The sequence below is a fragment of the Shewanella sp. 38A_GOM-205m genome, from assembly GCF_000518445.1.
GTDB classification, from domain to species: Bacteria; Pseudomonadota; Gammaproteobacteria; order Enterobacterales; family Shewanellaceae; genus Shewanella; species Shewanella algae.
Genome location: NZ_JADP01000032.1, coordinates 1 through 56,282, shown reverse-complemented (window position 1 = coordinate 56,282; position 56,282 = coordinate 1). Strand labels below are relative to the sequence as shown.

The following is a 56,282-nucleotide window of genomic DNA, read 5'->3' as shown; positions in this document are numbered from 1 at the left end:
GATGACCAAGGGCAGTAATTTCCCTGTTCCAATAGTGAGCGCCACCACAGGCTTCAATCGCGACCAGGCAAGGTTCCAACTTAGCGAAAAAACCGAGTACTTCTTTTCGTTTAAGCATTTTCTTGCGCACCAGCTTACCTGCTTTGTTGACCGCAACAGCGTGGAACACCAACTTTGCGATATCCAAACCGATGGTTGTAATCTTCATAGTGGACCCATCCTCTTTCCAGATGACTTTCAACAACTTCATCGTGGCCCATTGCGAGGCCGGTTAAAAGGGGATGGGTCCATTCCATTATCCTTGTGGGCTCGACGAAAACGTCCCTGTTTTCGACGGTCACAGTTCCGCCTGTGCCTGGAAATGAGGTGTATGTCTGTAGAAATATAGGCAATTTTAAGCAACGTTATTTTTGCAGAATTGCACCAGCTCCCCCTTCGGAGCCGCCGCTGGCGTTGTTGCAAATCGGCGTAGCCGAGACAGGGATGTCGAGGCTCGAAGGTCGAGCACGGATGCGAGTCCTGAGTGTAGCCAATTTGCTTCATAAGCCAGTGGGGATTTCGGCTACGTCGGGGTGTCCTTGGGGATGCAAGGGGCTTTGGACAAGCAAAACCCCTTGGCCGGTGTGGTGTGGAACACCACGACTTTGGGCCGCTGGCACAGCGGCTATTTATGGCTTTAAGCCAAAACTCACCAATGAACTTGATCCTAGCGGCTAGCTAAGTTGTAGCCAATCACCTGCGGTGCGCTCTCGCACAGGCGATCCTGTGACTCGCTGCGAGTACGTCCCTGTAAGCTCTGCCTCGTCATCCCTAGCTCGGAAGGTCACAGTTCCGCCTGTGCCTGAAAATGAGGTGTATGTCTGTAGAAATATAGGCAATTTTAAGCAACGTTATTTTTGCAGAATTGCACCAATCCCCCTCGATGTCGCCTACCGTCGTTGGCGCAAATAACGTGGCTGAGGGCGAATACTCGCCATTAGCGAATACACTTATGAGCGCGATCCCCAGATGGGTTTGAGTGCCAAATCCGCGCGATCGAAATGAAAACCAAGAGAGTCCTCTTGGTCTAGGGGCAAATCGAGGGGCAAAGCGCCGCGACTTATAGTCTCGATCGCGGGCTAGTCAATCGCCGGCTAGTCTCAGTCGCGGGTCGCGATACAATATCTGTTACGGCCGGCGGCCTTGGCGCGATAAAGTGCACGGTCGGCCTGTTCAAACAGTTGATCCTGATTTACTCCGGCGCTCCAGGCGGCTATGCCTATGCTGCAGGCGATGCCGTGGCGATGAAACAGGGTTTCGTTGGCGAGCATTTCGAGCAGGCGCTCGCTCATGCGTACTGCCGACTCCAGATTGCCTTCCACCAATACCACAAACTCGTCGCCACCTATGCGAAAAGCCTGGTCGGCATTGCGGATGCCACACTTAAGCAGCTTGCCGAACTGAGTCAGCACTCTGTCACCAAATTTATGGCCGAGACTGTCGTTGAGCTGCTTGAAATTATCCAGATCAAGCACCACCAGAGATATCGGGCTGTGAGCCCGTCCGGCTCTGGCGAGCGAGGTACGGATACACTGACCGAAATAGTGGCGGTTGCCAAGCTCGGTCAGGGAATCAAACATCGCCTGTTCCGACATCTGCGAATAGGCGATGGCGTTGAACAGCGGCTGTGACAGCAGGGCTTCTATCTGTTCAAGCTCTGCCTGCTCCACCGGGCTCAACACCCTTTGCAACCGGTAGCGCAGCTTGGCGGTGCCCAGTTTACTGACCAGTTCTCTGCTCACCGTACTTTGAGAAGTACGCCCCCAGTGAAATTGATGTCCTTTCAGTCGCAGCTGTACTCCCTGTACCGGCAAATATTGTTGCAGCAGTTTGCCATAGCAGGCAAATACTGTCCGGGGATCGAGACTCGCATGCAACCGCTGAACCGCCTGCAGCAGATCCATCTTGGGACGGATAGCCTGAGGTTGATCAGACAGATACTGATAGTCTTCAGGGTAAAACTCTGTTGCCAGACCAAAGTCCATCATAAATACTCCAATAAGGCAGAACCTTTCACGACTGTTACAATGCAAAATGCGTGCCCGATAGGCTTTTGTCTGATTTGTATATAGATCTCATTGAGTTAAGCTTAGGAGTGTTACAGACAATGTTCATGTGACAAGTATTTGACGCCGACAAAATAATGAATTGAACCTTAGAGAGCAGGGGAGTGCGCATGGAACATGGATTCTTTATCCAGATCCTCTTGATGCTGGTTATTGCCATAGCGGCGATAGCCTTGCTCAGGCGTATAGGCTTGCCCGCTATTCTGGCCTACCTGCTGACAGGGGTTATCAGCGGTCCTTCCGGGTTCAATTGGTTTTCGCAGCACCAGATGCAGTCGGTGGCCGAACTTGGGGTGGTGCTACTCATGTTTACCCTGGGACTGGAGTTTTCTGTACCCAGGCTCTGGGCCATGCGCCGCACTGTATTTGGCCTCGGCAGTGCTCAGGTGGTATTGACCACCTTGCTGGCCATGGGGGCCGGATTACTCTTTATCAGCGACGTGACTCAGGCGCTGGTGATAGGTTCAGTGACAGCCTTGTCTTCCACCGCCATAGTGCTGAAACTGCTCAACGACAAGGGCTGGCTCAAGCGCCGCCATGGCGAACTGTCGGTCAGTGTGTTGCTGTTCCAGGACCTGGCCGTGGTGCCCTTGCTTATTCTGCTGCCTTTGCTTGCCGATGGCAGCGAGCCTTTGACTGCCCTGCAGCTTGGGGCAGCTCTGGGGAAAGGGATCCTGGCCTTTATTGTGCTGATGGCTTTTGGTAAGTGGGCTCTGCCCAAATTGTTTGATGAAGTTGCCCGCTCCCGCTCCAACGAGCTGTTTGTGTTGTCGACTCTGGTGGTAGCGCTCTTGACCGGCGCCTTTACCCAGTGGCTGGGGTTGTCCATGGCATTGGGGGCTTTTATGGCCGGGATGCTTCTGGGGGAGAGTCAGTACCGGCGCCAGTTGGAAGCGGATATTCGCCCGTTTCGGGATCTCTTGATGGGACTGTTCTTTATCTCCATAGGTATGTTGCTCGACTTCAGTCTGGTGCTGGCCTATTGGTGGCAAATTTTACTGTTGCTGTTGGCGGTGATAGTCGGCAAGACGGCGATAGTCTTTGCCCTGCTGAGGCTGGCCAAAGAGCCTTTCAGGGTGGCCATGTCCACCGGCCTCAGTTTGGCACAGGTGGGGGAGTTTTCATTCGTGGTGCTGGCCCTGGCAGTGAGTTATCAATTGCTGGCCCCCAGTGTCAGTAACACTTTGGTGATGGTTGCCGTACTGTCGATGGCACTGGCGCCGGCATTGGTGCGTCATAGCATAGACATAGCCAGGCTGCTGCAGGGCCTTAAACCCAGGCCGGAACCGGCGGAAAACCTGCCGCCTTTGGATCCCCAGCAAGATCTGGTTCTGCTGCTGGGTTATGGCCGGGTTGGGCAGACCATAGGGCGGTTTCTCAAGGCCGAAGCTATCCCTTTTATTGCCCTCGACCGGGATCCCTCCCGGGTTGCAGAGGCGCGCCGGGCCGGAGAGCCTGTGTATTTCGGCGATGCTTGTAAACGCAGTTTGCTCAAACAAGCCAATGTGCGCCACGCCAAGAGTATAGTGCTGACCTTTTGCGAGCAGCCGCAGTTGGAAGAGGCCTTGGTACTGTGTCGGCAACTGGCGCCCGAGGCGCGGATCATGGTGCGAACCCGGGATGACAGCGAGCTTGAGCAACTGGAGCAGGCCGGTGCCAGTCAGGTTATTCCGGAAACTCTGGAAGGCAGCTTGATGCTGGTATCTCAGGTGTTGTATCAGTCAGGGGTACCCTTGTCGCGGATCCTCAAACGGCTGGAGTCGGAGCGGCGCAATCATTATCAGTATCTGCACGGTTTCTTTTCCGGTGAGGAAGCCGACTTCTCTCTCGAATTACTGCATGCAGTGGCTTTGCCAAGAGGCGCCAGCGCCGTGGGAAAATTCAGTGCCGAGATCCCCTGGCAACAGCTCAGGGTGGAACTGAGAGCAGTGCGCCGCGGCGGCAGGGAGTACGAGCCGCCGGATGAAGATTGGCAGTTCCGCGCCGGTGATACCTTGCTTATTCGCGGCAAGCCCAGAAGGGTGGAGAAGGCCGAAGTTATTTTGCTTCAAGGCTGATTGCCCGGCCGCTGGCGTTGGTTTTATTTGCACGTTAAATGGGGTACTCTGCGACCTTTGTGGAGCTGAATGCCGGGAAGGACTGCTTGGCTGCATATGTTGCAGCGACTTTTCCTGAATAAGCGCAAACCCGAGTGACCTACAAGGAGTTGGCAACCGTGACCCATGACAGTAATGATGGCCTCGATATCTCGTTCGAGGAACTGTTTGAGAATTTGACTTCTACCCAGCAGCTGCTGTTTTGCCGTGATGGCGATGTGCCGTTGATCCTGCCGGTGAATATCGATGGCAATGAAGAGGCCAGTCATTGTTATGCCTACCTTCCCATGATGGAGGAGCAGGAGGCGAGCCGGGTGCTTGCAGAGAATCTTAAACAACCGGCGGATTACTATCTCAAACCCATGCATTGGCAGCGGCTTATTCTGACCGCTCATTTCAATGAGGTGCTGTTGCTGGAGCTGGCAGGCAAACTCGTGCTGCCGGTGGAAGATCAGCAAGCCTACCTGAGCTATATGGCGGCACGCCTCAATGGTGAAGACTGCGTGCTGCGGGTCAACAATGTGGAGATCAGCCCTTGGCTCACCGGAGAGGCCGACGCCTGGGAGCTGGTGGAAGCACTGTTTGCCCGTTACGCCTCACTCAAGGGGATCTGGCTGGCCGACTGTCTGTGGCAACAGCCCGATGGCAAACCCGGTAAGCTGGTAGTTCTCGACGCCGAGCTGGCCAGCTACGAGATGTCGGCCGCCTTGCAGGATCAGGCCAAGGCGCTGGGCTATACGCTTGTCCAACTGAAAGATTTGACCCTGGATTATCAGTTGGATGCGCTGACCATACTGCCGCCGCTGGTGAGCCGAAGTGAAGCGGGGGAAGTGCGTCTCTATGTCGGTGACCCAAACCAGCCCTTCATTCAGTTTCAGCGCCACCACATAGTGCAAACCACAGTCGACAACCCGGAGAGCGATTCCTATGGTTTACAGGCTGAGAACATAGCCGTTACCGCCAATGAGCGGGAGCAAGGCTCCACACCAACCTTTGCCGTGACTCTGGTCTCAGTGTTGCTGGTGGTGGCCCTACTCATCTTTTTTGCCTGATTCGTGCTCAATTGATATCGAAAAAGGCTTTCAATTCATCAATCTGGCACATGGCATCCTGATAGCCCAAATCTATTAGGGCGCCTGTGTAGGCGTTCTCAAACAGCAGATAAGACACAATACTGGTGTCCGACTGGCTGTCTATGCCAATCAAAGCCAGCAGTCGACGAATGGCGAAGGGCATCTCCTGATAGTAACGCTTGGCCAGCTCACTGAGATCTTCACTGGGTTTAATCACCAAGGTATCAATCGGCCTCAAATCCAACTGTTGGCGGCTCTGTTCCGGCACCAGCGCCAGAGTGCTGTTGATGCGCCTGAGCCGCTCCAGATCTGAATTCAGGGTATCGGAAAAGATGGTATCCAGCAGATGACCGGCAATGGTGGCCGTCTTGGGATGATAATCCAGTTCAAGGGGCGTGTTCTTGTGTGGGCTGTCCAGGTTGATCACCATGATCCGCTTGGCGCCCAGATGTATCGGGCTGGACAGTGGCGCCAATTGATGCACTGAGCCATCGCCATAGTAAGACTGGGACAGCTTAATTGAGGGGAACACCAAAGGAATGGCGGAGCTGGCCATCAGGTGCTCTGTGTGCAGCCGGGTGCGCTCGCCGCTGCGTCTGGCCCTTTGCCAGTTCTCCAGCTCCTTGTGGGCCTGAAAGAAGGTCACGGAGCGGGAGCTGTTGTAGCAGGAGGTGTCAATGCTCAGTGCCATCAGGGAGCCGCCGCGGATGTTGCGATCGATTCGCTCGAAGTTAATCAGCTCATTGAGCAGTTGCCGCAAGGGTTCATTGTCCAGCAAACTGCCGGCGTCGGTATTGACCAGATCTCCCTGCATGCCACGAAGGGCCATCTTGGCCAGATGTGCCAGCACGCCGGTATTGGAGGCGCGGTAGACTCGCTCAGTGTGGATATTACGCCAGATCCATTCCAGCTTTCTCAGCCCCAGATGGAAACAGGATGCATGGGTGGCGATGGCGGTACCATTGATGGCTCCGGCCGAAGTGCCGCAAACAATCTTGAATGGAATGGCGTGATTGCGGGGATAAAACTGCACCAATGCCTTGAGCACCCCAACCTGATAGGCCGCTCTGGCACCACCGCCCCCCAACACCAAAGCCCTGCTTTCCGGCACAGCGCCTCCTTTGCTAAAACCCAGAATAAGAGAATGCCAAGATATAGTATTGTCGCCACTAGCTTGGCTAGCTCAGTTTAACTCTAGCTGGCTTTGCTGTGGTCGGAGAAGCAAAAAACCGCCTTGAGGCGGTTTTTTTAATGATAGCGGATGCTTATCTTATGCGAGCCGGTTTTGGATCTGCTCGAGAATACCACTGGCATCCAGCTTGAGCTCAGTCAGTATCTCTTCCGGTGAGCCGTGCTTGATAAATTCATCCGGCAGGCCAATTTGCAACACAGGCTTGCAGATCCCCTGGCTGGCCAAGTATTCGAGTACACCGCTGCCTGCGCCGCCCATGATGGCATTTTCTTCCACAGTTACCAGCAAGTCGTGATTGGCGGCCAGCTCCCTGAGCAAATCTTCATCCAAGGGCTTAACAAAGCGCATATCGGCGACTGTGGCATCCAGGCTTTCGGCGGCTTCCAGGCTGGCAGCCAGGGTAGTGCCGAAGTTGAGAATGGCAATCTGTTTGCCCTGACGTCTGACAAGGCCTTTACCTATCGCCATGGCCGTCATCTCTTCAACCTGCTCGGCGCCGGTTGCACTGCCGCGAGGGTAGCGCACTGCGCTTGGGCCCTTATTGTAGCAGTAGCCGGTGTAAAGCATCTGCCGACATTCGTTTTCATCGGATGGCGCCATTATCACCATGTTGGGTACGCAGCGCAGGTAGCTGAGATCGAAAGCGCCCTGATGGGTTGGGCCATCGGCGCCCACAATGCCGCCACGGTCAATGGCAAACAGTACTGGCAGGCGCTGCAGTGCCACATCGTGGATCAACTGATCATAGCCGCGCTGCAGGAAGGTGGAGTAAATGGCCACTACCGGCTTATAGCCTTCACACGCAAAGCCCGCGCCCAGAGTCACAGCATGTTGCTCGGCGATGGCGGCATCGAAGTATTGCTCGGGGAATTTCTGGGAGAACTCCACCATGCCGGAGCCTTCACGCATGGCCGGGGTGATCCCCAGTACCTTGTCATCCTTGGCGGCAATGTCGCACAGCCATTTGCCGAACACCTGGGAAAAACTGGGTTTTCCCGGCTTGGTGGCCGGCTTGCAAAACAGTGAAGGGTCAAACTTGGGCACCGCATGCCAGCCTATGGGATCTTTCTCTGCCGGCTCATAACCTTTGCCTTTCTTGGTCATGATATGCAGTACCTGCGGCCCCTTGAGGCTGCGCATGTTGCGCAGGGTTTCCACCAGGGCATCCACATCGTGGCCATCGATAGGGCCTATGTAGTTGAATCCCAGCTCTTCAAACAGGGTTCCCGGAACCACCATGCCTTTCAGGTGTTCCTCGGTGCGGCGCGCCATCTCTTTGATGACGGGCATGCCCTTGAGTACCTTCTTGCCGCCTTCACGTATTGTGGTGTAGAAGCGGCCGGACATCAGCTGCGCCAGGTGGTTGTTGAGGGCGCCGACGTTTTCCGAGATAGACATCTCGTTGTCGTTGAGCACCATCAGCATGTCTTTGTGCAGATCGCCGGCGTGGTTCATGGCTTCAAACACCATGCCGCCTGTCATGGCGCCATCGCCTATGACGGCCACCACTTTACGGCCGGCTTGCTCTTTATCGGCGGCGACAGCCATTGCCAGTGCGGCCGAAATCGAGGTGCCTGAGTGACCAACACTGAAGGTGTCGTACTCACTCTCTTCCCGCCAGGGGAAAGGGTGCAGGCCGCCTTTTTGGCGTATGGTAGGCATGCGATCGCGACGACCGGTAAGAATCTTGTGCGGGTAGGCCTGATGACCCACATCCCAGACCAGGCGGTCAAACGGGGTGTTGTAGACATAATGCAGCGCCACGGTCAGCTCTACAGTGCCTAACCCTGAAGCAAAGTGACCGCTCGACATGCCCACAGATTTTAATAAAAACTCCCTGAGCTCGTCGGCCAGCTGAGGAAGCAGGCTTTGTGGAAGCTGACGCAGCTCTTCCGGGGTATTGGCCTGTGCCAGCACAGGAAACTGAGTGATATCCAGACTCATAACGAGATACTTTGTCTCTTTTTATACTCTTCGCTCAACGATATAGCGGGCGAATTCGGCAATTAACTGGCTATTGTATGGCAATTTGGCCAGCGCTGATAGTGCATCTTCCAGCAGTTTTTGGGCAGTGGCCTTGGCGCCCTCCAGTCCCAACAGTTTAGGATAGGTACTCTTATTGGCGTCGAGATCCGACCCCTGGGGCTTACCCAGCTCTTCTGTACTGCCGGTAATATCGAGAATGTCATCCTGTACCTGGAATGCCAGACCTATGGCATCGGCGTATTCCAGCAGTGCCTGCCTTTCATTATCATCGACATCGGCGGCAATGACCGCAAACTCGACGGCGCAGCGGATAAGGGCACCCGTCTTCAATCTGTGCAGGGCGGTGAGCTGCGCAAGGGAGATCTCTTTGTCTGTGGCATTGAGATCCTGGGCCTGGCCGCCACACATACCGCGGTAGCCGGAGGCTTTGGCCAGCGCCTGCACCAGGCGCAGGTGTTGGCGGTCGCTGAGGCCCTCGATATCGCTGCTGATAAGTTCAAAGGCCAAGGTCTGCAAGGCATCACCGGCCAGAATGGCGGTGGCTTCGTCAAAGGCGATATGCACGGTTGGCTGACCGCGGCGCAGGGCATCGTCGTCCATGGCCGGCAGATCGTCATGGATCAGCGAGTAAGCGTGAATACATTCTATGGCGGCGGCGCAATCATCGAGGCGCTCAAGGGGAACGCCGAGCATCTCGCCCACAGAGTAAACCAGAAACGGCCGAATACGTTTACCGCCCAGCAGGGCACCATGTCGCATGGCAGCCTTGAGTTTGAGCTCGGTATCATCCAGGGTGTCCAGAATGGTGGCAATTCTTTGATTGACTCTCTGCTGGTATTGGTTAATAGCTTGGGTTAACACTCACTCACCCTCGACATCAAATGGGCTCAATGGCGCCTGGGGATCCTGGGCCAGCAGTATGGCAACTTTCTGTTGCGCCTGTTCCAGTTTGGCCTGGCTGCTGCGCACCAGACCTATGCCACGCTCGAACTGTTTGAGAGCATCGTCCAGCGATACTTCACCGCGTTCCAACTCGGCGACTATGCGTTCCAGTTCGTTGAGAGATTCTTCAAAGCTCAGATTTTCGGGTTTTTTGGCCACATCGGTTTCCTTGGTGCACCTTGGTTGCCGGCCCATTCCTGCGACCTGATTGTCACGGTGCAAAGGTATAAGGGGAGGGGATTGGCAGCAGGTGTCTTGGCGTTATGTTCAGCGTGACACAAGGTATATCAGGGCGCGATAAGGGTCAAATTGAAGCGCCCGTTATTTGCTCAACAGCACGCTTTGTCGCTGATTTTTTTTGGAGAAAATTAAAATCTTCCTAAACTTGCCTAAGCCCTGTCCGATAACTCAAAATAGAAACTGTTGAAAATTATCATATTCATCTCCTGCGAATAGCCAAGATCCTATATCACCCTTTGAGGCGGATCGGCTTGTATGGGATAGAGATCCCGGCCACACTGTGTCGGGTCTGCTTTAGAGGTGAGGAGCCACTGTGGATTTAGCAACCCTGATAGGACTGGTAGGTGCTTTTGCTTTTATTATCATGGCAATGGTCAGCAGTGGCGGCATTGCAATCTTTATTGATGTGCCTTCGGTATTGATTGTGATGGTAGGTTCGCTGTTTGTGGTGATGATGAAATTCAACCTCAAGCAGTTTTTGGGGGCGGTCAAGATTGCCGCCAAGGCGTTTATGTTCAAACTGGACAAACCCGAAGAGTTGATTGAACAGTCGGTCACCATGGCCGACGCCGCCCGTAAAGGGGGCTTCCTGGCGCTGGAAGAGGCGCAAATTTCCAACAGTTTTATGCAAAAAGCGGTCGACATGCTGGTGGACGGCCACGACGGCGATGTGGTGCGTGAAGCACTGGAGAAAGACATTCAGCTGACCGAAGAGCGCCACAAGGCGGGGATCAGTATCTTCAAGGCGCTGGGTGATGTGGCGCCGGCTATGGGTATGATAGGTACCCTGATTGGTCTGGTGGCCATGTTGTCCAACATGGATGACCCTAAATCTATCGGCCCGGCAATGGCGGTGGCCTTGCTGACCACCTTGTACGGTGCGGTTATTGCCAACATGGTGGCGATCCCGATTGCCGATAAGCTGGCGCTGCGGATGAACGAAGAGATGCTCAACCGCAACCTGATTATGGACGCTGTGCTGGCGATTCAGGATGGCCAGAACCCCAGGGTGATTGAGGGCTTCCTCAAAAATTACCTGTCTGAGAAGCAGCGCAAAATAGATACAACGGACGGAGAGTAACACTATGGCCAAGCCCAAGTGTGATTGTCCGCCACCCGGCGCACCCATGTGGCTGGCAACCTTTGCCGACCTGATGTCGCTGCTGATGTGTTTCTTCGTGCTGCTGCTGGCCTTCTCCGAAATGGATGTCATGAAGTTCAAACAGATAGCCGGCTCTATGAAATACGCCTTCGGGGTGCAGAACAAGGTTGAAGTGAAAGATATTCCCAAAGGCACCTCAGTGATTGCGCTGGAGTTCCGCCCCGGACGCCCGGATCCCACCCCGATTGAAATAATCAACCAGCAAACCAACGAGATGACCCAGCAGATCCTCGAGTATCAGGAAGGGGATGACGACAGTGCCGGTGGCGTGCAGCAGCAAAGGGGCGAGCAGCGTGGCGGCGAGGCTTCGGCCACGGCGCAGGAGCAGGCCGAAGACAAGAAGACCCAGGAACAGCAGGCGGCTCAGGATCAGATTAACGAGCAGGTCAAGAAGATGGCCGAGGCGCTCAACAAAGAGATAGTGGACGGTGCTATTGAAATCGAGTCTCTGGGGCAGCAGATTATCATCCGTATTCGGGAGAAGGGCGCCTTTGCCTCAGGTTCGGGGTTCCTGCAACCCAGGTTCAAACCTGTGGTGCAGGCGGTTGGTGAGCTACTCAAAGATGTACCCGGGATCATCACAGTCTCCGGCCACACGGATGACATGCAGATAAGCAATGAGCTGTACAGCTCCAACTGGGACCTATCCAGCCAGCGGGCGGTGGCCGTGGCTCACGAATTGGTCAAGGTGCCCGGCTTTGATGCCAGCAGAATGAAAGTGGTGGGCATGGCTTCCACTGCGCCTTTGGTGCCCAACGACTCGCCGGAGAATCGCGCCCGTAACCGCAGGGTGGAAATCTCCATTGAGCAGGGCAAGGCCAAAGAGTCTGATGAGATTGAAGTCGATCCCAATCTTTGATGGCGCAGCATCATCAGAATCAGAGCAGCCTGAAAACGGCTGCTTTTTTTATGCTTCTGCAATCCGGGCACGGCTTTGGAGTGGCAAATCTCTGTGCCAGTTAGCGGGTCTTTGTTATAATCCCACGATTGCTGTTTGAAATTTTTTTCCTCGGGATCCCCATGAAGTTTATCGTAAAGCTGTATCCAGAAATCATGATGAAGAGCAAACCGGTAAGAATGCGTTTTACCAAGATGCTCGAGTCCAATATCCGCAATGTACTCAAAAAAGTGGATGAAGACGCTGCCGTTACCCGCCAGTGGGATCGGATTATGGTGCAGGTTCCCAAAGACAAACCCCAGCTAAAACAAGTTTTTGCCGAGCGTCTGGCTTGTATCCCCGGGATTTCTACCATCAGCCAGGTCAATGAATACAGCTTTGAAACCGTTGATGATATCTACCAGCATGCTCTCAAGGTGTATGCCGACGAGCTGGCGGGTAAGACCTTCTGTGTCCGCGCCAAGCGCAGCGGCAAGCACGACTTCAGTTCGCAGGATGTGGAGCGTTACGTAGGTGGTGGCCTGAACCAGTTTACCGAAGCGGCCGGTGTGCGCCTCAAAGACCCGGATATGACCATTCATCTGGAGATCAACAACGACAAACTCTACCTGGTGGAGAAGAAGATCCCCGGGCTTGGCGGATTCCCGATCGCGACCCAGGAAGATGTGCTGTCCCTGATCTCCGGCGGTTTTGATTCAGGGGTGTCCAGTTTCCAATTTATCAAGAAGGGTTCTCGTACCCACTACTGCTTCTTCAATCTGGGCGGTGCCCAGCACGAAATCGGGGTTAAGCAGGTGGCACACCATTTGTGGAAGACCTATGGCGAGTCGCATAAAGTCAAGTTTGTGACCGTTCCCTTTGAGCCCGTAGTGGCCGAAATCCTCGAGCGTATAGACAATGGCCTGATGGGCGTCATACTCAAGCGGATGATGATGCGCGCCGCCGCCAGGGTGGCGGAGCGTATGGGGGTTCAGGCGCTGGTCACTGGTGAGAGCCTGGGACAGGTATCCAGCCAAACCTTGACCAACCTCAATGTGATTGACCGTTGTGTCGATACCCTGATCCTCAGACCTTTGATCACCATGGACAAGCAGGACATCATCAACGAGAGCCGCAAGATAGGTACGGAAGACTTTGCCAAGTCCATGCCTGAATACTGCGGCGTGATTTCACAAAAACCCACGGTCAAGGCGGTGTTGTCCAAGGTTGAAGCCGAGGAAACCAAGTTTTCCGAAGATCTGCTGGACCGGATTATCGCCGATGCCGTGGTCATGGATATTCGGGAGATAGCAACCGACATGGATACCAAAGTAACGGAAACCGAAACCGTCGCCAGTGTCGGTCAGGGTGAAGTGGTGCTGGATATCAGGGCGCCGGAAGAGGAAGAGAGCAAGCCGCTGCAACTGGAAGGTGTCGAGATAGTTCATATTCCTTTCTTCAAGCTGGCCAGCGCCTTTGCCGAGCTCGATCGCAGCAAGACCTATCTGCTCTATTGCGACCGCGGCGTTATGAGTAAACTGCAGGCGCTCTACCTTCAGGAGCAAGGGCACGGTAACGTCAAGGTTTACCGCCCCTGATAAACAAAAAGCCGCCTCTCTCGAAGCGGCTTTTTTGCTGCTGACGCTCAGCGAAATCCAATGGGGCTCAGTTAAGCTGAACCTTTGATGGACTGGCTGCCGCGTCTTCGGCCAACAGCAGTGTCGGCTCGTCCAGCGCATGGGTTCTGAGCTCTTCGCTGTTGGCGGCAATGTTACGGCTCAGCTCCTGCTCAAGCAGTTTAAAGTCTATCTGCACCGCAGGGGCTTCGACAGCGACTCTTGGCAGAGGACGAGCTTGCGCCGGTGCAGAAAGACTTTCCGCAGCCATGGCGCTGGTGCTCATGCCAAACAGCAGGAGCACAAAAGCGGATTTAAAGTTCAACATGGGATGCCTCCGGGTGAGAACGGGCACTGAGTGCCAGTGTCAGACCTTCCCTTCGACTGCTCAGAGATTGTCTGAATATTCAACTTTTCGGCGCAAAATTTAACCAAAAGCGCTGGCTTTAACAAACGATAAAATGTAACAATCTGGATTAGAAAAACTAATTAAAAAATGAGAAGTGGATCACTATGTCAAAACGACTCCCTCCGCTGAATGCGGTCAAGGCGTTCGAGGCAGCAGCAAGGCATTTGAGCTTTACCCGCGCCGCCGAAGAACTGTTCGTTACCCAGGCCGCAGTGAGTCATCAGATCAAGGCGCTGGAAGACTTTCTGGGATTAAAATTATTTCGCCGAAAGAACCGCTCGCTGCTACTGACCGAAGAGGGGCAAAGCTACTTCCTCGATATCAAGGATATTTTTACCCAACTGTCGGATGCCACCGACAGGCTGTTGGCCCGCAGCGCCGTGGGTTCCTTGACTGTCAGCATGTCGCCCAGCTTTGCCATTCAGTGGCTGGTGCCGCGTCTGGCAAAATTCAGTGAGAAGAATCCCGATATCGATGTGCGGATCAAGGCGGTGGATGCCGAGTTCAGCGCCCTGTCCGACGATGTGGATGTGGCAATTTACTATGGTCAGGGTAACTGGCCCGGGCTCAGGGCCGACAAACTGCGCAACGAAGTGTTGATCCCCGTGTGCTCGCCAATGCTGCTCAACGGCCCCAAGCCATTGGAAAAGCCTGCCGATCTTAAATATCATACCCTGCTGCACGATATGAGCCGTCATGATTGGCAGGCCTGGTTCCGCCAATGTGGCGTAACGGATGTCAATGTGAACCAGGGGCCGATATTCAGCCACTCATCTCTGGTACTGCAGGCGGCGGCCCATGGCCAGGGGGTTGCTCTGGGCTACAGCGTGCTCGCCCGCCCCGACATCAAGGCCGGGCGTTTGGTCTGTCCGTTCCAGGAGGTTTTGGTCAGCAAAGATGCCTATTATCTGGTGTGCCAGCAAAAACATGCCGAGTTAGGTAAAATCGTCGCGTTCCGCGAATGGATGCTGGATATGTTTGCCGAGGAGTCACGTAGTGAATTGTTGCCGGGATAAGTCGGTAACACGCTTCTCTGCATATACAGGAAGGCACTACAAATAAGTGAAAGCTTGCAGTTTATAGGGAACTTTGATGGAACTGGCTTACATAAACGAAAACACGGAAGAGAGTGATGCCATGTTTAGTTGCTCTGATAACAGAGAGCATTTGTACGAAGACATGGACTACATTCCAGTGAGCGCATTGAGTGCGGTTATTTGGGAGGACGAAGACAGTTATTCAGAAGCTGTTTTCGATATCACAAACTCAGGGGATTTAAGCGTTACCAAACCTATAGCAGACGTTTTTATGAGCTTTGACCCATATGGCGTCGCTTTTCTGCCCAATAGATTACAGTGCATGGATGGCCTGTCGACTCAGCAGCGATATATTATCGCGATAAATAACGAGTTGGATGTATTGGATGAAGACAAGTCAGTTATAAAAAACGTTATCAGGCATTATGATCCCAAAAAGCACGGCTACGATGTGCCATTGGAAGAGCAGAAGCCTTTTCATTCAATCATAGTTAGTAAATTGTATCTTGACCGAGAAAAGCTCGAGTCTTATCCCATGAACCGCAGACACATTTTCAGGGTTAAAGGTACCAATAACTTTTTCTTTTCTTCAGAAGTATATGATGAGCTCTATAATATCGCTCTACAGGGGTTAGCTTGTGGACTGACCGCTTTTAAGTTTGATGTCGATGATGAAGCACCAAGGAGATAATAGTAAGTGAAAGATGAATACTCGATACTCACTAAACAAAATATGGATACTTTCCCATTCCAACAAACACCTGCACCAGTAGGTGCTGCAGCACCGGATCTGTTATTGGAAATGACCTTTTCTCCAAAGCTGTTCATTATTGGTGATATAGCATCCAAACTGGAGCCATTGGTGCAGCATGGTGTTGAATGGCTGGATGCTCGTGTTGACAATTCGCCAAGTCAACCTTCGGATGAACAACTCGAGGTATATGACAACTATCGAATGCCTTATATCCAGCAGACGTACAGATTGACTGATAAAGAAAAGCAATTTGGTAAGTTGAATTGGTTAGATACTGATTCGACAGAGTTCGATTTTTCTAAGCTGGAAAATATTCCTGTGGAACAAAGGTTAATATTTAAACTGGAAGAGGACTTTGGCTTGGTGTTTATTCATAAAAGTGTGATTGATTTGTTGAGAGAGCATGTAAAAACGGTATGGGTAAGAGATATATAATTACCGCTTGGTCGTTTTTTAACGCTATTTTTTAATAAATTGATTTGTCAGGGAAGTACGGTATTTAATATTGTGGTTTATTCGAATCCAAGCATGAAAATTATTGTATCTTCGGACAGGGCTGATGATGAATTTGAATACTAACTGGCTGCTGGATAAAGGTAAGGACAGTGACACTCTGGTGTTGTTCGCCCATGGCGCCGGTGCCGATATGCACAGCGACTTTATGGCAGATTATGCCACGCTGCTGTCTGCCAGCGGCCCGAGCGTGCTGAGGTTTAACTTTCCTTATATGGTCAAGCGCGGCGAGGATGGCAAGCGGCGCCCGCCGGACCGGGCACCTGTGCTGTTGCAGGCCTTCGAGCAGACCTTGGCGGCAGCGGTTGCCGAGTTTGCGCCCAAGCGACTATTTTTGATGGGCAAATCCATGGGCGGGCGGATGGCGGCCATGCTGGCGGCCAATGATAAACTGGCGATGACCCCCAGCGGCGTTATCTGTCTTGGTTATCCGTTTTTGCCGCCGAAGAAAACCGAGCCCAGACTTGAGCCCTTGTGGGAGTGCGCCTTGCCTCTGCTTATTTTGCAGGGCGAGCGCGACAGCTTCGGCAAGCGCGAGCAGTTGGCCTCCTGGGCGCTGCCCGAGCAGGCCAAAGTACGCTTTATTACCGACGGAGATCATAGTTTTGTGCCGCGCAAGTCGTCCGGAACGGATCTTAAGGCTAACCTGCAGGATGCCGTGAAAGAATCACTTTTATTTATCGGGAGTTAGTTATGCGTAAGGGGTTATTGTTACTGGCGGCCATCAGTGGTTTCTTTGCCGTTGCTCTGGGAGCTTTTGGCGCCCATGGACTCAAGACCATTGCACCTGCCGAGTTGATCGCCATATTCAACCTGGGGGTGGAGTATCAGTTCTATCACACCTTTGGTTTGATAACCCTGGCCTTTGCCGGTCACTGGTTCAAGTCGCGTCTGATTGACTGGGCGGCGGGGCTGTTTATCGCCGGGATCTTTATGTTCTCCGGCTCGCTGTATCTGTATGCTCTGACCGGCACCAAGTGGCTGGGCATGGTAACCCCTCTCGGCGGAAGCTGCTTCCTGGTGGGCTGGTTATTGTTGGCGGCAGCGGTATGGCGCCACCGCATGGATGAAACCGGGCTCTAAGTTTGGTTGGCTAAAGCCATTATTTACTAAAGCCATTGTTTGCTTAAAACTGTCACCTGAAGAGATAGCCCTCTAGAGAGATAGCTATTTAAAGAGATGGCTATTTAAGTAGATAGTCCGCAGGCCTGCCTAGGTAAACACCCGCCCAAGTGGCGGGTGTTTTGTTCCCAATTGCCGAAGGGCAGGGGGAATAGGCCGATATGTGCTGCAGGCCAAGCTCAATTTAGCCCGAGCTTTCTTACAAGCCTGGCATGCTCGGCTTTTCATTCTCACCGAGTCAGGCAACTCCTATTCAAAATGCTATGGTATACTCGCGCCTTCGCCAGTTGCCGGAGGCTTTCCGGTAAGATTCACTGTTTGGAAATACCAATGAACAACCTGTTTCTGTTTTGTCGTGCCGGCTATGAAAAAGAGTGCGCGGCCGAGATCCAAAATCGGGCGGCACTGCTCAATGTCGGTGGTTTCGTCAAGGCCAATAACAACGATGCCTATGTGATCTTTCAATGTTTTGCCGAAGGGGAAGCCGACACCCTGGCACAGGAACTGGCGCTGGACTCATTGATCTTCGCCCGGCAGATGTTTGTCTGCGGCGATCTGCTCAGTGACCTGCCCCCCGAAGACAGGGTAGGGCCAATTACCGCCGCACTTGAAGATGTCAGCAGGGGCGGTGAGCTCAGGGTCGAAACCCCGGATACCAACGAAGCCAAAGAGCTGCTGACCTTCTGCCGCAAGTTTACTGTGCCGCTGCGTCAGTCTTTGAAACAGAGCGGTACTCTGCTGGCCAAGGAAAACCCCAAGCGACCGATAATCCATGTGTGCTTTGTGGCACCGGGCAAGGCGTTTGCCGGTTATTCCTACAGCCATAACTCGTCACCGTTTTTTATGGGGATCCCCAGGCTCAAGTTTCCCGCCGATGCGCCCAGCCGCTCGACTTTGAAACTGGATGAGGCCTTCAATCACTTTATTCCCGAGCCGCAGCGGGAAGAGCGTTTGCGCAGCGGCCTCAACGCCGTGGATCTCGGCGCCTGTCCCGGCGGCTGGACCTATCAGTTGGTGCGCCGCGGCATGTTTGTATCGGCCGTCGACAATGGCCCCATGGGTGCAGGATTGATGGAAACCGGCCAGGTAACTCACTTCCAGGCCGACGGTTTCCGTTTCGAGCCCAAGCGCAAGAACATCTATTGGCTGGTGTGTGACATGGTGGAAAAACCGGCCAGGGTGGCCGAGCTGATGGAAGCCTGGGCCATCAATGGCTGGTTCAAAGAGGCTATCTTTAACCTGAAACTGCCGATGAAGAGCCGTTACAAAGAGGTGAGCACCATATTGGAAAATATGCAGGCCATTCTCAAAGAAAACGGCATCACAGAGTTTAAGCTGGCCTGTAAACACCTCTATCACGACAGGGATGAAGTGACTGTGCACCTGTGGCTGCGGCCCAACTCTCCTTGGTGAGTTGGTACTCGAGGCCCCAAGCGGGCCTTGATGCTTTTCAGCTCAAGGCCAACTGCTGTAGCACGGCATCCGGGATGTCATACTGGCCGCAAACCCACTCAAGATTGCCGTCAACAAAGCCGAGTAGTTCCCGGGTCAACATCAGGTTATAGACGGCATCGGCCACTAGGCTAACGTACTCGGCTTTCTTTCTCGGTGACAAGTGATGGTGGCGCCGGTAATCCTGCAGTGCTTGTTCCAGCTTCTTGCCGGCAACGCCCAGGGAACCGGCTTGTTCCCGCATCAATTCCTGTTCCAGCAGACTCTGCTGTTGCTGCTTTAGTTCACTCAGTTTTGAGGCTGACACCCGCTACTCCTCTGGCTGCTTGTCCTGTTTTTAAGTGTGTGCCCCTGATAATGGATCAACAAGTCGATGTCGGCGAAATGTTCGCTGGCGCACAAAAATCTGCTCTCAAATGACCATGCAACTCTTACTTGGGCGCTTGCAGCCATTTAAGCTTGGTAAATATTGAGTTGTATCACGCAACTAAAAAACTTTTAAGGTGTAATCTGCCGCGGTTCCTGCTACTAAATAAGTTCTGTTTCTTGATATGAGTCTGCGGATAGAAGTAATGCAGTTTTCCAAGTTTGGTGACAAGTTTAACCGTTATACAGGTATCACCCAGTTGATGGATGATCTCAACGAAGGGCTACGCACTCCGGGGGCGATTATGCTGGGTGGCGGTAACCCGGCGGCCATCCCCTCCATGCTGGACTATTTTACCGAGCTTAGTGCCGATATGTTGGCCAAGGGCGAGTTGCTCGCGGCCATGACCAACTATGATGGCCCGCAGGGAAAAGATGTCTTTCTCAATGCCTTGGCCAAGCTGCTGAACGATACCTACGGTTGGTCGCTAACCAAAAACAATATCAGCCTCACCAACGGCAGCCAGAGCTCCTTTTTCGCGCTGTTTAACCTGTTTGCCGGTACCACAGCCGAGGGGCAAAAACGCAAGATTTTACTGCCGCTGGCTCCGGAGTATATCGGCTACAGTGATGCTGGTCTGGAAGATGAACTATTTCGTACCTTCAAGCCGGAAATCACCAAGCTGGATGGCGGCTTGTTCAAATATCACATCGACTTTGAAAGGCTTAAAGTCGATGCCGATATCGGCGCCATTTGTGTTTCGCGGCCGACTAACCCCACAGGCAATGTGCTGACAGATGAAGAGGTTGATAAGCTGGATAAGCTGGCAAGAGCGCACGGGATCCCGCTGATCCTCGACTGCGCCTATGGCTCACCTTTCCCCAATATTCTGTTTGAAGATGTGACTCCTTTCTGGAACGACAACACTGTGTTGTGTATGAGTCTCTCCAAGCTGGGGCTGCCGGGGCTGCGCTGCGGCATAGTGATAGCGAACGAAGCCATCACCCAGGCGCTGACCAATATCAACGGTATTATCTCACTGGCTCCGGGCAGTATGGGCCCGGCGATGGCGACAGAGATGATAGCCTGTGGTGATATGCTACGGCTCGGCAATGAAGTAGTGCGGCCTTTCTATCTGCAGCGGGCGCAGCAAACCGTGGCCATGTTGCAACAGGCTCTGCCGGACCCCAGGTTCAGAATTCATAAACCCGAGGGCGCGATTTTCCTCTGGCTCTGGTTTGAGGGCCTGCCCATCAGCGCCATGGAACTCTATCGACGCCTGAAAGCCAGGGGCGTATTGGTGGTGCCCGGGGAGTATTTCTTCTTCGGACTGGCAGAAGAGTGGCCACACGCCGGTGAGTGTATTCGGATGAACTATGTACAACAACCCGAGTTGATGCGCCGCGGCATTGAAATTATCGCCGAAGAAGTTAACAAGGCTTGGGCGCAGCTTGGTTGAAACCAAGGCTACTATCGCAGAGTTGCTTGCTGTGAGTTTTAAGCAACTCTGCTGTAGCGTTATGAATCGCCACTAGTTTTCCAGACACCTTTTAGTTAGATAAACTAGCTAATTGTCAGAAATTGTTTAGCTGAATCCCTGCGGCTCCCAAGTATTTCTCCCCAATCGAACTTTGCGTCTGAAGTTTGACTTTCGCACTCACTTAAACAGCTGAACGGCCCTCAAATGGCATGCAAGAAGATTTCTCTCAGTGGAAACATCGGTGTTTCTGTAATCCAGGTAACTAGAGCGTTCACTCAGCGAATAATGGGTGTCTTTGTTGTTTTCTTAAAGTGCGCATTTTTTGCGTCACTTTTCAGCGACTTTTTATACACCGTTTTCACAATATTTCTCAATGAAGGCCTCAATCATCGCATCAAATGATTCAAAAGCTGGATTGTGTGGGTGAACTCGGCCTTTAAACACGTTTTTATCACTTTTATAAATTTCTAATGATTCGTTAAGTTTTTCGCAACCATGAGTTTTGTCGTTATCCGTTAAATAAGCATTTCCCATGGAGAATAAGGCCTTGGATACACCCCAGTAATCTCCGTCTTGTTCAAAAGCTTTAGCTGCCAACTCGAAGTGTTTGATTGATTTTGATGCGGTAGGGTCGTACTCATTGTATTTTTCATAAAAGTCTTTCCGGTCACGATAGCTTCTACTTTTATAAAATAAGCCTAAAAATGTATGAGCTTCAGCCAAACCATAAAGATCTTTTGATTCTTCGAAGTCAGCTAGTGCCTCGAAGCCAAGCTTTTCAGCCGCTATGCCTCTGTCTTGTATTCTCATTAGTTGATATGCGTAACCAAGCTTAGTCATTGGATCATTTGTATATGGAACCCCGGCCGCTGAGCAGCCGAGTAGAACCAAAGCGAATAGTGAAACGATAGTTAGTTTCATGCCAAAATTTCCTTTGGTTTACAATGCCATGGTTTTGCGACGGACCGGAACGCCAGCGTAGATGTGTCCGACAACAGCCACTTGTTAGAAGTTTTGAGGACACTATTCATTTACTGCTAGATGGTAGGTTGTAAAACACCGACCTGATAACTCTGTTTTATAAACTTTAGTGGACATTTTATTCAACACCTTGTATTCGCGCCTACTTTCGAGTAAATGGAATAGTATTTCTTTATGCCCTAGCTCTTTCGCCCAGCACATTAGCTTTTTGAAAATTGGTATGCCAAACCCCCAGAATTTTTGTGAGATAACAATCGCCAATTCAAAACCATTATCATCAGGCTGAATGCCACACCAACCTGCCAATACTCCACCAATATAAACCGCCCGGATGCGACAACCATGTATGGCATCTGTATTTATTTTTTCATTCATCCACGCATGGAGGCTTGTTTCGTCAAAATACGGGTGCTCGATCAAATGTGTTCTCAGAGAATCTTGATTGACCACGTCCATGAACTCTGTAGGGTTCACTTGATTAAAATGCAAAAATTCAATTTCACTCATATGCCGATACTTCTAACGCCTTTAGCAGGCGCGCCGTATTTTGGCGTCGCCAGCCTAAACTTGTTAAGAGCTACTTGGCACATGCTTGTGCCAGAGCAGCTCGAACTGTTCTTTTGATGTAGACTTTCCCTGGAACTCTTCTTGGGAGTTTATTTCTTCTAAGGAGGGCACCATATCAATACCCAGTCTCGTATTTAGGCTTTCTATTGATTCGAAAGCAAAGCCAACCGAACCATCAGGAAAGAACTCCAATTTTCTTATTTCGTAGCCATCTGGTCCAATTTCAGAAACAAGCCTCGTAGGCTCATAATTGAAATCATGTTTCCATTCTACGTCTATGTATCTCATAGGCCCTTAATGCCCCGCTCTAGGGAATCCCCAGATAATTCCCTTTTTATTCAATTCAGTAGACACGCATGGTGTTGATTGATCTAATTGATTTCGCCAAAAAACTACCAGATCCAACACCATGCGTGATGTCCATATCTTACACGATTTACTCAAAAAGCAATGCCCGCAAATACATCAAAAACGGCTTAATTCTCTGATGGTTGCTACAGAAGCGTTACTTGATGGCAATCAATTGTCACTCACTCAGCTTGGTCGCAATATCTCTGGTGCGGTGGCGCCAAAGCACAACATCAAATGGATAGACAGGCTACCCGGCAACCCGCATCTACACTCTGATAAATTCGCTATTTATCAATGGTATGCCAAGTTACTCTGTGCTGCTAATCTCATGCCGGTAATCCTCATTGATTGGTCTGATGTCCGTGAACAACTGCGGATGATGACATTGCGAGCCTCTGTCAGTGTGCAAGGGCGCTCGGTTACCCTGTATGAGCGTACTTTCAAGTTTGCCGACTACAATGCTCCACGCAGTCATAACGCCTTCTTGGCTGAGTTGGCACAGGTGCTGCCATCCCATGTTTGTCCACTGATTGTCACCGATGCGGGTTACCGCAATACCTGGTTTCGGGAGGTGGAACGATATGGTTGGTTTTGGCTTGGCCGTGTCCGAGGGGATGTCGGCTTTCTCCAGGCCAATTATGCCCAATGGCAGTCGAATAAGTAAAATAAAAATCAAGCCACCCATTGTAAAACAATAACTTAATCTTCTTTCAGTCTGCGTTCAAGCACCAGTAGGGGATTTGAGCACCCGGAGGTAGAAAGATATCCGTGAGTTGCAGAGGTTTGATGAAATCGAACATATTTCACGCAAAAATGCGAGATTTGAGCTGTGCTAGCCCTACCCATGGTTCAGGGGATTTCAATGACTGCGGTTGAGTTAAATAGCGTGGGGTTCAGGCCGTTTGAAAGTACTGACAGCTGGTTGCAAAATGTCGTCGTCGCTTCTCCAAGTGTTCGCAGTAACAGCTGAGCTCTTGCAAGGTGCCCACCGGGCCACGAAATAGTTTTCCAAATTCAGTGGTAAGCTTGAGCCAGTTCTCATGAGGGATATTCAACCGCGTCAGTAGCTTGGTACTCTTTTCACTTATCACGCCACGTTTATCATCGCGAATACAACGCCCGGTATCATCCACCAATTCAAGATAATCCTTGAGCCCAAACGCAATACCACTGGGCTGATTACTGCATTCATTGCCAATAAAGGGCAGTAGCTTGGCGGGTTGTTCGCATTTCAAGGCTGCCTGAATACGTAGCTGAATGCTGGTATGTTCCGACTGCTCAGGCGTATCGGCCATCTTTGCTCTGATGGGATTGAGGTCAACGTAGGCCATGCAGGTTAACACGGCGGCTTCATCCAGTAAGGCTTGCGACTTAAATCTTCCCTCCCAGAATCGGCCTGTACAGTTATCCTCTTGATTGGCTTGACGCGCTATCGGTTCATTGAGACAACGCATAAACCAGCTGATGTCACATAACCTGCTGCGATAAATCGCGATAGTATTCTTCAGCCTGGGGACTTCATACGCTTCAATCAGCTCACCCTGGGTGAATTTGCGGGTTAACTCGTCACCTTTGAATAACTTATGCCATTGCTCAAGCACTTCTCTATCTGTCCATCGGTTTGCTATCTCTATATCGATATGCAACACCAGATGCAGATGATTACTCATGATGGCGAATGCCGCCACATCAATGGCAAAAACAGCTTCCAGTTCAAACAATAACGATTCCACCCAACCACGGCGGTGGTCATAATTTTTACCCGAGTAGGCATCATCACCACACAAGAAAGCTCGCCGTACCACGCGGCTGCAACAGTGGTAGTAAGGTGTATCTTCAAGGCTGATTTGAGTTCGGCGAGGGCGCGGCATAATAACCTCCTTGTTAAATGCTTAAACAAAGCATAGTCGGTGGCTAACTACCGCGCCATTAACGCAGGGTGTCCATATTCTCTCCGGCCAATCACCTGCGGTGCGCCTTTCGCACAGGCGACCCTGTGACACGGCGTGAATACGTCCATGTAGCCTCGACGAAAACGTCCCTGTTTTCTACGGTCACAGTTCCGCCTGTGCCTGGAAATAGGTGTATGTCTGCAGACATTTCAGATGTTTCAAGCTACTCAGCGCTAACAGAATTGCACCAATTCCCCCTTCGGAGCCGCCGCTGGCGTTGTTGCAAATTGGCGTAGCCGAGACAGGGAAGTCGAGGCTCGAAGGTCGAGCAAGGATGCGAGTCCTGAGTGTAGCCAATTTGTTTCATAAGCCAGTGGAGTTTTCGGCTACGTCGGGGGTGTCCTTGGGGATGAAAGGGGTTTTGGACAAGCAAAGCCCCTTGCCCGGTGTGGTGTGGAACACCACGACTTGCTGCCGCTGGTACAGCGGCTAACATAGCTTTCAGTTCAAAATAACCAAATAACATTGATTGGGCTTCCAGCGACGGACGTCTCCCATTGCCTGCAGCAGGCTTATGCACAGGCGATCCCGTGACTCGGCGTGAATACGTCCATGTAGCCTCGACGAAAACGTCCCTGTTTTCGACGGTCACAGTTCCGCCTATGCCTGAAAGTGGGGTGTATGTTTGTAGGCTTTGCACGATTTCAAATTCAGATAATCATCAGGAACCTCAAATGCTAAAGGTGTACACTTTTCCCGCTCGAAGCGGCCGCAGGGCGTTGATGTCAATCGCGTAGTGAGGCATGGCCGTTCACGGGCGTCCTGCCCTTCACGGCATTGGGACTCCTGTCCGGCAGATGCCCACTCAGCGCCAGTTAATCAGGGGCGAGTGTCGCTTAGCGACGAGCTAACGAGCGCGAAACAGGATGTTGAGCTGGGCCAGAGTCACATGGATGTGACTCTGAGCGTCTGGCGCGATAGCTAATTGGCATCATAAGCACAAGGGGTTTTCCGCTGCGTCGCGGGTCGCTGGGGGTTTGGAAAGGGGGCGAGTCGATACAGCCCCCTTTCCTCGGGTGTGGGGCGAAGCTCCACGACTTTGGGCCGCTGGCACAGCGGCTAATATAGCTTCCAGCTAAAAGTTCCTAAGTTAGTATTGGCGAGCTTCCGGCCACGATGTAGTCCATCACCTGCGGTGCGCCTTTCGCACAGGCGATCCTGTGACACGGCGTGAATACGTCCCTGTTTTCGACGGTCACAGTTCCGCCTGTGCTTGAAAGTGGGGCGAAGCTCCACGACTTTACGCCGCTGGCACAGCGGCTAGCATAGCTTTCAGCTCAAAATAGCCAAAAACATTGGTTGGGCCTCCGGCGGCGGATGTTTCCCATTGCCTGCCAACACAGGCATAAAAAAGGATGACCTTGGGTCATCCTTTTTAGCAACTTACTGGGTTGATATTAGATCAGAGTCTATCCAGCACCGCTTGGGTGAAATCTGTTGTGCCATGGGTACCACCGAGATCTCGGGTAGTGCGGTCGCCTTCTTCGATAACCGCAGAAACGGCGGCGCGAATGGCGGCGGCTTTATCTGACATACCTAAGTATTCCAGCATCTGGATCGATGCCAGGATCACTGAAGTTGGGTTCGCCAGGTTTTTGCCGGCAATATCCGGGGCACTGCCGTGAACCGCTTCAAAGATAGCGGCGTTGCTGCCGATGTTGGCGCCCGGGGCCATGCCCAGACCACCCACCAGACCGGCGCAGAGATCAGACAGAATGTCACCGAACAGGTTGGTGGTGACTATCACGTCGAAGTTTTCCGGGTTCATCACCAGCTTCATACAAGTGGCGTCAACAATCATCTCTTCGGTAGTGATATCCGGATAACGCTGGCTGACTTCACGGGCCACTTTCAGGAACAGGCCTGAAGTCGACTTCATGATGTTGGCCTTGTGGACTATGGTCACCTTCTTGCGACCTTCCTTGCGAGCCAGTTCATAGGCGAAGGTAGCAATCTGCTCGGCACCTTGACGGGTAATGATACTGGTGGCTTCGGCAATGGCACCGTCTTCAGACAACTTTTGTCCCAGGCCTGAGTACATACCTTCAGTGTTTTCACGCACTGTGATGATATCTATGTTCTCATATCTGGCTTGGGTGCCCTTGAAAGAAAGCACAGGACGCACGTTGGCGTACAGGCTGAACTTCTTACGCAGGGTTACGTTGATGGAGGTAAAGCCTTCGCCAACAGGCGTTGTCAATGGGCCTTTGAGGGTGATACGGTTCTTCTCGATGAGATCCAGCGTGCGCTGAGGCAGGAGCTCACCGTGTTTTTCCAGAGCAGTCAGACCGGCATCGGCAAATTCATATTCAAAGTCGCACCCCGCCTTATCGAGAATTTTCAGAGCTGAGTCGATAATGCTGGGGCCGATCCCGTCACCAGGGATCACGGTAATAGTTCTTTTTGACATGGAGAGGTCCTTCCACGGTTGGTCGTTACTGCTATTTATCAGACCATGTCAGTGACACGGTTTTCGACTGAGAATTTTGTGATTTAGATCGCCGCTATTCTATACACATTCAACGCATTTTCACAGGAAATAGTGAGCAATCTCACGCTTTTTTCTGTAGGCTGACTTGCTAAAAAGTCGGCGTCTGACCATGATGGAACGCCAACAAAATAAAAAGTCTACTTTAGTCTAACAACAATGAAAAAGAGGACGATCTTGAAGTTAACGCCCTTAGCATCGCTGCTGTTGCTGTCAGCCGGTTTCGCGACCACTGTCAATGCCCAGAGCAGCCCCTCACTGACCCTTAAGGATATAATGCAGTTTGAGTCGATTACTGATCAGGTTCTCGACCCACAAGGCAAGGTGCTGGCCTACAGTGTCGCGCCGGATCGCGGCGACAGCCGTGGTGTGGTCAAGTCACTGGCCAATACCAAGGTTTATGATGTCGCCGGTGGCTCCAAGCCGCAGCTGTCAGCCGATGGCCGTTACACTGCCTTTACTCTGGCGCCTTCGCTGCTGGAATCGGAAAAGCTTGCTCCCAAGGCGCGCAAGAAGCTGAAAAAAGGCCTGTTGCTGCTGGATAACACCACAGGTGAGCAGCGCCGCTTTGAGCGGGTCAAGTCTTATGCCTTCAGCGAAGATGGTACTTTGCTGGCTATCTGGTATGAGGCCGATGAAGAAAGCAAAGAGAGCGCAGAGACAAACGGCATTGATGCCAAAGAGGCCTCCGCCAAAGCAGCCAATCAAGCATCCGCCCCCGAGGCTCCAGCAGCCAAAACGCCGAAACTGGATGCCGGCAGCAGTTTCGAGCTGTTGTCGCTGGCGAGCGGCAAGTCACAGCGTTTCGAGCATGTGACCGCCTGGCAACTGGCTTATAACGGCAGTGTGCTGGCACTGGCGCAAAATGACAGTGCAAGTAATAGTCACAGCATCTCTGTGCTCGATACCCGCAGCTTTGAACTCAAATCGGTCAGCAGCCAAGCCGACAAGCAGTTTGGTGCCCTGGCACTGAGCCGTGACGGCCGCTATCTTGCCTATACCCGAGGTGATGCGGCGCTGGATGCGAATGAGCGCCCCTATGCCTTGTCTCTCTACGACAGAGAGTCGGGCAAACTGAGCCAGATATTGCCAAGCAAGGGCGACAGTAAGGGTTGGCTCATTAATCGCCATGCCAAGCTGAGCTTTTCGGCCGACGGTGAGCGGCTGTTCTTCGGCCGGGTGCCCGAGATAAGCAAGCAGCTGCAAATTCCCAAGGTGGAGCAGAGCAGCGACCTGTACGACACCGCGCTGGTAAGTGCCCAGCGGGATCTACGCCTGTGGCACGGGGATGATCCGCTGATCAAGCCCAACGAAGTCAAACAGTATGAAAAAGAGCAGAGCCGCACCTATCTGGCTGTGCTGCATCTTGGTTCGCGCAACCTAGTGCAACTGGCCGACCGCAAGGTGCCGGACATTGAGCTGAGCGAACACAAGCGGGTGCTGCTGGGGAGCTCTGATATTCCCTATCGCAAGATGATCACCTGGGCCGGTTTTTACCGGGATTTTTACCTGGTGGATATCAATACCGGTCACAAGACCCGGGTATTGACCCAACAGCCAAGCGGCAGTGCGCCAACCCTGTCACCGGCCGGTAAATACCTGGCCTTTTATCAGCAGGGCGGCATCTATCTCTATGATGTGGCCAGTGGTCGCAAACATAACCTCAGCAGCAAGCTCAAGGTCAGCTTCGCCGATGAAGATCATGATTATCCATCTGCGGCGCCCGGCTATGGCTTCGGCCCCTGGCTCGAGGATGACTCAGGCCTGCTGGTGTATGACAAATACGATATCTGGCAGTTTGATACCCGCTCCCACGACGGCTTTATGCTGACAGGCGGTGAGGGCCGCAAGCAGCAGCAAAGTCTGCGTATTGAAGCTCTGGCCCAGCCAGACAAGGCTTATCCTGCCACTGTGGCGCGTAACCAGGCTGTGTTGCTGCAGGGCTATAGCCACAAGACCAAGGCCGACGTTTTTTACCGTGCGGTTATCGGCCGGGCTCAACTGACGCCGCTGCTTGCCAAAGACAACAAGCTGTCTGTGCTGGCCAGAGCCGACAAGGGCGATACCTTGCTGTTCAGTCAGGAGCGTTACGACAGCTATCCGGATCTCTACAGCTCGGCTTTGCTTGAGCCGGCCAAGGCGGTCAAACAAACCGACTTTGATGCCCAGCGCCGCAAACTGCCCTGGGGCAAGTCAGAGCTGGTGCACTGGCGCGACGGTGATGGCCGTGAAATGGACGGCGTGTTAATCAAGCCTGCCAACTATCAAAGTGGCAAGCGTTATCCTGTGTTGGTGTATTTCTACCGCTTTATGAGCGATCGCCTGCACGCCTTCCCGGACATGAAAATCAATCACAGGCCCAACTTTGCCTGGTATGCCGCCGATGATTACGCCATCTTCCTGCCGGATATTCGCTTTGAAGTCGGCTATCCCGGTATCAGTTCGGTCAAGGCGTTGACCGCCGGAGTGCAGAAGCTTATCGACATGGGGATAGCCGATCCGGATGCCGTAGGTATTCAGGGCCACTCCTGGGGCGGTTACCAGACAGCCTTTGCCGTGACCCAGACCAATATCTTCAAGGCCGCGGTCAGTGGTGCCCCGGTAAGCAATATGACCAGTGCCTACAGCGGTATACGTCACGGCACCGGCCTTGCCCGGCAGTTCCAGTATGAAACCGGCCAGAGTCGTATCGGTGAAAGCCTGATGCGCGCGCCGCAGAAATACATAGAAAACTCCCCCGTGTTCTATGTCGACCGCATTCAAACGCCGATGATGATCATGTTCGGTGACAAAGACGATGCAGTGCCTTGGGAGCAAGGGATTGAACTGTACCTGGCAATGCGCCGCGCCGGAAAAGATGTGGTCTTGCTGCAGTATCTGGACGAGCCGCACCATCTGAAGAAGTATCCCAACAAGCTGGATTACAGTGTGCGGATGAAAGACTGGTTCGATCATTACCTCAAGGGAGCCAAGGCCCCCGAGTGGCTTGAAAAAGGCGAAGCCTATCGCGAGCCCAAGGCGGAAGACTGAACTCCCTTTCTGCCCAAATAACTCACAGAGGCGGCCCAATTGGTCGCCTCTTTTTTCTGTTTATAGGGTAGGGGCAGGGCGATGCGTACTCAAGCAGACTTGGGATATTAAGTGTTGTCTTTGGCCGTCGTTGTTGGGCAAAAGGCAAGCCAGCCTTGTGTACCGACTGATGCTTACTCATTATTGTCTGCAGTAATTAAGGTTTTTATTGTTTGTAGAAAGGCGTTTTACTTGCTCGGAAATTACATTGTCAAATTTTATCGATAGCAACTCCCAAAAGACCAAACATGTTGCCTGAAACTTCATCGCCAGAAAGGTAAATCTGGCTATCATTTGACTAATGAATCTCCATTTTATTCTACTGCACAGATATCCATGCTCTTGCTTTATATCTATTTAGCCAAGATTAACCAGAATTTAGCACTGCGCGCGACATTCTTATCTTGCTCAATTTTCTCAAAACAGATACAGCTAAAGAAAAAAGATACCCAATGTTGTTAAATATTTGGGCACTCTTCAGATGTGTCAAATGTGTAAGCAATTAAACTGGTCTTGATTTTACCTTCTTCATATATGTTGTGAAGTGCATCAAATATTTCTTTTGAAAAGAAAATTTTACTCATTCCTTTGGGCTTGAATACGTGTTGTCTACATGGTGGAAGCGATTTTATTTTATCTTCGGAAAGATAATGCTGAGTCATTGCCTTGGAAACGTTTTTGCTTTTGTTTTCGTCAACTACATCAACAATATTGTTTACAGCTATTAAGTAACGCCCGCTAGATGTATCCTGGCCGGCACAAGCGAGTTTGGCGGGGTAGAAAGCTATGCCATACGGGTCAAAGCTCATTATAACATGAGCAATTTCCTTGGTAACATTAAAGCAACCTAGTTTTATTAAGTCTAAAGCATCAATATGATCCAGGTCGTTATCTTTCCAAACTATAGGCTCTGAAATAGACGTAGGGTTAAAGTCATTATCCTTGTTATAAAAGAAAGATCTTTTATCATCGTACTCAAAGAAAGAGCCTCCTTCATTAAAATCTTCGGTAATATATGCAACTTCCATCATTTTGTCCTCAAAATTTCATCAATCATAAACAGTTGCTGCTTACAAAAGTCTCTTTTGCCTGACCAGCATCTTGATCAATGCTCTTATCGGGGCCACAGTCTTGACTTAAACAGCCCTTTCTTTGGTAAATGTTCACCGACAGAAGGTTGACACGCATAATTCTGCTGGAATTGGGTAATTCGTCTTTTCGTGCTGGCTCGAAAGAAAAAAGAAGCAAAAGACACCCAATATTAACTAAAACAAGAAACAAAGACATCCAATATTAACTGTAGTTTGCTGAAAACTGAGATATTCAATATCAGAAAGTGTTTCACCGCGGAGAAAATGCCGGGATAGCAGGGGAGTGCTGTAAAGTCGGCGTCAACGCTGTACAACCTGCTCCAGTGCCCATTCAGTGGTTAACCCTGAGCACCAAATGCAGTGAGTGGACATGACCGCAAAGGGGCACAGAACAATGGCGAATGCTACTGCCAGTTTCAATAGATGCGATTCAACCCAGTCTCGACTCTGTGTTCGTAGCTATTGCCTGAATAATCATCAATCCCGGATAAAAAGGTGCGGCGTACGCAAGGTGGCAAACTTTTCGGGAATGAACTTTGAATTTGAACATTTTTTGCTGGGCAGAAGGGGAGCTAGAACAGGTTGATTCTACCCTTGGTTTTCCGTTCCTTAAACTGTGGGCTTTCTGCCGTTATTCGGGTTGAGCGGGGGCCTTGGATAGCACTTGCTGCGGCGAATGTTGCTGCAGATATTGCTGGTAAGTGTCTTCGCCCCAGGCCAGCAGTTGGCCATCTTCGAATAGCAGTGGGGTGCATTCATCTTTGGTGGTCTTGCCGTCTGATTTACTGTGATGGGTGCGGTAAAAGAGGACCTGCAGTGAATGACCATGGGTTTGCTTGGCTTCGCTGAAGTCGGCTTTGCCCAGGGTTTGGGTGACTTCTGCCAGTGTTTGCCCCAGTTGCAGCTCAGAAACCATAGACTGGTTATAGGCTTGCCTGTCTTCCCAGCTCATGTCTTCCGGTTTGGGCTCGTAGAAGAGAATGACCACGGCAACAAAGGCCAAATAGGCGATAAAGATGCTGCCGATAACTACGGGTGCCTTACTTTTCATGCTGTTATTCCGTTTTATTGCTCAACCTGGGTTCACTCCAGAGCAAGACGGCTCACTCTGTATTGAGTGATATAAGATACTCGCGACAGCTCCAATGTAAACAGTATGTTTGTAATATGTTTTGTCTGTGCGCGATTATTGCCCGGCTGCCAAGCCGGGCAAAGGTCACAGAACGCCTGGTTTAGATGGTGAAGCCAAAGCCCATGTCCCATTCCAGCAGCGGCACAATATGTAACCCGTTGGCATTGAGTGCTATGAGTCTCTCAGCCACGGACTCATGCACTATGTAGGTAGATCTCATGCCTTTGACTTCGAACATCCGTCGTTTGGTAAAAGGAATGGCCGGCGATTCGGCATAGATGGGCTCGCGCAGTGAGGTAGGACCCCGGTAAATAAGATAATGCTCTCTACTGCAGACGGTATAAGGGGGATGGCATATCACCGCTGCCACAATACAGGACAAAATACTCGTTGTTGATATGAATCATGTCCCCCGGTTTCTTCCTTGGCGTTATTCGCTCCAGCGCACCCAGACATCTTTCAAATTGGCCGCGGTCAGCTTGTCCATTACGCTGTTGTGTACCAGCAGGAAGGAGGGGTCTTGGTCAAGTTTGAACAATAATCGCTGCTCAAGCGGAATGGCTGCCAATTTGGCCGGATCCAGCACCGGGGTTCGTATCGCGTCGATGGCGGGCGATTCAGAGTTCCAGATGGTGTGGTCGATATCGAGCACATCATAGCGATTGAAAACATGAAAATAGGCATAGAGCACTTCATCAATGCTATCCAGCTCGTCTCTTGTACCTATGTCTATCTCGGCATACATATCTTCATCCGGCTTGTAGGGGTTTTTAATACGCTCAACCCCGAAAGGCTCCATTGACGAGAGTATGTCGGCGAAAGGTTCAGCGAAGAACAGACGAGGGCACTGGGCAAAATCCACCACCAGATCCGGCCCCAATTCCACCGGGCGTTGGGGCGTGTTGGCTTTTATTAGCCAGTTCCGTTCCAGATAGAATTGGCGGCGGTGAAAAATCAGGTAGTCATTCATACTTGTTTACTTCATTAAACTGTTTTGCCGGGAATGCAGCATGTCAGTTGGAAAAGATTTTAAAAATAACGAGCAGCCAATAAGGCTACCAAGCCTATGTGTGAGCCTGTTTCGCTATTCCTGTGTCTGTTTGGGTGTTGTCTGCTGGGGCTGTATATGTTGCTGCAGATACTGCTGATAAGTGTCTTCCCCCCAGGCCTGGAGCCGGCCATTTGCAAACAGCAGAGGGGTACATTCGTCTTTGGTGGTCTTGCCGTCGGATTTTACATGCTGGGTGCGGTAGAAGAGCACCTGCAGCGACTGGCCATGGGTTTGCATGGCTTCGCTGAAATCGGCTCTACCCAGGGTTTCAATGGTTTGTTCCAGCGTTTGCCCCAGCAGTAACTCAGTGACTTTAGACTGGTTATAGGCTTGCCTGTCTTCCCAGCTCATATCTTCCGGTTTAGGTTCATAGAAGAGGATGACCACGGCAACAAAGACCAGATAGGCGATAAAGATGCTGCCGATAACTACAGGGGCCTTACCTTTCATACAGTTTTCCATTTTATTGCTTAAGTTGAGCTCTTGGAGCCTTGGTTTTCTTTGACTCTATACTGGTTCAAACGAATATTGAGTTCGAGATCTGTGCGCAGTTTTGCCAACCGATAACTGAGGCGGGCCATCTCCTTGCCTTCGGTTAACTTTTTGGCTTGCTTGGTTCCCAAAGTATCGAGCGCATTGTAGACATTGGCCAGGGTGCGAAAGCTTCTGAGCAGTTCGCCGGCCGTCTTGGGACCTATTCCCTGAATGCCGGGGATCTTGTTGCCGCTGTCGCCGCTGAGGGCCATAAAGTCCAGCAGCTGGCTCTGTTCTATACCGAGTTTTTGCTCCAGCGCGGCAATATCCATGGCGGCGCCATTGAAGTGATCCCACAGCAGCAAACGCGGTAATCTCAGCTGGCAAAAGCCCTTGTCGGTGGAGACGATAATCGCCTCACCACCGCGCAGGCACAACTTGCTAGCCAGGGTGGCGATAACATCATCGGCTTCCGATAGCGCATTGATGGAGCCGATTCCCGCTTCTGCCAGCGCCTGTTTCAGCGCCGGTAGGCCGTCTGCCAATGCCTGGGGCATGGGCTTGCGGCCTTTCTTGTAATCCGGATACAGGCGTTTGCGCCAGGACTCTTCATCGCCGTCCCAGACAATGGCCACATGGGTGGGGCTGTGCTGGCGAATAAGCTTCTGGCAGGCATTGCGGCTGCGCTCGGTCAGCCCTTGCATGTCGGCTTCATCGGGCTGCGCCGCATGCAGGCGGCGCACCAGATTCATACCATCAATAATCAGCAGTCGGTTCATTTCATTATTTGATAACAGGGCACATAGGCGGTGCCCGGTAACTTCATTCTTTGTTGGCTGACAAAGGCGCCCAACAGTTTATCCATCAAGGCCATCAGCTCGGGATCGCCCTTGAGCTTGAATGGACCATGACGCTCGATGTTTTTCATGGTTTCCGCCTTGACGTTGCCCGCCACTATGCCGGAAAACGCCTTGCGCAAGTTGGCCGCCAGCTCAGCCTTATTGCTCTGGAAGTGCAGGTTAAGGTTTTCCATCACTTCATGGGTGGGCACAAAGGGCAGCTGGAATTCAGGCTCTATCTTGAGGCTCCATTGGTATTGGTAGGCATCACCGGTTTGCTTGCGGTGACGTTTAACCTCTTCCATACCGGCACGCATGATGCGCGCCACCTGGGGGGCGTCGTCTATGATGATTTGGTATTTCTGCTGCGCCTGCTCGCCCAGCGTCGCGCCGATAAAGGCATCGATTTCGCGGAAGTAGGCTTCGCTTTCCTTGGGGCCGGAGAGCACCAGCGGGAAAGGAATATCGGCATTTTCGCGGTTGAGCAAAATGCCAAGCAGGTAGAGCAGCTCTTCAGCGGTGCCGGCGCCGCCGGGGAAGATGACGATACCGTGCCCCAGGCGCACAAAGGCCTCCAGGCGTTTTTCGATGTCCGGCAGAATCACCAGTTCATTGACTATCTGGTTGGGCGGCTCGGCGGCGATAATGCTTGGCTCGGTCAGGCCTATGTAACGGGCGTTATGAATACGCTGCTTGGCGTGGCCGATTGCGGCGCCCTTCATTGGCCCTTTCATGGCTCCCGGACCGCAGCCGGTACAGATATCCAGCATTCTCAGCCCCAACTGGTAGCCCACCTCTTTGGTGTATTTGTACTCGGTGTCGTTTATCGAGTGGCCGCCCCAGCAGACTACCACATTGGGATCCTGCATCGGGGTAATGGCTCTGGCGTTTCTCAGAATGTCGAACACCACGTTGGTGATATGGCTGGCGTTGGTGAGGTTGATGTGTTTCAGGCCATCGTACTTGTTGCTGACATAGATGATGTCCCTGAGCACGGCAAACAGGTGCTCCTGAATGCCGACTATGATCTGCTCATCGACAAAGGCGCTGGCCGGCGGGTTGACCAGCTCCAGCTTGATGCCACGCTCACGGCGCAGCACGTTGATTTCAAAGTCATGGAATTGGTCGAACAGTTCCTTGGCGTTGTCAGTTTGCTGCCCCGAGGCCAATACGGCTAACGAGCAGTTACGGTAGAGTTGGTAAAGGTCACTCTTGGCACTCTGTTTGAGGCGGTCCGCCTCCAGTTGCGACAGTTGATCCATACTGCCGCGGGGACTGATCCTGACTATCATGACGACTCCTTGAGCTGAAACAGGAGTCATTGCTGTCAATCTATAATGACTCTGTCACGGCTTTCATGTTTGGCTTTGTAGAGGGCCGCATCGGCGCGTTCGAAAGTTTCCTGGATGTGTTCGCCATCCAATATCTGCGCGGCCCCTATGGATACTGTAACTGTAATACGCTGATTTTTAAATTTAAAAGGAATATTTTTAATTTTTTCGCGCACTCTGTTCAATAGTTGTTCTATATCCTTGGGTGAAACATCCGGAATGATGAGAACAAACTCCTCACCGCCATAACGGGCAACAAACTCAGTGTCACGCAGGGAGTTCTTCAACGCCATGGCGATAACCTGCAGTGTCTTGTCACCTGTGGTATGGCCAAAGCTGTCGTTGATGGACTTGAAGTGATCTATGTCGGCTACCGCCAGCCACAGTGGCTGTTTGTTGCGCTGGAAGTGGCGGTATTCCTGCTCCATTCGCTCCTCCATGGCTGCGCGGTTAGGCAGCTGGGTGAGGGTATCGAGCATGTTGAGCTTCTGCTGCTCGAACAGCCTTTCCTTATAGGTGGTGGCTTCGCTGGAGAGGTCGCTCAGCTCTTTACGCATGGTTTCCATCGACTTGCGCAGCAAGGCTTGCTCTCTCTGCTCCAGCGCTTCCTTGCGGGCCAGGCTGGCGCGAATGGCGGCCAGTTGCTCGCTGATCTGCTGCTTGAGCTCGGTAATATCCTCAATATCCACCAATGACTCGCCGACATTGTCTACCTGGGCGTTGAGTTCACGATTCAGTTGGCTCTTGAGCTGATGGCTGCGCTGGGATTGGTTATAAGAGTCGCTGACCACTTCACGCACGGCGCTAAGGGCGTCGTTGAGGGCAAACAGAAACTCCTGTGAGGCGGTTTTTTCGCGGGCTATGTTATCCAAAAGCAGCGAGAGTATGGTTTGATAGGCCTCCAGCAGGGCATCGATATCTATCTCGGCCGAGGCCAGCTGCTCTTTGATTACCAACACCTGGTCACGCTGATCTTTGCGAAACTCTATGTTGGAAATCATCTGCGCCAGCTCGTGACCCAGTTGTCTGTGCTTGGGTAGTACCGCGATGGGGGACTCAGATTCAAACTGGTTGTCCAGCAGTTGTTCGTAAAACCCCACCAGTTGCTCGACCTTGGGAATATAATCCCAGACGGTATGGAAAGGTTTGCCCAGCTCCTGCTTGAAATAGCTGACCTCTTTTTTGAGGCGCTCAGGCATGGAGTCGACTCGTTGCAGTTGGCGGCTGAATTTGCTCAGGCTGGAGCGGCCTTCTTCCAGTTGGCCCATCACATGATGGTATTGCCCCTTGAGCAGACGCTCAACCTCGACCAGATCCGGCAACACATCATCGATACGCTCGTAGGTTCCCAGGTTATGTCTGAGCTTGGCCAGTTTATTGTCCAGCTCCAGGTTTTGCCCCTTACAGGCCAGACTGAGGTGACCAATAAACTGCAGCAACGCCTGCAGCTTGGCATTTCTGTCCTCATTCATTTCATCCAACGCGGCTTTGGTGGAATGCAATTTCTGCTTGAGTACACCTAGTTGCGACACCGTTGCGTTTGAGTCCTTCATTCCTGTAATTTTCCTTCGATGCGCGATCGAATCTATAGTCGGGTCATGAGTGGCTCGAAAACCCCACGACTCCAGTTCCAGACACTTCTAAATGGTATCGCAATCCGGCAGGAGTGCAAATCTGCCATCCAGTTGTTGTGACAAAGTTTTGTCGTTCAGATCAAATTATTGACACAGGTTCGGCTCTGGACTGCTGTTGTGACTCCGGCCAGCAGATCTTATCTTTCTCACCATTGGTCTCCACTCTTATCAGGCCGCGGATAATACTCTTTTGCAATTGCAGATAGAGCGGGGCCGAGAAAATGGCGGCCGGGGTGAAGTCCAAAGTACTGAAACCGACATAACTGCCTTGGCTGTTTTTCAGGCTGATGGCACCAGCAAGGGCCAATTGCGCCGTTTCAAACAGGACTTCCACCGACAGCTTGATATCCGGGTTACCCAGGAGCGGCAGCGGAATATAACCCAGCGCCGGTTTGAGCATCTGCCCCTGGAATTGCCAGTCACTGAGCCGGTGGTAAAGTTTGGCCGGGCCAGTGTCTTCGGCAAGGGTCAGGGCAAATAGGCCGGGTCTGAGCAGGAATACCTTGGCGCCGGTGAGGGCGGCAATCTCCTCGGCTTGCTGCACCAGTCTCGGCGCCGCCAGGCTGTTGCCCAAGGTGAAGTCAGAGTTGAATTCCTGCTCCAGAGACAATAGCGCCAGGCCTTTGGTTTTACTTGAAATACTGCCAAGCAAGGCGCGATAACCGGGCAGGCCGCTCATGGGCTCCAGTTGCATTTTTTCCTTTTGAGCCTGGTTCTTTTTCGCCATTTGTTTGCGCAATCTATACTGCTGCATTGCTAATGCCAGCAACAGCAGGCAGAGCCCCAGGCTGATTGCCAGCAGAATATTGCGGGTATGCAACGCGTCTTGTCTTTGCAGTTGATCTTGCCTGAGTTGGCCCACTTCCAGTTTCAGCTTCTGCTCTGTGACGGCGGATGAATTAACGTCCGAGGTGGTTTGCTGCTCTTTTTCCAACATGGCCTGTTGCAGCAGGATGCTTTCCTCTTGGCTTGCCAGTGCCTGCTGAAACTTACCCTGCGCCTTGTAGGCCGCGGTTTGGTAGCCAAGGGCTTCTATCTGCTCATCCGGCAATTCCAGCAACTTGGCCAGTCGCAAGGCTTCTATGGCGTGCTGCATGGTCAAAGGCCAATCCTCCATGGCCTGACCCACCTCGGCTATCAGCATTTCGTTGTAAACCAGGTAGTGGTTGCTCTTTCTGTCCTTGAATATTTCGTTGGCCTGGAACAGGTAGTCGAGCGCGACCTGATAGTCGTTCAAATGGAAATACGCCTCGCCCAGGTTGTGGAAATTCAGCCCCTGGGCGATGAAGTTCTTCAGCTCGGCATCTATCTGCTGGGCATTGAGGTAGTAGTCAATCGCCTTGTTCCACTCGCCTGTGTTGCCATACACCATGGCGATAACCGTCATGGTATGGGACAGGAAAGAGCCGGAACCCATGGCTTTATAAGCGTCGGCGGCGCCGTGGGCGTATTCCAGCGCTTCATCCCACTGTTCCATGTCCCGGTACAGCTTGGCCAGGTTAAGCTGCAGCAGTGCCTTTTGATTGGGATGGTTGTAACGGCTGGCCAAACGGAAGGCCTCGGTATAGTGCTGCAGCGACTTGGTGCGCTGGCCGTTGATATTGTAATACTTGCCCAAAGCCGCTTCGGCATTGGCTATCAGGTAGTCATTGCGCAGCCGGTAGGCGGTATCTCTGAGCAGGTTGTAGGCGTTCAGAGACGGAATAGCCTGTTTGGCTATCAGGTTAACTGTACCCAGATCTTCGTAGATGACATACCTGAGCAGTTGGCTGCGTTTGTCCTGGGCATCGCCCAACTGCTCGAGCGCCTGCTGATTGAGGGCGACGGTTTGTTCATACTGTTGGTCGACCCGGCCGAGATAACGGCCTTCAAGATTATAGAGGGCGGCTTTTTCATAGTCGCTGCGGGCGATGATCTTCAACTGCTCAATGATATCTTGTGCCTGTTCCAGCCGCCCGGGAACCAGCACTTGGGCATCCAGATCCAGCCGAGCCAGCAGAATGAGTTTGTCCATCAGCTGATCCGGGGCAAAACCCACTTCCAATGCGCTGGACTGAAACTGTTCAAGCGAAGGATATTGCAACGACTCGGGCAGTGAACTGACCACAGTGCTGTGGAGCTGCCTGGGCTGCTCCCTGAAACTTATCTCTATATCATCCAGTTCGTCGGCGTGCGCCAGACCCACAAGCAGCATGGATGCGATGAACATAACCCTGAAAAAGTACATATATTTGCCTCTGTCCCATTCTGCGGGGACTTAATTGTTAGCTTTTATTAGCAACGGGTGAGGTGACCGCCCCGAATTGTTATACTCGGCCGATTTTATAACAACAATGACATAAGAAGGAATTACGAGTGAAATCCGCTGTTTTGTCAATCATATCTTACTCTTCCCTACTGACAACACTGGGCATGGCATCTTCAGCCTGGGCTGACGTCGATTATCAGATAGATCTTAAAAGCCCGGAACATCATCTGGCTCAGGTCAAGGTCACTTTCCCGCAACATTCAGGGCAACAGCTCAAGGTCAATCTGCCGGTTTGGCGTACCGGCAAGTATCAGGTATTACCGCTGGCGGACGGGGTTCGCCGTTTTCATGCCACGGACGAGCAGGGCAACAGCCTGCCTTGGAAGCGCAGTGCCAGCGGTGAATGGACAGTGGTTTTGTCCAAGCCAACAGCGGTCACCGTCAGCTATCAACTCTATGCCAACGAATTGGGGCAAAGAGTCAGGCATATTGATGCCAGCCACGCTTTTCTGGATGCCAGCGGCGTATTCATGTACAGCCCCGAGTTTCGCCAAGAGCCGCTCAAGGTAACACTGGATGTGCCGGCCGACTGGCGCAGTTACTCAGGAATGGCTGCAGCGGATAAGCCCCATTCGTTTGTGGCCGTCAACTATGATGTATTGGTCGACTCGCCGATTGAAACCGGGCTCAGTCGGCATCGCGCCTTCAAGGCCGATGGCAAACAATATGAGCTGGTAGTCTGGGGCGAGGGTAACTATGACCTGGAGCAGATAGAAGCCGATCTCGGCAAATTATCCGGTACGGCGGCGGCCATTTGGGATGACTATCCCTTTGAGCGTTATGTTTATATGGTGCACGCCACCTCGGGGGCCCGCGGCGCCACCGAGCATTTGAACTCAACCATTATCCAGCTGCCGAGATTCAACTTCCGTGAGCGCCAGGATTACCTGCGTTTTATCAGCACGGCTTCCCATGAGTTTATTCATACCTGGAACGTCAAGGCCTATCGTCCGGAGGGACTGGTGCCCTACGACTATCAGCAGGAGAATATGACTGAGCTTTTATGGATGGCGGAAGGCTCTACCAGCTATTTTCAAAACCAGTTGTTGCTGCGTGCCGGGATCATGACGCCGAAAGAGTTTATGGAGGACCTGGCCAAGCGGGTCAATGCCAATCAACATAAACCGGGGCGGGAAATTCAGTCGGTGGCCGAGGCCAGTGCCGGTCAGTGGGTCAGCACAGGCGGCGATTACGCCATCAACCACAGTGTGAACATCTACTCCGAAGGTTATCTGACTTCGCTGGCACTGGACTTTTCACTGCTGCAGGACACAGATAAAGAGGTGTCCTACCGGGATGTGCACAGGAGTCTTTATCGTGAGCATAAGGTCCCCAAGGGATACAATGTCACTGATGTGAAACGTATTTTGAAAAACTTATCCGGCAAGGACTATGAGACTTGGTGGCAGAGCCATGTCAATGCCCCCTTGGTGCTGGACTTTGACAAACTGCTGCGTCAGGCAGGGCTTAAGACCGCCTATGGCAAAGACAGTAAGGCGCAGGCCTTTGCCGGTATGACACTCAGTTCCGGCTCTTTGGTGTTGCAAAGTGTTGAGCGTGGTGGCCCGGCTTGGCAGGCGGGCATAGTCGCCGGCGATCAGTTGCTGGCTATCAATGGCTTGAAAGTCAGCGCCGAAGGTTACGCCAAACGTTTGGCCGACTTTAACGCGGGTGATGAGTTGACTGTGATCCTGTTCCACGACGATAAGCTCATAGAGCGGCGTGTGACTCTGGCCTCCGAGCAATCCGGCAAGCTGCAAATTAAGCCCCAGGAAAGAGTGAGCCGCGCCCAGAAAGCCTTCTTCAAGGCCTGGCTCGGCATAGACTGGCCGTTTGACGCTCAGGGTAACTATAAGTCCTGAGTCTGATTGTCCATAAAACACCGGCGCATCTTCAGGTGCACCGGTGTTTTTATGGTGCTTATTTTATCTCAGCGCAGGGGACTTCTACCCGGGAGCTTGCAGACAGAAGCCGAGGCAGACCCAGGCTCAGTAATCCCAGTAGCGCAATCAGCATGGCAATCCAGATGGGGGCATAGAGGTTGGCTCCCCGGGCGAGCGCATAGCCGCTGATAAAACTGCCTCCCATGACACCCAGGGTGATAACCGAAGTATGCACAGTATTAACCAGTGCCCGGCTGCCCTGGGGAAGCTGCATCAGACGGCTCACCATGGCGGGGTTCATGCTGACACCACTAAAACCTATTCCCAGTACCGCCACCGCTGCCAATAGTGGGTACTCACTGCCTTGGGCCAGCAGCAACAGGAATAACGCCTGCAGCAGCAATCCCAGCGCCTGGAGTGTTAAGTCGTTGCGGCCACAGAAGCGGGACACCAAATGATTGCCCAGCAACATACTCAAGCCATAACCAAAGAGTAACAGGGTGATAGTTTGACTACTGAAACCCGCCAGCTCGGACAGAATGGGGACAAAATAGCTGAACGCAGCATAAGTGGTACCGATAATACAGAAACTGGTGGCATAGATGGCCCAGAGTCTGGCGCTGGCAAAAGCCTTGAGTTCCTCCTTGAGTGGCAGTGGCGGCTGGGAAGGCAGTGAAGGCAAGAAGCGAACACTGAGCAGTGCGGCCATTAAGCCGCAGAGCCAGACCAGAAAGAACCCAGTGCGCCAACCAAAATACTCGGCACTGAGGCTGGCCATAGGCAGGCCCAATATAGTGCCGAGCATGATCCCGGCCAAGAGCACTGCGATGGCGCGCATTTTTTGCGCTTCGGGTACCAGCTCGCCGACTCGGCCGACCGTGATCCCAAAGAAAGCGCCTGCGGCTGCGCCTATGATGATCCGGGTGACCACAAGCAGCCAATAGTCCTGCGCCATAATCGCAACCCCTTGGGCCAGTAAAAACAGACTGTAGAGAATGAGCAGGGCCTGTTTCGGCGGCCGGCCGGATAGGCAGAGGGTTAGCACAGGGCCGGCCAGCGCCATGGCGCCGGCGTAAAAGGAGACCAGATAACCCACTTCGGAAACCGACAGGGAAAGTGAGGCGGACAACTGTGGCATCATTCCGAGCACCTGCAGCTCGCAGCTGATAAGGCTGAATATACCCAGTGCCAGCAGATAGATAGAAAAAGGCAGTGACTTTGACATGATTTTTTAGCTGAAAGATTAAGGTGGTTGCAGTATTACTTATGATTTAAGTTTGATAAATTTCATAAATTCCTTTTAGAAATGAATAAAGTCATGGATCTTAATGCGGTGCGTCAATTTATCAAGGTGGCGGAATGTCTGAGCTTTACCGAAGCCGCGGTGCAGCTGGGACTGACTCAGTCGGGACTGTCCCGGGCTGTCAGTCGCCTGGAGCAACAACTGGGAGTCAGACTACTGCACAGAAATACCCGTAGCCTGAGCCTCACCCCTGATGGACAACTGTTTCTCGCCCGCTGCGCGCCACTGGTTTCCGGGTTAGAAGAAGCCAGGATTTCGCTGCAGGAGAATCTTTGTCTGCCCAAGGGATTGCTGAAGATCAGTGCCCCATCGGCCTTTGGTCGAGTCGTGGTATTACCCATAGTGTCAGGTCTGTTGGCCCGTTACCCTGAGCTCAAGATAGAGATGGAACTGACCGACAGGTTGGTGGATCTGGTTGATGAAGGATTCGATGCCGTCATCCGCACGGGTGAAATCAAGGACTCACGCCTGATTGCCAGACCGCTGAAGGCACTTGAATGGGCGACCTTGGCTTCGCCCGGGTATCTTGCCTCTCACGGTACACCCGATACGCCCGCCGCGCTGAGGCAGCATAACTGTTTGCGGGTGCGAAGTCCGCTGAGCGGTAAACCTGTCAGTTGGCGTTTCAGTGAAGGTGGCAGTCAACTGGAGTATGATTTTGACGGCAACCTGATACTCGATCACGGTGACCCTTTGCTGGAAGCGGCCTGCCTGGACACGGGAGTGGTACAACTGATGCGCTATTTTGTTGATGATGCACTGCAGCAAGGCAAATTGCAGGAAATCCTCCCGACCTATGCACCTCGGCCTCATCCTCTTTTTCTGGTTTATCAACCCTCAAGGCAGCACTCTGCCAAACTCGAAGTGTTGCGGCAGGCACTGCTTGAGCAGTGGGGCGGTTAGCTGGAGACAGAAAAGGCGCCATTAGGCGCCTTTTTTACTTGGAGATAGCGATTACAGGCTGTCTTCAACGCCGCCCAAGGCGTCGACCAGTGCCAGCATCAGCGCAACCAGTTCGCTGCTCATCAGCTCAAAGTCGGCGTCCAGTTTGGCCAGCGGATCCTCACCGGCAACATCATCGGTGGCGGCGCGGAATTCTTCCGAGAACTTGAGGCGACGCAGTCCGGCATCGGATTGCAGCACAAAGGCGATGGACTGACCGAAGTGCAGTGCCAGTTTATGCACCTGCTTGCCGGTTTCCAGGTGAGCCAGTACTTCCTCTTCGCCCAGATCCTGCTGCTTGAAGCGCACGGTTGCGCCATCATCGGCGGCAGATTTGAGCTCGGCTTCATCCTGAATGGTGAAGGGGGCAGGGGCATTGCCTTGCTTGAGCCATTCGGTCATTTGCACTTCAATCGGTGTCTTGGTGCTCATTGGCACCACAGGCAGGCTGCCGAGCGCCTTACGCAGCAAGGCCAGCAGTTCTTCGGCCTTGGCGGCGCTGGAGCTGTCTACCAGGATCAGTTGCTCATCCAGCAGCAACAGTGCCTTGATTTGGCTGCGACGGGAGAAGGCTCTTGGCAACAGAGTGGTGGTGATTTCATCCTTGAGCGCATCTTTCTCTTTCTTGGTCAGCTTGCGGTTTTCTTCCTCTTCCAGCAGCGACACCTTTTCTTCCAGCGCTTCCTTGATGACCTGAGAAGGCAGCAGCTTCTCCTCTTTGGTGGCACAGATAAGGTGGCGGTTGTTGGCGCTGTGAACCAGGGTGTGCCCCAGTTTGCCCAAAGCCTTGGAAAAACCGAACTTGCTGATGTCCTGACTGGAGCAGGGAGAAAAGGTGAAGCCCTCAAGGGCCGTCTCCAGTGCCTCTATATCGGTGGAAAATGGTTTGTTGAAACGATATACGGTGAGATTTTTAAACCACATGACAGGCGCTCTTTGAAAAATAAAGCCGCAGTGTAAGGCATGAATTCCTCTAGGTAAACCCGCCCTGCTAGCACAGATTTTTTCGCTCTGGGCAGATTTAACCAAAATGTCATATAGCCCTTTGCTTGCCGCGAGGCCCCGTGGTGATGGGCTTTTACTGGTTGCAGTACAGGTCTTTGATGCCAATGAAGCCAACAGGTTAAAAGATGAAATAAAACTGCAATAGACTCGTTGCACACTTTCGCTCGTTCCAAACCAATAACCAAGACGAAGAGAACGTCGAAAGGAATTAATGATGAACGCATTTTGCAAAACACTACTCGCTTCAGCTATCGCTTCAGTCTCTCTGGCCTCTGCCCATGCAGCCGAGCCGCTGACCGTTTACGGCAAGCTGAATGTTACTGTTCAGTCCAACGACGAGGCCGGTGCTGACGATTCTGAAACCACGGTTCAGAGCAATGCCTCTCGTTTTGGCGTGAAGGGCGAATTCGATCTGGGTAACAACCTGGCAGCATTCTACACAGTGGAATACGAAGTAGACACAGGCGATGATGCCAAAGACAACTTCCTGGCCCGTAACCAGTTTGTTGGTTTGAAAGGTAACTTCGGTGCCATCTCTGTGGGTCGTAACGACACCATGCTGAAAGTGTCTCAAGGTAAAGTGGACCAGTTCAACGACTTGTCAGGCGACCTCAAGAGCCTGTTCAAGGGGGAAAACCGTATCGAGCAAACAGTGACTTACCTGTCGCCTTCATTCGGTGGTTTTAAAGTCGGTGCCACTTACGCTGCCGAAGCCGCCAAGTCACAAGACGGTGAAGATGGTTTCTCAGTTGCCGCCATGTACGGTGACAAGGATCTGAAAAAGAGCGCAGTATTCGCCTCTGTTGCTTACGACTCTGAAGTTAAGGGCTACGATGTTCTGCGCGCCACAGTACAGGCCAAGCTGGCCAACTTCATCCTGGGCGGTATGTACCAGCAGGAAGAAAAGTCAGTGGACGGTGACAGCAAGAACGGTTACCTGCTGAGCGCGGCTTACAAGATTGACGCCGTGACCCTCAAAGGTCAGTGGCAAGACATGGAAGACAAGGGTGATTCCTGGTCTATCGGTGCCGACTACAAGCTGGGTAAGCCTACCAAGTTGTTTGCCTTCTACACCAATCGCTCCATGGAAGATATGGACGATGATGACAAGTACATAGGTGTTGGTCTGGAACACAAGTTCTAAACGACCACAGCTGCAGCGAAGGAGGCCTTGGGCCTCCTTTTTGTTTGCACTGTTTGTAGGCAGGAGGCGTATTGAGGTAGCTCTTTGTCGCGCTGCTGTTGGATTTTGCCTTTGCCTTTTGCGGATGAATCCAGCCAACTCAGCCGAACGGCTCTTGGGCGCGTTCCTGCAGTGTGAAAACAGTAGTCTGGAAATTGTGTCAGTGCCGTGTCCCTGAAAGATAATTCGCGCCTGGCCTAACAGGGAGCCGCGGCTCTAATTGGTTAAGTTAAGGCTAACTTATTGTTTGTTGTAGACTTGTAATCTAAATTCAGCTGCAGTGAGATTGTTGCTCGTGGCGGTCAATAATGGCTCTTTGGTAAGCTTTTCATTCCAGTTTCAAGTGTTTAATCGGGAAAATTGTGACAAAATAGCGGCGTTAAAGGTGTCAGAGTCGGCCCTTTTCATAATTTTGTAATAAAACTGTCCAATAATGGCCACGTGGAAATTCACTGACAGAAACCGTTATGACTGCAAGGATTTTAATAGTAGAAGATGAGTTGGCTATCCGTGAGATGCTGACTTTTGTTATGGAACAACACGGGTACACCACCAGTGCCGCCGAGGACTTTGACTCTGCGTTGGCACTGCTCAAGGAACCTTATCCGGATCTTATTCTGCTGGACTGGATGTTTCCCGGTGGCAGCGGTATTCAGTTTGCCAAGCGATTGAAGCAAGATGAGTTTACCCGCCAGATCCCCATTATCATGCTCACCGCTCGCGGCGAGGAAGAGGACAAGGTCAAAGGCCTGGAAGTGGGCGCCGATGACTATATTACCAAACCGTTTTCCCCCAAGGAGCTGGTGGCTCGCATCAAGGCGGTTCTCAGACGCGCCGCACCAACCCGCCTGGAAGAAACCATAGACGTGCAGGGCCTGACCCTGGATCCTGTCAGCCACAGGGTCACAGTGGGGGATTCTGTGCTGGAGATGGGGCCGACCGAGTTTCGTTTGCTGCACTTCTTTATGACTCACCCGGAACGGGTCTACAGCCGTGAGCAGCTGCTGGACAATGTCTGGGGCACCAATGTCTATGTCGAAGACAGAACCGTGGATGTGCATATTCGTCGCTTAAGGAAAGCCGTGGAGCTGTCCGGGCACGATAAACTGATCCAAACGGTTCGCGGCGCAGGTTACCGCTTCTCTACCCGTATCTAGCGGGGTAACAATGGGCATGGGCCGGGTTTTGCGTTATCTTGTGCAACCATCGGCCTTTTGCCTGGGCATTTTCTATGTTTGATTCCTATTCGGGTTATCGGCTGTTTTCCCGTTTGATGCTGTACCTGGCGGCTTGTTTGCTGCTTGGGTTGCTGCTTGGTCAGTTGCTCTTGGTACTGTGTCTGGGAGCTTTTCTATTATTGGGTTGGCACTATCGCCAGCTTATCCGGCTCAATTACTGGTTGTGGCGCGATCGCCGCTTAACGCCGCCACAGGGCAGTGGCAGTTGGGAAGGGGTGTTCAATGGTATCTATCGCCTGCAGGGTAAAAACCGCAAGCGGGTGAGTCAGTTGGCAGGGCTGCTGGGAAGGTTTCGCCAGGGGGCCGAAGCACTTCCCGATGCGGCCGTGGTACTCGATTCAGAGCACAATATTCTCTGGTGTAACAAGTTGGCGCAGCTGCTGCTTGGCTTTGTCTGGCCGCAGGATAATGGTCAGCGAATAGATAACCTTATCCGGCATCCCGACTTTTCGGCCTATTTGAAGAAGGGCCATTACAAGGAGCCGCTGGAGCTGCCGTCCCCGGTTTCGGATAAACGTCTGCTGGAAGTGCGCTTGATGGCCTATGGCGACAGGCAGTTGTTGCTGATTGCCCGGGATATCACCCGGGTTAGGCAACTTGAGGGGATGCGCAAGGAGTTTGTTGCCAACGTCTCCCACGAGCTGAAGACGCCGCTCACTGTGCTGCAGGGGTATCTTGAGATGATGCAGAGCATGGCCGAACCCGACTCACCCAATGTCAAGGCGCTGGAGCTGATGCAGCAGCAGACTGGCAGGATGCAGTCCATGGTGGAGCAGCTGTTGGCTTTGTCGCGGATTGAAGATGCCGCAGATATCAACCTGGAACACACAGTGGATATGAAGCAGTTGATGACCACCTTAAAAGAGGAGGGTGAAGCGCTCTCCCGTGGTCGCTACCAACTGAGCTTCTATGCCGAACCTGGTCTCAATACTCATGGCAATGAGTTGCAGCTGCGCAGTGCCTGCTCCAATCTATTGTCCAACGCCATACGCTACACTGAACCGGGCGGCAGTATTGAGGTGCGCTGGCAACGGGTGGCAACCGGCGCCATGTTCAGTGTTAAAGACAGTGGTGAAGGTATTGCACCGCAGCATATCAGTCGCCTGACCGAACGCTTCTATCGGGTCGACAGTGCCCGCTCGCGGCAAACCGGTGGCAGTGGTCTGGGGCTGGCAATAGTGAAACACGCCCTCAGTCATCACCACAGCGAACTCAAGGTGGCCAGTGAGCTTGGCAAGGGCAGTACCTTCAGCTTTGTGATCCCGCAGCATCTGCTGGAGCAGCAAGCTTCCTGACGCGTTTGACTGCATTAACCCTATTAAGGAGCCTTTGGCTCCTTTTTGCTGTCTAGCGGGAAGAGGTAGGCTTTGTGCGCTCTTTTTCAAGCCTGTGGCAAATGGCAATCTCACGGTCATGATTAAGCAAAGGCTTTAGTATATTCAAGGAAACTGTTGGGGCGACATTGTCAATCGAGGGTCCTTTATGCCGAAATGGCTTCAAGGCGTGGCTGGCAGTTATTTTCAGTCTGTTATTTTCGATACCCAGTTACAGCGTATTTATTTTGGCTTGTCATGCAACTGTCATTTTTAAGTCATAGACTTGTCATTGTGGCAATTGATACTGGCTGCGTTTTAGAAACCAAGTTCGGTAAAAACTGGAGCAAATAATGAAATTGAAACAGCTTGTCGGCGCGGTAACCCTTACGGCCGCTGGTGTATTCTCTGCAGCATCTATGGCTGCTATCGATCAGTCACTGCCAACCTACGAGAAAACAAGTGGTGTTTCCGGTAACTTGTCTTCCGTCGGCTCTGACACTCTGGCCAACATGATGACTCTGTGGGCGGAAGAATTCAAACAGATGTACCCTAACGTCAACATCCAGATCCAGGCTGCCGGTTCTTCAACTGCGCCTCCAGCTCTGACCGAAGGGACTTCTCAGTTCGGCCCAATGAGCCGCAAGATGAAGCCAAACGAAGAAGAAGCGTTTGAAAAGCACTATGGTTACAAGCCTACTGCGATTCGTGTAGCCATCGATGCCCTGGCGGTTTTTGTTCACAAGGACAACCCAATCAAGGGCCTGAGCATAGAGCAGGTTGATGCTATCTTCTCCTCTACGCACAAGTGTGGTGGCAGCGATATCACTCGCTGGGGTGATGCCGGTCTGGACGGAAGCTGGTCTGCCAAAGACATTCAGCTGTACGGCCGTAACTCAGTATCCGGTACTTACGGTTACTTCAAGAAGAAAGCCCTGTGTAAGGGGGACTTCAAAGCCAACGTGAACGAGCAGCCAGGCAGCGCCTCAGTGGTTCAGTCTGTATCTCAGTCGCTGAACGCTATCGGTTACTCAGGCATAGGTTACAAGACAGCCGGTGTTAAAGCCGTGGCTCTGTCCAAGAAGGGCACTGACTATATCGCTGCAACACCAGACAATGCTGCCAGCGGTACTTACCCACTGTCACGCTACCTCTACGTTTACATCAACAAGCATCCAAACAAAGAGCTGTCACCCATGCAGCGCGAGTTTGTCCGCTATGTCCTGTCCAAGCAAGGTCAGCAGGTTGTTGAGAAAGACGGTTATGTTGCACTGCCAAGAAGTGTGATTGCCAAAGACCTGGAGAAGGCTGGTATCCGTCTGTAAGACATGCTCCCTTCGAAGAAAAGCCCGCATCGCGGGCTTTTTTGTGTTTCAGTCCATGGAAAACAGCGCAGGGGCGCGCTGCTGCATGAACTCGATAAAGAGTTTCACCTTGAGTGGTTGCTGGCTGCGTTGATGATAGAGCAGGGAAATACGCCGTTTTTCTCCCTTCCACTCCGGCAGCAATACCTGTAGCCGACCATCTTTCAACTCCTGTTTGCAAAAGAGCTCTGGGCCATAAAGAATCCCGCCGTCATTCAAGGTTGCACGGATGGCACCGTGGAGATCCGTCAGGGTCAGGTTGGCCGGGCCGTCATAATAGAAGGCATCGCCATCGGGATGGCGCAGCGACCAGTTGAACAGAGGCCAGACCTTGATCACCTTATGTTGACTGAGCTGCTGCGGATGATTGAATACCGGCGCCTTTCGAAGATACCCGGGGGAAGCCACCAAGCGATAATCCAATACCCCGAGAGAGCAGGATACCCAGGAGGAGTCCGGCTGGGTGCCGCCGACTATGGCAACATCTATGCCTTTGTCGATGAGATCCACCACCTCATTGCTTTGGGCGATATGCAGTTTGATATCCGGGTAGCACTCGCAAAATTCGTTCAGTGTCTCGATGAATATCATAGAGATTATCGAGATGGGGGCGGCAATTCTCAGGGTGCCTTCGGGCTTGTCGGCGCAGGTGCCGCTGGCCAGGGCATCAAACTGGGCTATCAGCTGCTGATAACGTTGGAATAACTCCAGTCCCTCTTCGGTCAACCTCAGTTTGCGGGTGGTACGCATCAGCAGTTGTTTATCCAGCACAGACTCCAGCTTGGCCAATTTGCGGCTGACGGTGGCCACCGGCATATCCAACACTTTGGCGGCCTGGGAGAAACTGCCGGCATTGACCAGATGTACAAACAAGTAGAGCAGTTGCAGTTCGGGGGCCTGATTGTCACTCATTGCGGTTCCTCAATGTGCCAAGGATATGTTTAAAACGCTTGTCTGCCGGTTTCTACGACCATAGCGCAATGGCTGGCGGATAACGACTATGGTATCTTGCCGGCGTCTCTGCCGAACTTACTTAGCTGTACTGATAAGGGGCAGGCAAGATACAAAATTCCCCCGCCATTTTCGCAGATCCCCGGCGGGAGTACGACAGCCAAAGTCAGCAAAATGGAAGAAGTATGACTGGAATCATTACTCCGCTGATCTCTGTGTTTGGCATTATGCTCGCAGGTTCACTGGTACAGAAAAGCAAAATCCTGCCGGATGGTACGGATGCGGCGCTCAATCAATATGTTTACTACATAGCTTTTCCGGCCATTATGATGATAGTGCTGGCAAGAACTTCTTTCGAGGAGATCTTCCAGTGGCATTTCATCGTCGGTTTCAGCGTGGCAATGATGCTGACCTACCTGCTGGTGTTGCTGATTTCCGGCTGTTTCAGGGCGGGCCAAGGGGTAGGGGCAATTCGCGCCTTGAATGCCACCTTTGGCAATACCGCCTTTATCGGTATCCCCATGATGATGATAGTCTACCCGGGAAACCAGCTGGCGCTGGCCGCGGCGGCCATTGCCAGCCTGCTGTCTGTGGTGATGTTTGCCGTGGCACTGGTGTCGCTGGAGCTTGCCAGAGATACAGAAAATAAGGCGCATCCCTTGTTGATTATTGTTGAAGCGCTGGCGAAAAACCCGATTGTTATCGGCAGCGCCCTGGGCGTTGCCGTCTCAGCATCCGGTATGGCTCTGCCGGATGGGATAGAGATGATGATAAGTCAGATAGGCGCCACCTCCAGTCCCTGCGCCCTGTTTGCCATAGGTATGGTGTTGGCCAAGGCGACCCGGGTTCGCGGCGCCACCCGCTTACCTGGGCCTTGGCAGTTGGCTGAGCTCTTTGGCATCAACGCCTGCAAGCTGTTACTGCAACCTCTGCTGGCTTATCTATTATTGAAAGCCATGGGGATCAGCGGCACCAATCTGCAGATGGGGGTTATTCTTGCGGCCCTGCCTACGGCAGCGAGTGTATACTTACTGGCGCAGCGTTATGACACCAAGGCCGGGGTTAGTGCTCAGGGGATATTAGTGGGCACGCTGATCACCTTTATCAGTTTGCCTTTGATAGCGGCATGGGCCGTCTAGGGAAGAACACAGGGAATAATTAATCGACAGATATTTACTGTATAAAAAATCAGTATATACTGTTTATCAATACAGTGTTTTGGGAATTCATTATGCTTTGCCAACTCAGCATCAATAACTTTGCCATAGTGCGTTTTCTGGAGCTGGACTTCCGTCCGGGAATGACCAGTATTACCGGCGAGACCGGGGCGGGTAAATCCATTGCCATCGATGCCCTGGGGCTTTGTCTCGGCAACCGGGCCGATGCCGCCAGCGTGCGTCCCGGTGCCAGCAAGACGGAAGTCAGTGCCCGTTTCTCTCTGGCGGATGTCCCTCTGGCCAAGCGTTGGCTGGAAGATAATGATCTCGAACTCGAAGATGAATGTATTCTACGGCGCACCATAGGCAGCGATGGCCGCTCCCGCGCCTATATTAATGGTAACCCTGTGCCGCTGACTCAGCTCAAGGCCTTGGGGCCATTGCTGGTGGGGATCCACGGCCAGCATGCCCATCACGCCATGCTCAAGACAGAGCAGCAACTTTACCTGCTGGACAGCTATGCCAATCATAAGCTGTTGCTCGATGGTGTCAGCAGTGCCTATCAGCGTTATCGTCAAATCGAGCAGGAGCTGCGGCAACTGGTGCTGTCGCAGCAGGAGAGAATCGCCCGCAAGCAGTTACTCAGCTATCAGGTGGAAGAGCTCAACGACTTTGCCCTCGGGGAGCATGAATTTGCCGAGATAGAGCAGGAGCACAAGCGTCTGGCCAACAGTACGGCGCTGATCGAGTCCTGTCAGTTGGCCTTGATGCTGCTCAGTGAGGGCGAAGAGGCCAACATAGAGTCATTGCTGAACCGGGCTGTGCATATCAGCGCCGAGCTGGAGAGTGTCGATTCTGAGCTGGCCAATGTTGGCGGTATGCTCAACGATGCCCTGATCCAGGTGCAGGAAAGCAGCAGCGAACTACAGCGCTATCTGGACAAACTCGAGTTGGATCCAGAACACTTTGCCATGCTGGAGGCGCGACTTTCCAAGGCGATGCAATTGGCGCGCAAGCATCAGGTGATGCCCTCAGAGTTGTATCAACACCATCAGCAGTTGCTGACCGAACTGGGTAGCCTCGACTCAGATGAGCAGAAGCTCGAAGAGATAGAGCTGCAATTGGAAGCCAGCAAACAGAATTACCTGACCCAGGCGCAAAAACTCAGTCAGAGCCGCAGCCGCTATGCCAAAGAGTTGGACAAGTTGGTCACGGCTTCCATCCATGAACTCAATATGCCCAAGGGCAAGTTCAGCATAGCGGTGGAGTTCAGCCCTGAGCAGATGTCGGTCAACGGCAGTGACAGGGTTGAGTTTCTGGTGACCACCAACCCGGGGCAGCCACTGCAGAGTCTGGCCAAGGTGGCCTCGGGGGGCGAGCTTTCCCGTATCGGCCTGGGTATTCAGGTGATAACCGCCCGTAAGGTGGCCACCCCGACACTGATTTTTGACGAGGTGGACGTGGGGATTTCCGGACCAACGGCTGCCGTGGTGGGCCGCATGTTGCGCACCCTGGGAGAATCGACCCAGGTATTGTGTGTGACTCATCTGCCGCAGGTGGCAGGTAACGGCCATCAGCATATGTTTGTTGCCAAACATGCCAAGGGTAGTGGTACTGAAACCTCCATGGTGGCACTGGATAAAGAGCAGCGGGTACAGGAGCTGGCTCGGTTGCTTGGCGGCGATACCATCACCAGCAATACCCTGGCCAACGCCCGTGAGCTGCTGAGTAGTTAAGCTTCAAGGCAGTTAACAAGTCAGTTAATTCAAGAACGGCGCCCACATGGGCCACCTGTTGTACGTGTCAGATCCCAAGCTCAGTGATCCGGACAGGCGATAGGAAGCGCCCTGGCTCGCAGCAAGGGGCGGGTAACTTTCGCAATATGTTTATCAACATTCCGGATGGCAAAGAGAAGGGGATCCAGGTGATCCCCATCGGTGACTTTTCTTCCAAAGATCAGTTTGCCAGCGCCACAGCAAACTCGGCATAGTGGCCGCGAGCCGCGCCGCTTTTTTCGCCGTAATGGGCGTCATGATGCCAAATAGCCAAGTTGCGTTTAATACCATGCTCAAAGGCCTGCTTGTCCTTGAGCATGTCATCAGTCTATGAGTCAATCACCGATTAGCTGCCATTTGCCACTTTGGGCTTCTTCCTGTGACAACAAAACCTTATCATTGGTTTCGAATGCCTTTTGCTTAAAATTAGTCTTCTGATTAATCATTTTCTTTTCGCCGGATACAGTTAAGGTTTGTCGAACCTCACCATCACAAATTAGATTGAGTTTCTTGCCAATAACATCAAATTCATTCTCATAACCTGAGCAAACCAAGATTGTAACTCCTTCCGATAGTTCAAATTTTTCCTGTATATTCATTTATCTGTCCTTGATAAAAAACTTCCTGACTTGCAAGCTATCTTATGAATGTAATACTTTTCTGTGAGAATGCTCTTATTATATAGTGCAGACACTAATATTGGTTGGGAAAGTCGCTTCGGGGTTCAAACTCAGTCAATTCTGTTGCGAAAACAAACTAAATCAGTATTTTTTGTCTTTGTCAAAAATTTGACCTTTGGCTAATTGTTTTCACATCCAGTACTGGCTATTGTAAAGCTAATTCAAACGCTTAGCTTTAGCACCTCCTTAAGCTTAAGGCCGAAAGCAGCAGTACTTTTCCGTTTTCAGCGGAATGCAGGGACGAACAGAGTTTGGACCCGTGCGGTAGCCATGGCTTTACTTAACGCTTTTTGTAGGGCCTTTGGTTGTGCGGCTTGAAGCGCTCATGACAAGCACCTCAGAGCTGATTTTTTATACAGTGTTATTGACGTTCTGGACAAAATGCCGGAAATTTGCAACTAAGTTTGCGCGTTATTTCTGTAATATTTTAGAAAATATTATTAAATTCATAAAGTTAAAAAATACAGCTGGTAGATAATAGGTTTGGAAACCGCGCATGCGCGTTTAGCTGCAAGGGATATTAGGACCAAACTCTATTATATCCAGCGAATACAAACAGATAGTGATGCGCGTTTACACTCCTCCGAGGACTAAAACGCACATGCGCACTATACAGCTGTTAACTGCTAAAGGAGTATTGTCAGTCGATGAATGAAGAAGAATATTTAAAGAAATTTGAATCTGACGAAAAAAGAGAAGTCGATTCAAAGCATCTAGAGGCTTTTAAACTCGCAGTTGATACGCGCAAGTTCGAGATTGAATTGTATTGGAAACGCGCCACGTATTTCTGGACATTTATAGCTGTTACCTTCGCAGGTTACGGTGTTGTATACCGACTACCGGACAATGAAAAAGGTTTTCTAGATTTCTTTCTGGCATGCTTTGGTCTTATCCTTTCCCTTGCATGGTACTTTGCCAATCGAGGGAGTAAACAATGGCAAGAAAATTGGGAACATCACGTTGACCATTTGGAAGATAAAGTAACTGGACCTATTTATAAGCTTGTTCTTCGTAGAAACATGCCTACAAACGCGCTTCAATGGATAGAGTTTTTCTTAACCGGACCAAGTAGGCATTCCGTATCAAAAATTAACCAGTTGATCAGTCTCTACGTTGTATTGCTGTGGGGCTTGGTTGTGTGGAAAACACAAAAGAATTGGCAGCTGTGTAGTTGGTCTAACGATGACTTAGCAATCTTAGTCGTAACCATACTCGCAGCATTTGGGGTAGTGTTTGGTTCTAGGACATACTCTGGCGGTCATTCCCACCATGTCCATGAACGAGATTCTAAGATCGAGCCTAAAAGCAGTTAACAAGCCAATGCATGGGACGTCACCGCTGCGCCTCCCATGATTGGAGCGTTATGTTTTAACCTGATCGAAATACAGGACAGCCATATCTTTTTGATGTTTCACACAGCCTTGACTAGGCTTTGAAATACCCATCAAAGCTAAGTCGAGGTTGGTTATGACTACCGCTCGTCGCCAGTTGATAGATGCTGAAAGTACGCCCTTTTACCACGTAATTAGCCGTTGCGTGAGAAGGGCATTTTTGTGTGGTGAAGATGCACTGTCGGGGCGCAGTTACGAACATAGGCGTGGCTGGATAGTGGATAAAATCAGGCAGTTGTCGTCAATATTCTGCATCGACGTTTGCGCTTATGCGGTCATGAGTAATCACTACCATTTGGTGCTCAAAATTGACCTTGCTGCGCAACAGTCGTTGTCGCCATTTGAAGTCATTGAGCGTTGGACAGGGCTCTTTAGTGGCAATCCTGTGGCGGCAAAGTTCCTCAAG

At 52.0% G+C, this 56,282-nt stretch carries 47 protein-coding genes and 3 pseudogenes; 24 read left to right on the top strand and 26 right to left on the bottom strand.

All coding sequences use genetic code 11. The features are described 5' to 3' along the window. Positions 1–208: pseudogene (locus N512_RS0116430) on the bottom strand (IS110 family transposase); the annotation flags it as partial. Positions 209–1,139: 931 nt separating this feature from the next. Then, positions 1,140–2,027 (bottom strand): diguanylate cyclase DgcS, encoded by an 888-nt coding sequence (gene dgcS / locus N512_RS0116425; RefSeq protein ID WP_306440256.1) that lies wholly within the window; start codon positions 2,025–2,027, stop codon positions 1,140–1,142. Positions 2,028–2,215: 188 nt separating this feature from the next. On the opposite strand from dgcS, the gene N512_RS0116420 reads away from it, so the two are divergent. Both N512_RS0116420 and N512_RS0116415 read left to right on the top strand, forming a co-directional pair. Beyond that, positions 2,216–4,162, top strand: coding sequence for a monovalent cation:proton antiporter-2 (CPA2) family protein (locus N512_RS0116420; RefSeq protein ID WP_028781023.1), 1,947 nt, complete (start codon positions 2,216–2,218; stop codon positions 4,160–4,162). Between the two features lie 158 nt (positions 4,163–4,320). Next, entirely contained in the window at positions 4,321–5,253 is a 933-nt protein-coding gene (locus tag N512_RS0116415; protein WP_028781022.1) for a hypothetical protein, read from the top strand. A gap of 7 nt (positions 5,254–5,260) precedes the next feature. Here N512_RS0116415 and N512_RS0116410 read toward each other — a convergent pair whose 3' ends face one another. The 4 genes from N512_RS0116410 to xseB form a co-directional block, all read right to left on the bottom strand. Further along, positions 5,261–6,385, bottom strand: a complete 1,125-nt coding sequence (locus N512_RS0116410) for a patatin-like phospholipase family protein (RefSeq protein WP_028781021.1) — start codon at positions 6,383–6,385, stop codon at positions 5,261–5,263. Positions 6,386–6,544: 159 nt separating this feature from the next. Beyond that, the gene (dxs, locus tag N512_RS0116405; protein ID WP_028781020.1) at positions 6,545–8,410 is read right to left on the bottom strand and encodes a 1-deoxy-D-xylulose-5-phosphate synthase; all 1,866 of its coding nucleotides are present in this window, start codon (positions 8,408–8,410) and stop codon (positions 6,545–6,547) included. 21 nt (positions 8,411–8,431) lie between these two features. Beyond that, positions 8,432–9,313: a (2E,6E)-farnesyl diphosphate synthase gene (gene ispA, locus N512_RS0116400; protein ID WP_028781019.1), complete on the bottom strand. Its 882-nt coding sequence runs from the start codon at positions 9,311–9,313 to the stop codon at positions 8,432–8,434. Next, positions 9,314–9,553, bottom strand: a complete 240-nt coding sequence (gene xseB, locus N512_RS0116395) for an exodeoxyribonuclease VII small subunit (protein ID WP_025012016.1) — start codon at positions 9,551–9,553, stop codon at positions 9,314–9,316. Positions 9,554–9,947: 394 nt separating this feature from the next. Here xseB and pomA point away from each other — a divergent pair, with 394 nt between their 5' ends. From pomA to thiI, 3 genes are all read left to right on the top strand, one after another. Beyond that, positions 9,948–10,715: a flagellar motor protein PomA gene (gene pomA / locus N512_RS0116390; protein WP_025012015.1), complete on the top strand. Its 768-nt coding sequence runs from the start codon at positions 9,948–9,950 to the stop codon at positions 10,713–10,715. A gap of 4 nt (positions 10,716–10,719) precedes the next feature. Then, complete coding sequence (locus tag N512_RS0116385; RefSeq protein WP_025887266.1) at positions 10,720–11,655, top strand: flagellar motor protein MotB; 936 nt, start codon at positions 10,720–10,722, stop codon at positions 11,653–11,655. 161 nt (positions 11,656–11,816) lie between these two features. Continuing rightward, positions 11,817–13,271, top strand: a complete 1,455-nt coding sequence (gene thiI, locus N512_RS0116375) for a tRNA uracil 4-sulfurtransferase ThiI (RefSeq protein WP_028781018.1) — start codon at positions 11,817–11,819, stop codon at positions 13,269–13,271. Between the two features lie 67 nt (positions 13,272–13,338). Here the strand turns inward: thiI and N512_RS0116370 are convergent, their stop codons facing one another. Beyond that, on the bottom strand, positions 13,339–13,617 hold the full coding sequence (locus N512_RS0116370; protein ID WP_028781017.1) for a hypothetical protein: 279 nt from the start codon (positions 13,615–13,617) through the stop codon (positions 13,339–13,341). Positions 13,618–13,802: 185 nt separating this feature from the next. Between N512_RS0116370 and N512_RS0116365 the strand changes: the two genes are divergently transcribed. From N512_RS0116365 to rlmM, 6 genes are all read left to right on the top strand, one after another. After that, a complete protein-coding gene (locus N512_RS0116365; protein WP_025012011.1) occupies positions 13,803–14,714 on the top strand; it encodes a transcriptional regulator GcvA in 912 nt (303 codons plus the stop codon). 76 nt (positions 14,715–14,790) lie between these two features. Continuing rightward, positions 14,791–15,426, top strand: a complete 636-nt coding sequence (locus tag N512_RS0116360) for an imm11 family protein (protein WP_028781016.1) — start codon at positions 14,791–14,793, stop codon at positions 15,424–15,426. Between the two features lie 6 nt (positions 15,427–15,432). Then, positions 15,433–15,924: a hypothetical protein gene (locus N512_RS0116355; protein ID WP_025012009.1), complete on the top strand. Its 492-nt coding sequence runs from the start codon at positions 15,433–15,435 to the stop codon at positions 15,922–15,924. 124 nt (positions 15,925–16,048) lie between these two features. Continuing rightward, positions 16,049–16,693, top strand: a complete 645-nt coding sequence (locus tag N512_RS0116350; protein WP_156029245.1) for an alpha/beta fold hydrolase — start codon at positions 16,049–16,051, stop codon at positions 16,691–16,693. A gap of 2 nt (positions 16,694–16,695) precedes the next feature. Then, positions 16,696–17,085, top strand: a complete 390-nt coding sequence (locus N512_RS0116345; RefSeq protein WP_025887273.1) for a DUF423 domain-containing protein — start codon at positions 16,696–16,698, stop codon at positions 17,083–17,085. 369 nt (positions 17,086–17,454) lie between these two features. Further along, positions 17,455–18,537 (top strand): 23S rRNA (cytidine(2498)-2'-O)-methyltransferase RlmM, encoded by a 1,083-nt coding sequence (gene rlmM, locus N512_RS0116340; protein WP_028781014.1) that lies wholly within the window; start codon positions 17,455–17,457, stop codon positions 18,535–18,537. Between the two features lie 37 nt (positions 18,538–18,574). Here rlmM and N512_RS0116335 read toward each other — a convergent pair whose 3' ends face one another. After that, positions 18,575–18,883: a hypothetical protein gene (locus N512_RS0116335; protein ID WP_025012006.1), complete on the bottom strand. Its 309-nt coding sequence runs from the start codon at positions 18,881–18,883 to the stop codon at positions 18,575–18,577. A gap of 265 nt (positions 18,884–19,148) precedes the next feature. Here N512_RS0116335 and N512_RS0116330 point away from each other — a divergent pair, with 265 nt between their 5' ends. Beyond that, positions 19,149–20,402 (top strand): valine--pyruvate transaminase, encoded by a 1,254-nt coding sequence (locus tag N512_RS0116330; protein WP_025012005.1) that lies wholly within the window; start codon positions 19,149–19,151, stop codon positions 20,400–20,402. 366 nt (positions 20,403–20,768) lie between these two features. On the opposite strand, the gene N512_RS0116325 is transcribed toward N512_RS0116330, so the two are convergent. From N512_RS0116325 to N512_RS24865, 3 genes are all read right to left on the bottom strand, one after another. After that, on the bottom strand, positions 20,769–21,344 hold the full coding sequence (locus N512_RS0116325) for a hypothetical protein (RefSeq protein WP_028781013.1): 576 nt from the start codon (positions 21,342–21,344) through the stop codon (positions 20,769–20,771). Positions 21,345–21,446: 102 nt separating this feature from the next. Next, positions 21,447–21,911: a hypothetical protein gene (locus N512_RS0116320; protein ID WP_025890172.1), complete on the bottom strand. Its 465-nt coding sequence runs from the start codon at positions 21,909–21,911 to the stop codon at positions 21,447–21,449. A gap of 63 nt (positions 21,912–21,974) precedes the next feature. Next, a complete protein-coding gene (locus tag N512_RS24865) occupies positions 21,975–22,259 on the bottom strand; it encodes a DUF6881 domain-containing protein (RefSeq protein ID WP_025890171.1) in 285 nt (94 codons plus the stop codon). Between the two features lie 121 nt (positions 22,260–22,380). Here N512_RS24865 and N512_RS23205 point away from each other — a divergent pair. After that, positions 22,381–22,983, top strand: a pseudogene (locus tag N512_RS23205) (IS4 family transposase); the annotation flags it as partial. A 232-nt stretch (positions 22,984–23,215) separates the two neighbouring features. Here the strand turns inward: N512_RS23205 and N512_RS0116305 are convergent. Both N512_RS0116305 and N512_RS0116300 read right to left on the bottom strand, forming a co-directional pair. Next, positions 23,216–24,193: a hypothetical protein gene (locus tag N512_RS0116305; protein WP_025890169.1), complete on the bottom strand. Its 978-nt coding sequence runs from the start codon at positions 24,191–24,193 to the stop codon at positions 23,216–23,218. A 1,483-nt stretch (positions 24,194–25,676) separates the two neighbouring features. Continuing rightward, on the bottom strand, positions 25,677–26,684 hold the full coding sequence (locus N512_RS0116300; RefSeq protein ID WP_025011991.1) for an isocitrate dehydrogenase: 1,008 nt from the start codon (positions 26,682–26,684) through the stop codon (positions 25,677–25,679). A gap of 255 nt (positions 26,685–26,939) precedes the next feature. Between N512_RS0116300 and N512_RS0116295 the strand changes: the two genes are divergently transcribed. Beyond that, positions 26,940–29,792 carry a prolyl oligopeptidase family serine peptidase gene (locus tag N512_RS0116295; RefSeq protein WP_028781012.1) on the top strand — a complete coding sequence of 951 codons (2,853 nt, stop codon included), beginning with the start codon at positions 26,940–26,942 and terminating at the stop codon, positions 29,790–29,792. A 497-nt stretch (positions 29,793–30,289) separates the two neighbouring features. Here N512_RS0116295 and N512_RS23200 read toward each other — a convergent pair whose 3' ends face one another. The 9 genes from N512_RS23200 to N512_RS0116250 all read right to left on the bottom strand — a co-directional run bounded on the left by N512_RS23200 (position 30,290) and on the right by N512_RS0116250 (position 39,610). Next, on the bottom strand, positions 30,290–30,862 hold the full coding sequence (locus N512_RS23200) for an imm11 family protein (protein WP_197021465.1): 573 nt from the start codon (positions 30,860–30,862) through the stop codon (positions 30,290–30,292). Positions 30,863–31,553: 691 nt separating this feature from the next. Next, positions 31,554–31,973 (bottom strand): DUF3192 domain-containing protein, encoded by a 420-nt coding sequence (locus N512_RS0116285; RefSeq protein ID WP_025889106.1) that lies wholly within the window; start codon positions 31,971–31,973, stop codon positions 31,554–31,556. Between the two features lie 181 nt (positions 31,974–32,154). Beyond that, positions 32,155–32,436: a hypothetical protein gene (locus tag N512_RS0116280; RefSeq protein ID WP_028781010.1), complete on the bottom strand. Its 282-nt coding sequence runs from the start codon at positions 32,434–32,436 to the stop codon at positions 32,155–32,157. 48 nt (positions 32,437–32,484) lie between these two features. After that, positions 32,485–33,024, bottom strand: a complete 540-nt coding sequence (locus N512_RS0116275) for a hypothetical protein (protein ID WP_028781009.1) — start codon at positions 33,022–33,024, stop codon at positions 32,485–32,487. Between the two features lie 114 nt (positions 33,025–33,138). After that, the gene (locus N512_RS23195) at positions 33,139–33,555 is read right to left on the bottom strand and encodes a DUF3192 domain-containing protein (RefSeq protein ID WP_037475320.1); all 417 of its coding nucleotides are present in this window, start codon (positions 33,553–33,555) and stop codon (positions 33,139–33,141) included. A gap of 20 nt (positions 33,556–33,575) precedes the next feature. After that, positions 33,576–34,358, bottom strand: a complete 783-nt coding sequence (xni, locus tag N512_RS0116265; RefSeq protein WP_028781008.1) for a flap endonuclease Xni — start codon at positions 34,356–34,358, stop codon at positions 33,576–33,578. Continuing rightward, the gene (ppnN, locus tag N512_RS0116260; RefSeq protein ID WP_025011997.1) at positions 34,355–35,710 is read right to left on the bottom strand and encodes a nucleotide 5'-monophosphate nucleosidase PpnN; all 1,356 of its coding nucleotides are present in this window, start codon (positions 35,708–35,710) and stop codon (positions 34,355–34,357) included. The genes xni and ppnN overlap by 4 nt, the downstream gene beginning before the upstream one ends. A 35-nt stretch (positions 35,711–35,745) precedes the next feature. Continuing rightward, positions 35,746–37,302, bottom strand: coding sequence for a GGDEF domain-containing protein (locus N512_RS0116255; protein ID WP_025889111.1), 1,557 nt, complete (start codon positions 37,300–37,302; stop codon positions 35,746–35,748). Positions 37,303–37,462: 160 nt separating this feature from the next. Then, positions 37,463–39,610: a tetratricopeptide repeat protein gene (locus N512_RS0116250; RefSeq protein WP_051472838.1), complete on the bottom strand. Its 2,148-nt coding sequence runs from the start codon at positions 39,608–39,610 to the stop codon at positions 37,463–37,465. 128 nt (positions 39,611–39,738) lie between these two features. Between N512_RS0116250 and N512_RS0116245 the strand changes: the two genes are divergently transcribed. Continuing rightward, entirely contained in the window at positions 39,739–41,553 is a 1,815-nt protein-coding gene (locus tag N512_RS0116245; protein ID WP_028781006.1) for a M61 family metallopeptidase, read from the top strand. A gap of 58 nt (positions 41,554–41,611) precedes the next feature. On the opposite strand, the gene N512_RS0116240 is transcribed toward N512_RS0116245, so the two are convergent. Then, positions 41,612–42,799 (bottom strand): MFS transporter, encoded by a 1,188-nt coding sequence (locus N512_RS0116240; protein WP_051472837.1) that lies wholly within the window; start codon positions 42,797–42,799, stop codon positions 41,612–41,614. Positions 42,800–42,892: 93 nt separating this feature from the next. Here N512_RS0116240 and N512_RS0116235 point away from each other — a divergent pair, with 93 nt between their 5' ends. Beyond that, a complete protein-coding gene (locus tag N512_RS0116235; RefSeq protein WP_028781004.1) occupies positions 42,893–43,780 on the top strand; it encodes a LysR family transcriptional regulator in 888 nt (295 codons plus the stop codon). A 51-nt stretch (positions 43,781–43,831) separates the two neighbouring features. On the opposite strand, the gene rdgC is transcribed toward N512_RS0116235, so the two are convergent. Then, positions 43,832–44,743 (bottom strand): recombination-associated protein RdgC, encoded by a 912-nt coding sequence (gene rdgC, locus N512_RS0116230; RefSeq protein ID WP_025889123.1) that lies wholly within the window; start codon positions 44,741–44,743, stop codon positions 43,832–43,834. A 292-nt stretch (positions 44,744–45,035) separates the two neighbouring features. Between rdgC and N512_RS0116225 the strand changes: the two genes are divergently transcribed. The 4 genes from N512_RS0116225 to N512_RS0116210 all read left to right on the top strand — a co-directional run bounded on the left by N512_RS0116225 (position 45,036) and on the right by N512_RS0116210 (position 49,883). Next, complete coding sequence (locus tag N512_RS0116225; RefSeq protein ID WP_025889124.1) at positions 45,036–45,968, top strand: porin; 933 nt, start codon at positions 45,036–45,038, stop codon at positions 45,966–45,968. 506 nt (positions 45,969–46,474) lie between these two features. After that, positions 46,475–47,164, top strand: coding sequence for a phosphate regulon transcriptional regulator PhoB (gene phoB, locus N512_RS0116220; RefSeq protein ID WP_025011640.1), 690 nt, complete (start codon positions 46,475–46,477; stop codon positions 47,162–47,164). A gap of 74 nt (positions 47,165–47,238) precedes the next feature. Continuing rightward, on the top strand, positions 47,239–48,540 hold the full coding sequence (gene phoR / locus N512_RS0116215; RefSeq protein WP_028781003.1) for a phosphate regulon sensor histidine kinase PhoR: 1,302 nt from the start codon (positions 47,239–47,241) through the stop codon (positions 48,538–48,540). A 371-nt stretch (positions 48,541–48,911) separates the two neighbouring features. Continuing rightward, positions 48,912–49,883: a PstS family phosphate ABC transporter substrate-binding protein gene (locus tag N512_RS0116210; RefSeq protein ID WP_028781002.1), complete on the top strand. Its 972-nt coding sequence runs from the start codon at positions 48,912–48,914 to the stop codon at positions 49,881–49,883. Positions 49,884–49,931: 48 nt separating this feature from the next. Here N512_RS0116210 and N512_RS0116205 read toward each other — a convergent pair whose 3' ends face one another. Then, positions 49,932–50,834 carry a LysR family transcriptional regulator gene (locus N512_RS0116205; protein WP_025011643.1) on the bottom strand — a complete coding sequence of 301 codons (903 nt, stop codon included), beginning with the start codon at positions 50,832–50,834 and terminating at the stop codon, positions 49,932–49,934. Positions 50,835–51,058: 224 nt separating this feature from the next. Between N512_RS0116205 and N512_RS0116200 the strand changes: the two genes are divergently transcribed. Both N512_RS0116200 and recN read left to right on the top strand, forming a co-directional pair. Continuing rightward, positions 51,059–52,012: an AEC family transporter gene (locus N512_RS0116200; protein ID WP_028781001.1), complete on the top strand. Its 954-nt coding sequence runs from the start codon at positions 51,059–51,061 to the stop codon at positions 52,010–52,012. Between the two features lie 92 nt (positions 52,013–52,104). After that, positions 52,105–53,766, top strand: coding sequence for a DNA repair protein RecN (gene recN / locus N512_RS0116195; RefSeq protein ID WP_028781000.1), 1,662 nt, complete (start codon positions 52,105–52,107; stop codon positions 53,764–53,766). Between the two features lie 374 nt (positions 53,767–54,140). On the opposite strand, the gene N512_RS0116185 is transcribed toward recN, so the two are convergent. Further along, positions 54,141–54,404: a hypothetical protein gene (locus N512_RS0116185; protein WP_028780999.1), complete on the bottom strand. Its 264-nt coding sequence runs from the start codon at positions 54,402–54,404 to the stop codon at positions 54,141–54,143. 728 nt (positions 54,405–55,132) lie between these two features. Between N512_RS0116185 and N512_RS0116180 the strand changes: the two genes are divergently transcribed. After that, positions 55,133–55,798, top strand: a complete 666-nt coding sequence (locus tag N512_RS0116180) for a RipA family octameric membrane protein (RefSeq protein ID WP_037475316.1) — start codon at positions 55,133–55,135, stop codon at positions 55,796–55,798. Between the two features lie 154 nt (positions 55,799–55,952). Continuing rightward, positions 55,953–56,282: pseudogene (locus N512_RS24715) on the top strand (alpha-amylase family glycosyl hydrolase); the annotation flags it as partial.

What these genes read in the sequence shown, in the direction of transcription:
- dgcS (WP_306440256.1), bottom strand. Translation starts at nt 2,027, where the DNA reads ATGATGGACTTTGGTCTGGCAACAGAGTTTTACCCTGAAGACTATCAG.
- N512_RS0116420 (WP_028781023.1), top strand. Translation starts at nt 2,216, where the DNA reads ATGGAACATGGATTCTTTATCCAGATCCTCTTGATGCTGGTTATTGCC.
- dxs (WP_028781020.1), bottom strand. Translation starts at nt 8,410, where the DNA reads ATGAGTCTGGATATCACTCAGTTTCCTGTGCTGGCACAGGCCAATACC.
- N512_RS0116385 (WP_025887266.1), top strand. Translation starts at nt 10,720, where the DNA reads ATGGCCAAGCCCAAGTGTGATTGTCCGCCACCCGGCGCACCCATGTGG.
- thiI (WP_028781018.1), top strand. Translation starts at nt 11,817, where the DNA reads ATGAAGTTTATCGTAAAGCTGTATCCAGAAATCATGATGAAGAGCAAA.
- N512_RS0116370 (WP_028781017.1), bottom strand. Translation starts at nt 13,617, where the DNA reads ATGTTGAACTTTAAATCCGCTTTTGTGCTCCTGCTGTTTGGCATGAGC.
- N512_RS0116365 (WP_025012011.1), top strand. Translation starts at nt 13,803, where the DNA reads ATGTCAAAACGACTCCCTCCGCTGAATGCGGTCAAGGCGTTCGAGGCA.
- N512_RS0116360 (WP_028781016.1), top strand. Translation starts at nt 14,791, where the DNA reads ATGGAACTGGCTTACATAAACGAAAACACGGAAGAGAGTGATGCCATG.
- N512_RS0116350 (WP_156029245.1), top strand. Translation starts at nt 16,049, where the DNA reads ATGATGAATTTGAATACTAACTGGCTGCTGGATAAAGGTAAGGACAGT.
- N512_RS0116345 (WP_025887273.1), top strand. Translation starts at nt 16,696, where the DNA reads ATGCGTAAGGGGTTATTGTTACTGGCGGCCATCAGTGGTTTCTTTGCC.
- rlmM (WP_028781014.1), top strand. Translation starts at nt 17,455, where the DNA reads ATGAACAACCTGTTTCTGTTTTGTCGTGCCGGCTATGAAAAAGAGTGC.
- N512_RS0116330 (WP_025012005.1), top strand. Translation starts at nt 19,149, where the DNA reads ATGCAGTTTTCCAAGTTTGGTGACAAGTTTAACCGTTATACAGGTATC.
- N512_RS0116325 (WP_028781013.1), bottom strand. Translation starts at nt 21,344, where the DNA reads ATGAAACTAACTATCGTTTCACTATTCGCTTTGGTTCTACTCGGCTGC.
- N512_RS0116320 (WP_025890172.1), bottom strand. Translation starts at nt 21,911, where the DNA reads ATGAGTGAAATTGAATTTTTGCATTTTAATCAAGTGAACCCTACAGAG.
- N512_RS24865 (WP_025890171.1), bottom strand. Translation starts at nt 22,259, where the DNA reads ATGAGATACATAGACGTAGAATGGAAACATGATTTCAATTATGAGCCT.
- N512_RS0116305 (WP_025890169.1), bottom strand. Translation starts at nt 24,193, where the DNA reads ATGCCGCGCCCTCGCCGAACTCAAATCAGCCTTGAAGATACACCTTAC.
- N512_RS0116300 (WP_025011991.1), bottom strand. Translation starts at nt 26,684, where the DNA reads ATGTCAAAAAGAACTATTACCGTGATCCCTGGTGACGGGATCGGCCCC.
- N512_RS23200 (WP_197021465.1), bottom strand. Translation starts at nt 30,862, where the DNA reads ATGATGGAAGTTGCATATATTACCGAAGATTTTAATGAAGGAGGCTCT.
- N512_RS0116285 (WP_025889106.1), bottom strand. Translation starts at nt 31,973, where the DNA reads ATGAAAAGTAAGGCACCCGTAGTTATCGGCAGCATCTTTATCGCCTAT.
- N512_RS0116275 (WP_028781009.1), bottom strand. Translation starts at nt 33,024, where the DNA reads ATGAATGACTACCTGATTTTTCACCGCCGCCAATTCTATCTGGAACGG.
- N512_RS23195 (WP_037475320.1), bottom strand. Translation starts at nt 33,555, where the DNA reads ATGAAAGGTAAGGCCCCTGTAGTTATCGGCAGCATCTTTATCGCCTAT.
- xni (WP_028781008.1), bottom strand. Translation starts at nt 34,358, where the DNA reads ATGAACCGACTGCTGATTATTGATGGTATGAATCTGGTGCGCCGCCTG.
- ppnN (WP_025011997.1), bottom strand. Translation starts at nt 35,710, where the DNA reads ATGATAGTCAGGATCAGTCCCCGCGGCAGTATGGATCAACTGTCGCAA.
- N512_RS0116255 (WP_025889111.1), bottom strand. Translation starts at nt 37,302, where the DNA reads ATGAAGGACTCAAACGCAACGGTGTCGCAACTAGGTGTACTCAAGCAG.
- N512_RS0116250 (WP_051472838.1), bottom strand. Translation starts at nt 39,610, where the DNA reads ATGTACTTTTTCAGGGTTATGTTCATCGCATCCATGCTGCTTGTGGGT.
- N512_RS0116240 (WP_051472837.1), bottom strand. Translation starts at nt 42,799, where the DNA reads ATGTCAAAGTCACTGCCTTTTTCTATCTATCTGCTGGCACTGGGTATA.
- N512_RS0116235 (WP_028781004.1), top strand. Translation starts at nt 42,893, where the DNA reads ATGGATCTTAATGCGGTGCGTCAATTTATCAAGGTGGCGGAATGTCTG.
- rdgC (WP_025889123.1), bottom strand. Translation starts at nt 44,743, where the DNA reads ATGTGGTTTAAAAATCTCACCGTATATCGTTTCAACAAACCATTTTCC.
- N512_RS0116225 (WP_025889124.1), top strand. Translation starts at nt 45,036, where the DNA reads ATGATGAACGCATTTTGCAAAACACTACTCGCTTCAGCTATCGCTTCA.
- phoB (WP_025011640.1), top strand. Translation starts at nt 46,475, where the DNA reads ATGACTGCAAGGATTTTAATAGTAGAAGATGAGTTGGCTATCCGTGAG.
- phoR (WP_028781003.1), top strand. Translation starts at nt 47,239, where the DNA reads ATGTTTGATTCCTATTCGGGTTATCGGCTGTTTTCCCGTTTGATGCTG.
- N512_RS0116210 (WP_028781002.1), top strand. Translation starts at nt 48,912, where the DNA reads ATGAAATTGAAACAGCTTGTCGGCGCGGTAACCCTTACGGCCGCTGGT.
- N512_RS0116205 (WP_025011643.1), bottom strand. Translation starts at nt 50,834, where the DNA reads ATGAGTGACAATCAGGCCCCCGAACTGCAACTGCTCTACTTGTTTGTA.
- N512_RS0116200 (WP_028781001.1), top strand. Translation starts at nt 51,059, where the DNA reads ATGACTGGAATCATTACTCCGCTGATCTCTGTGTTTGGCATTATGCTC.
- recN (WP_028781000.1), top strand. Translation starts at nt 52,105, where the DNA reads ATGCTTTGCCAACTCAGCATCAATAACTTTGCCATAGTGCGTTTTCTG.
- N512_RS0116185 (WP_028780999.1), bottom strand. Translation starts at nt 54,404, where the DNA reads ATGAATATACAGGAAAAATTTGAACTATCGGAAGGAGTTACAATCTTG.
- N512_RS0116180 (WP_037475316.1), top strand. Translation starts at nt 55,133, where the DNA reads ATGAATGAAGAAGAATATTTAAAGAAATTTGAATCTGACGAAAAAAGA.